This is a genomic window from Stenotrophomonas sp. YJH_SMC_40, from assembly GCF_059368615.1.
The window spans coordinates 1-45,881 of sequence record NZ_JCAFRX010000016.1 but is presented as its reverse complement, the minus strand read 5'-3'; the positions used below and the strand labels follow the sequence as shown (position 1 = coordinate 45,881).

Here is a 45,881-nt window from a genome sequence, read left to right as displayed (position 1 = left end):
CTTCGCAAGCAAAGCGCCCTCACCCATGTAAGCTCGGTCGCCGCTTGCTCGTGTGCGCTGTCCTGCGCACACGGCAAGACCGGGGTTGGGCGTCCTGCCCAACCCGCCCGAGGCATGCCTCGGGCCCATGCGGCTCACGCCTCCGCAACCGGACCCACCCCGCCTTCGACAGTTTTTCCGCGAGCTGTCGGGACGGCACGGGGTCGGATCCGTTTTCCACAGGAAAACGGATCCGACCCCAGATTGATTTCGATATCTGACAGAGATTCATCCACGCACGGCGTGGATCTACCCGATCGCGGAAAACTGTCAGAGGTGGGGCGGTGTCGGAGGGCGGGGTGTCAGCCGCATGGATGCGGCTGCCAAGCCCCCATGGACGGGTTTACGGCGTCCCCGCACTCCGATACCGCCCCGCCACCCACGGAATGCCAGCTTTTGCTTTTGCTGTTGCCTTGGCCTGAAGCCTCTGCGGGTGCAGGGCGCAGCCCTGCCGAAAAACCCTCAATGCAGCAGGGCCGCTACCGCGTCGCGGAACCCCGCCTGGGCCTGCCCGGACTCGGGCGCATGATGCAGCTGCCGCACCGCCCGTCCCAGCCGTGCCGCGCCGACAAACCCACAGCTCGCCTGCAACCGGTGCAGCTGGCTGCGCAGCTGGCGCTCGTCGTGCTGGTCCACCGCCTGCTCGACCGCGTCGCGTACGCCCGGCAACTCGGCCAGGAACAGCTCGCGCAGCGCTATCAAGTGGTTGCGCTGGCCATTGAGCGCGGCCAGTGCCGCGGTCTCGTCCCAGTCCTGCACCTGCAGCTCGACCGCTGCCGGAGCCGGGGCAACGGAGATCCCCGCCGGGCTGTTCACCAGTGCCCGGCGCACGGCCTTCAGCAACTGGTCGCGGCCCAGCGGCTTGACCAGCGTGTCGCTGAAGCCAGCTTCGCGCAGGCGGGCATGGATGGAGGTGTCGCCATCGGCGGTATGCGCCAATGCCGGGGTATCGGGGTGTGAACGGCGCAGTTCACGCAGCAGCTGCGCGCCATTGCCGTCCGGCAGGTTGACGTCGATCAGCCACAGGTCATGCGCGCCGGGCTCGGCGCTGGCCAGCGCGCTGGCCAATGAATCTGCGGTGTCCACGTCCGCCGGTAACGTTTCCAACGCCGCTTTGAAAAAACCGCGGCTGATGATGTCGTCCTCGACAAGCAGGAAGCGGGGCCGGCTGGCCCGCGGGGTCATCTGCATCAGGGCTGCCTCCATGTCAGCTGCTGCAATCATCAAGCACGGCGGCGGCGGGCGCAAGCGGGTCCGGACCCTGCCAGTCAGGATCTGCGACAATGTGCCCCCATTTTTGCCCGCAGCCTGTTGCCACGTGGCCCGATCCCGCTCCCGCATCGACCGTACCCCGTTCCAGACCGAGATCCTCGACCTCAGCCATGATGGTCGCGGCGTCGCCCGCCGTGAAGGCGAGGGCGGCAAGGTCACCTTCGTCAGCGGCGCCCTGCCGGGCGAGGTGGTCATGGCCGAACAGACCGCCCGCAGCCGCCATTTCGACGAGGCGCGCACGGTGGAAGTGCTGCAGGCCTCGCCCCAGCGCGTGACCCCGAAGTGCCCGCATTTCGGTACCTGCGCCGGCTGCGTGCTGCAGCATCTGGACGAAGACCAGCAGATCGTCGCCAAGCAGCGCGTGCTGATGGACAACCTGGAGCGGATCGGCCATGTGAAGCCGGGCAAGGTGCTGGCGCCGCTGGTCGGCGAGAGCTGGGGTTATCGCCGCAAGGGCCGCTTCTCGGTGCGCCGGGTCGAGAAGAAGGACAAGACCCTGGTCGGTTTCCGTGAACAGGACCCGCGTTTCGTCGCCGATCTCAGCCAGTGCCTGACCGTGATCCCGGAGATCGGTACCAAGGTCGAGGCCTTGTCGACCTTCATCGAATCGCTCGATGGCAAGCGCGACATCCCGCAGATCGAGTTCATCGCCGGCGATCAGGCGGTGGTGCTGACCGTACGTCACCTGCAGCCGCTCAGCGATGCCGACCGCGCCGCCTGGGCCGCCTTTGGCCAGCAGCATGGTTTCGTGATCTACCTGCAATCCGGCGGCGTGGACACCGTGCAGCCGCTGGACGGGCAGGGGGTACCGCTGTCGTTCCGGTTGGCGCCTTGGGACGTGGAACTGGCGTTCCGCCCGCTGGACTTCATCCAGGTCAACGCCAAGCTCAACGAAAAGATGATCGCCCACGCTCTGGACCTGCTTGAGCCGGGCGAGGACGAACGCGTGCTTGACCTGTTCTGCGGCCTGGGCAACTTCACCCTGCCGCTGGCCCGCCGCGTGCGCGAAGTGGTGGGTGTGGAAGGCGATGCCGGCCTGGTCGCGCGTGCCCGTGAGAATGCCGTGCGCAACGGCCTGGCCAACGCCCAGTTCTTCAGCGCCGACCTGACCCAGGACCAGCGCAGCACGCCGTGGATGCGCCAGGGCTTCGACAAGCTGCTGCTGGACCCGCCGCGCTCGGGCGCCATCGAAGTGCTGCAGCAGCTGCCGCTGAAGCAGTTCAAGCGCATCGTCTATGTCAGCTGTCACCCGGGTTCGCTGGCACGCGATGCCGGTTATCTGGTCAATGAACAGGGCTTCACCCTGGTCAGCGCCGGTGCCATGGACATGTTCCCGCACACCGCGCACGTGGAAAGCATCGCGGTGTTCGAGAAGCGCTGAGCGGCTGTCATCACCCATGGCGCATAATCGCGCCATGGGCATTGAAATCGAACGCAAATTCCTGGTCATCAACGATGGCTGGCGATCCGCTGCGCACCGGGTGATCCCGATGGCGCAGGGCTACATCAACGACATGGGCGCGCTGGATCGTGGTACCCAGAACGCCTCGGTGCGCGTGCGTATCGAGGGCGACCATGCTGCGCTGAACCTGAAGTCGCGCACCATCGGCCACACCCGGCAGGAATTCGATTACCCGATTCCGGTGGAGGACGCGCGCGCGCTGCTGGCGCTGTGCGTGGGTGGCTTGATCGACAAGCGCCGCCATCTGGTCGAGCACGCCGGCCTGACCTGGGAAGTGGACGAGTTCCTCGGCGACAACGCCGGCCTGGTGGTGGCCGAGGTGGAACTGGACAGCGCCGACCAGGCCATCCAGCTGCCGGACTGGGCCGGCGCGGAAGTCACCGACGACGCCCGCTACTACAACGTCGCGCTCGCCAGTCATCCCTATTCACAGTGGTGAGACCCTGAAAGGGGACGGAGGGGATTAAGTCGTCTTTACCCCGCCTGTGCGGAAAGCGACTTAATCCCCTCCGTCCCCTTTTTTCGGCGGGGGCGGGCCCCATGTCGGGGGGATGAGAATCGACATCTACTCCGACGTGGTCTGTCCCTGGTGCTGGATCGGCAAGCATCGTTTCCAGCAGGGCGTGCAGTTGCTGGGCGCCGATGCGCCTGAACTCGATATCCACTGGCAGCCGTTCCAGCTGGACCCGGACGCGGACGCAACCCCGGTGCCGCTGCGTGAGGCCTATGTGCGCAAGTTCGGTGGCGTCGAGCGCACCGAGCAGATCCTCGGCCAGACCCAGACCACGGCGCGTGCGGAAGGCCTGCCGATGGACTTCAGCCGGGGCCAGGTGCGGGTGACCACGCTGCCGGCGCACCGGGTGCTGTGGCTGGCCGGCCAGCACGGCGTGCAGGACGCGGTCGGGGAGGCGCTGTTCCGCGCCCACTTCGAGCTTGGCCAGAACCTGGCGGACAGCGCGGTGTTGATCAAGGCCGGTGTGGCGGGCGGCCTGGACGGCGGCGAAATCGCGCAGATGCTGGCCTCCGACCGCGGCCTGGCCGAGGTCGAAGCCAAGCTGGCGGAGGCGCATGCGCTGGGCATCTCCTCGGTGCCGACCTTCGTCATCGATGGAAAGTGGGCCATTTCCGGGGCGCAGCCCCCCGAGGCCTTCGCCAACGCCCTGCGCCAGATTGCCGCCGAACAGGGCGCTCCGGCCACCCCGGCTGGCGACGACGAGGCCTGCGGCCCGGACGGCTGCAAGGTCTGAGCAGATCGGGGTCAGGGCCCCTGCGGGGATCCGACCCCCCGCAGGGGCTCTGACCGCACACTCCCCTTTTTCTGACCACTGCGCCTGTCGGCCGGTTCTGCGACAATGCGGCACTGCGCCATGCGGGCGCGCGTTGTGGAGATCGACCATGCTGCTGATCGGCGTTGCCGGCACCGAACTGACCGCCCAGGAACGTGACTGGCTGCAGCACGATGCCGTGGCCGGGGTGGTGCTGTTCAAGCGCAACTTCGCCTCCCGCCAGCAGGTGACCGATCTGAGCGCGGCGATCCGCGCCGCCGCGCCGCGCCCGCAGCTGATCTGCGTGGACCAGGAAGGCGGTCGCGTACAGCGTTTCCGCGAGGGTTACAGCGATCTGCCGCCACTGCAGGACATTGGTGCCCTGTATGCCACCGACCCGCAGCAGGCCTTGGCATTGGCCGAACGGCACGCCTGGCTGATGGCCAGCGAAGTACGCGCCAGCGGCCTGGACCTGAGCTTCGCGCCGGTGGTCGACCTTGGCCGTGGCAACCGTGCCATCGGCAACCGCGCCTTCAGTGAAGACCCGCAGGTGGTGGCCGCGTTCACCGCCGCCTACGTGCGTGGCATGCACTCGGTCGGCATGGCCGCCACGCTCAAGCATTTCCCCGGCCACGGCACCGTGCTGGAAGACACCCACGTCGATACTGCGATCGATCCGCGCGCGCTGGACGAGCTGCGCGCGCAGGACCTGGTGCCGTTCCAGGCCGGCATCGCTGCCGGTGCCGATGCGGTGATGATGGCGCACGTGATCTACCCGCAGATTGCGCCTGAACCGGCAGGTTACTCGCCGCGCTGGATCCAGGACATCCTGCGCGGCGAGCTCGGCTTCCGTGGCGTGGTGTTCTCCGACGACATCGGCATGGCCGCCTCGCACAGCGCCGGCGGCGTGCCGGCGCGCGTGCACGCCCATCTGGACGCCGGCTGCGACGTGGTGCTGGTCTGCCACCCGGAGCTGGTCGATGAAGCCCTGCACGCGGTGCAGGGGCGCTCCCTCAATACCGCTGCGCTGCTGGGCTTGATCGGCCGCGGCGCGCTTGGCTGGGATGGCCTGCTGGCCGATGCCCGCCATGGCGACACCCAAACCCGTCTGCTTGAAACCCTTGGAAGAACCGTCTGATGCCCAACCTCACCATTTCCCAGGCCCTGGCCCAGGCTGACCTGCTGGTCGACCGCCCCACCATCGACAAGGCCATCGCTGGTATCGCCGACGCCATCGCGCGCGACTACAAGGGCGAGGTGCCGCTGTTCCTGTCGATCATGCACGGCGCGCTGCCGTTCGCCGGCCAGCTGGCGCTGGAACTGGGCGCGCGCGGCCAGGACGTGCAGTTCGATTACCTGCACGCCACCCGTTACCGCGGTGAAACCACCGGCGGCGACCTGGTCTGGAAGCACAAGCCGGCCACCTCGCTGTTCGGCCGCCGCGTGCTGCTGGTCGACGACATCCTTGACGAGGGCTACACCCTGCAGGGCGTTCGCACCTGGTGCCTGGAACAGGGCGCAACCGACGTGCGCATCGCCGCGATGACGGTGAAGAAGCACGACCGCGCGCTGCCGGACGTGACCGCCGACTACGCCGGCATCGAACTGCCGGACCGCTACGTGTTCGGCTTCGGCATGGACGTCAACGAAACCCTGCGCTGCGTGCCGGCCATCTACGCGATGAAGGAATAACGGCGCAGCCGCCCGCGGCGCGTCTTCTTCTGCCGCCGGCATCCTCGGGTGCCGGCGTTCGTCTTTTCATGGAGTGCTTCGAATGCAACAGATCGCCCTGGCCGTGATCGGCGGTACCGGTGTCTACAACCTGGCCAAGCTTGACGACGTGCAGACCCACGAGGTCGACACCCGCTTCGGCCGCCCGTCCGGTCCGGTGCGCGTCGGCACGCTGCTCGGCCATCGCGTGGCGTTCCTGGCGCGCCATGGTGAAGGCCACTCGCTGCCGCCGCACAAGATCAACTACCGCGCCAACCTGGCCGCGCTGCAGCAGCTGGGCGCGCAGCGCGTGTTGGCGTTGAACACGGTCGGTGGCATCACCGAGAACTTCGGCCCGCGCGTGCTGGCCTGCCCGGACCAGATCATCGACTACACCTGGGGCCGCATCAGCACCATCTGTGAAGAAGAGGGCACCGATGTGGTCCACGTCGATTTCGGCCACCCGTACACGCCGATGCTGCGCAGCAAGATCCTGGCGGCGGCCAAAGTGACCGGCGTCACGGTCCATGACGGTGGCTGCTACGGCGCAACGCAGGGCCCGCGCCTGGAAACCATCGCTGAAATCGCCCGCATGCGCCGCGACGGCTGCGACCTGGTGGGCATGACCGGCATGCCGGAAGCCGCGCTGGCACGCGAACTGGGGCTGGATTACGCCTGCCTGGCGATCATCGCCAACTGGGCTGCCGGCTGTGGTGATGGCGAGGAGATTACGATGGCCGAAGTGCTGGCCAACGTACAGGCGGCCAGCAACGGACTTCCGGAACTGGTGGGCGAATTGGCGCGGGGGTGATTGTCTTCCCCGAGCAAGCTTTGCATACTCAGCTTGTGCGCGGGTTCAGCGTACACCACCCATTCATTGCATAAGGTCTCGCATCACCATGCCGAACGGTACCGTCAAGTGGTTCAACGACGCCAAGGGATTTGGCTTCATCTCGCCGGAGGATGGCAGCGCCGACGTGTTCGCGCACTTCTCCGCCATCAACTCCAAGGGCTTCCGCAGCCTGCAGGAAGGCCAGCGTGTCACCTATGACGTGACCCAGGGCCCGAAGGGTGCCCAGGCTTCGAACATCACGCCGGCCGAGTGATCCACTCGACAGTGCGTTGAAAACCCCGCTTCGGCGGGGTTTTTTTTGCGCGGCGTGCCCGCGGCCGGTTCGCGGTCCACCCGCCTCGGGCACAATGTGGCCATGACGGAACGACTGCGTATCGCCGTGATCGGCTACGGCACCGCTGGACAGGCAGTGTCCATCCTCCTCACCCGTGACGGCCACGAGGTAGAGATATTCGAGCGCGTGCCGACGCCGGGACCGGTGGGTGCCGGTTTCCTGCTGCAGCCCAGCGGCCTGCAGGTGCTGTGGCAGATGGGCCTGCTGGATGCGGTGCGCGCGCATGCCGCGCCGGTGCACCGCCTGTATGGCGACACGCCATGCGAGCGCGCGGTGATGGACATGCGCTACGACGGTCTGGATGCGCGCCTGCATGGCCTGGGCATGCAGCGTGGGGCGTTGTTCTCGCTGTTGGACCAGGCGCGCGGGGGGGCAGGCAATCTGCATGCGGGCGTCACCATCGCCGCCGTGGATGCCGAGCAGGGCCGCCTGCGCGACAGCGAAGGGCGCCTGCATGGCCCGTTCGACCTGGTGGTGGCCGCCGATGGCGCGGCCTCTACGCTGCGCAGCACCATTGCCGGCGGTGCCGGGCTGGACCGCGTGTATCCGTGGGGAGCGCTGTGGTGCCTGTTGCCGGCCGAAGACTGGCCGCATGTGCAGGAGCTGCGGCAGCGCTACGTGGCCGCGCGCAAGATGATCGGCCTGTTGCCGGTCGGCACGCGCCCCGGCGATGACACGCCGCGCCTGAGCTTCTTCTGGAGCCTGCCACGCACCGACTTCGAGCGCTGGCAGGCCGATGGCATGACGCCCTGGCTGGACGAGCTGCATGCGCTGTGGCCGCAGGCCAGTGCGCGCTTCGCCCACCTGCGCGATGCCGGCCAGCTGGCGCGCGCGGTCTATCGCGATGCAGTGATGACGCGCTGGCACCAGGGCCGCATGGTGCTGGCAGGTGATGCGGCGCACGCGATGAGCCCGCAGCTGGGGCAGGGGGTGAACATGGCGCTGCTCGATGCGCTGGCGCTGCGCGATGCGGTGCGCACGCATGGCGGTGGTGCCGCTGCATTGCAGGCCTACCAGGCGCAACGCAGGGCCCACGTGGCGGTCTACCAGCGCTGGAGTCGCTGGCTGACGCCGCTGTTCCAGTCAGATCGCGATGCCTGGGCGAAGACGCGCGACGTGCTGCTGGGCCCGATGGGGCGCCTGCCCGGAGGCCGTGGCCACATGCTGCGCGTGCTCAGCGGCACGCAGCAGGGGTGGTTCGGTTCGCTCACGCTGGATCCGGCCTTCATCGACGCATTGGCGACGACGATGGAGATACCTCGCAGCAACGCGATCACGGCCGGCGCGTGAAGCGTGCCGTCACGTGAATTAACGGTTGCCTCACCGCGGATGTGCGAGAAGTAGCTTGCACGCGACTGCGCGTCGCCCGTTTTCCTTTCCGTGATCAACATCGCGCGTGGCCCGGGCAGCGCTGCTGTTGCGGCCTGTTGCGGCCCGGACGTGCCGCTTGATGTTGAAGAGGAGGACGCCATGTTGTTCGCGGTCGAAGAGCTGGAATCGGAAATCTGCAAGCTGCGTGGACTGCTGCAGATGCTGCACGAGGACCAGCCCGACGTACTGGAGGATGTATTCGAGTTCCATGTCGGCAGCCTGGTCAGCCATGCATCGCCGGAACACCACGCACGCATCCGGACCTGCGCGCAGGAGATGCTGGCGGCAATCCAGGCCTTGCCGCGGCGGCGTGAGAATGACACCCCTGATTTCCAGTTGATGCCGCAGCTGGGCATTGGCCCGGCCTGAGTCAGGCGACCGGCAGTTCCACCAGGCCGCTTTCCACGCAGGCGATCATCTGTTCGCCGCGGGCGGGGGAAGGCACGATGCCTGCAGTGAATGCGGAGAAGGCCGGCAGGACCGTCATCCGGTCACGCAGCCAGAACGCGGGGAAGCGCCGTCGCAGTGGCCTCAAGGCAACCTGCGGGTGCAGATGCCCGGCGATCACATGCAGCGCCGCATCGGGCATCGGCTCATGCCGAAGCAGGAACGGCCGCAGTCGTACTTCATCGTGGATCTGGACCTGCAACTGCGCATGCGGCAGCTGGCGGTCGTGATTACCGCGCAGGACATGCACGTCCAGCGAAGCATTGCGTTCACGCCATCCCAGCCATTGCTGGTACCACGCAGCGCGATGCGCCGGCCCATGCAGGATGTCGCCCAGGATCCACAGCTCGCGGCAGGCATGCAGGTCCAGAAGCCGCTGCAAGCGTTGCAGGTCTTCGCCGGTGCCGCCGCTGGGCAACGCGATGCCGGCGCGACGGAACACATCGGCCTTGCCCAGATGGAGGTCTGCGATCAGCAGTGCCTGCCGCGCGGGCCAGTACAGCGCACGCGCGCCCACCAGGACCACGGACTCACCAGCAAGCAGCAGCGGCAATTCATCGGTCATGGCGGCGCTCCAGTTGCTGGGCCGCGCGCTGCACGCGCATACGCCAGTCTTCATTGCTGAACTGACCGCGCAGGCGTTCGGCCCACAATGGAAAGCCCAGCGGCGTGAGTGATGACGGTCGCTGCAGCGACAGCTGCTGCGTGCCGATCCGCTCCAGTACCTGCTGCACCCCCGGCAGGTCGAGGCTGTCGTACAGCACTTCATGTTCCGCCAGCGCCAGCAGCAGGTGTTCCGGATCGTGCTCGCGCAGCACGTCGTACAGCAGGCCCGCGGACGCCTGCAGCTGGCGCAGCGACCGTGGCATGCCACCGGGCAGGCTGGGCACCAGCAGGCCTGCTACGCGTGCGATGCCCCGGAACTGACGTCGCGCCAGCTCGCCCAGGTTCACTGCGGCGCGCAGATCGTCCAGCAACCGCTCATTGCCGAACAACGCACGCCATTGCGCCTCATCCAGATCGATCGGCCGCGCCGGCGCCAGCACCAGGCCATGATCGTTCACCGCATAGCCAATGCTGTTGCGTTGCTGGCGGGTGCAGCGCAGCGCCAACAGCGCGGCCAGTGCCTCGTGTACGTGGCGGCCGGCAAAGGGGTAGACGAACATGAACTGGCCTTCGCGGCGCCGCACCTCTTCCACCAGCAGGTGCTCTGGGCCGGGAAGCGCCGACAGCTGTTGCTGCAGTGCCAGCAACGGTGACAACCAGCGGGATTCGGCACTGTCGTCGGCGCCGGACAGCACCCACTCCAGCTCACGGCCGAGTGGCATCGACAGTGGCAACTGGCCTCCCTGCCAGCGCGGCACCACACCATCGCCGCGCCCTCGTGCCAGCCGCACGAAAGCGGTCATGTCGCGCAGCTGCACCAGTTCCAGCAGGCGCCCGGCGAACTGGAAACGGTCGCCGCGACGCAGGCGGCTGGCGAACTGCTCCTCCACTGCACCAAGCCCGCCACCGCGCAGGAACTGCACGCGCACGCTGCCATCGCTGCTGATGGTGCCGATCGACAGGCGGTGCCGCAGCGCCTGGCGGCGATCGTGCATGCGGTAGCTGCCATCGGCATCGCGCACGACCTTGTGGAAATCGGGGTACTGCGCCAGCGCCTGCCCACCCTGCACGATGAAGTCCAGCACGGCCCGCCATTGTTCATCGCCCAGCGTGGCGAAGGCATGGGTGCGACGCACCTGCGCCAGCAGCGCATCACTGTCAAAGCCGCCAGCGAGGGCGCGGCTGACCGCATGCTGTGCCAGCACGTCCAGTGACAACGTCGGCGGTCGACGCGCTTCGACCACGCCTTCGTGCAGTGCGCGGCGCACCGCTGCATATTCGGCCAGTTCCAGTGCGTGGCTGGGTATGCAGACGATGGCCCCCCCGGCGCCGGGACGATGGCGTGCGCGCCCGGCGCGCTGGCGCAGCCGCGCCACGCCCTTGGGACTGCCCAGCTGCAGTACCTGTTCAACCTCCGGGAAATCCACGCCGAGATCGAGGCTGGAGGTCGCCACCACGCAGCGCAACGCGCCTGCGCGCAGGCCGTCTTCCACCTGCTGGCGCAGTGCTGGATCCAGCGAGCCATGATGCAGTGCCAGCGTGTCCGCGTCTTCCGGCCATACCGCAGCCAGCGCCTGGTGCCACAGCTCGGCCTGCGCGCGGGTGTTGGTGAACAGCAGGCTGCTGCGTACGGCCATCAGCGCGTCCAGCACGCGCGGCAGCTGCGCCAGGCCGAGATGCCCCGCCCAAGGGAAACGTTCACCGGGTTCCGGCAGCAGGCTGCGCACGCTGATCGCGCGCGGACGAACGCCCTGTACGATCGGTGCATCCTGTTGGCCAGGCAGCAGCACGTCGCGGGCCTGCGGCAGGTTGCCCAGCGTGGCCGACAGTCCCCAAAGCTGCAGGGAAGGGGCGGCGTCGCGCAGCACCGCCAGGTTCAGCTGCAGCAGGACGCCGCGCTTGTTGCCCAGCAGTTCATGCCATTCGTCCACCACCACGCAGCGCAGCTGGCGCATGCGTGGCAGTGTGTCGGGATAGCTCAGCAGCAGTGCCAGCGATTCCGGCGTGGTCACCAGTACGTCGACGCGGCCTTCGCGGGCCTGCCGGCGCTCGCGGTTGCTGGCGTCGCCGCTGCGCAGGCCGACCCGCCAGCCCAGGCCCAGCCCGTCGATCACTGCCTGCAGCGCACGTGCGGTATCACTGGCCAATGCCCGCAGCGGCGTCACCCACAGCACCTGCAGCGGCCGCACCGCGCTGGCCCGGCGCGGTGCCGACGGTGGATCGAGCATCGCCTGCAGCAGCGGGCCGCCGAACATGGCCAGCGTCTTGCCGCTGCCGGTGGGGGTGTGCAGCAGCCCGGAGTCGCCCGCCAGATAGTGCCGCCACATCGCGCGCTGGAACGGCAGTGAGCGCCAGCCGCGCGCAGCGAACCAGTCTTCCAGCCGGCGCAACGCCTCGCGGCGGTTCATCGCGCCAGCGCCTGCAGCGTGGCCAGCTGGTCGGCTTCGGCGGCGGGCTTGTCGTGGCGCCAGCGCAGGATGCGGGGAAAGCGCACGGCGATGCCGGATTTGTGCCGGCTGCTGCGGTTGACTGCCTCGAAGCCCAGTTCAAACACCTGTTCGGCACGCACGCTGCGCACCGGGCCAAACCGTTCACGGGTGTTGGCGCGGATCCAGCGATCGAGGGCCAGGATTTCCTTGTCATCCAGGCCCGAATAGGCCTTGGCCACCGGCACCAGCGTATCGCCGTCCCAGACGCCGAAGGTGTAATCGGTGTACAGCGTGCTGCGCCGTCCATGGCCGGACTGCGCATACAGCAGCACGGCATCGATGGTCAGGGGGTCGACCTTCCATTTCCACCAGTCGCCGCGCCGTCGCCCTGACTGGTAGGCGGACGTCCGGCGTTTCAGCATCAACCCTTCCACGCCCCGCTCACGGGCGGCCTCCCGCAACGTGGCCGCCTGCAGCCAGTCTCCAGCGGGTACGTCGGGCGACAGCTGGATGCGTGTGTCGCCCAGGGCACCGATGACCTCGGCCAACTGTGCACGCCGTTGCTGCAGTGGCAGCCCGCGCAGATCCTCGCCATCGCGTTCAAGCAGGTCGTAGGCAAGCGCGCGTACCGGGGTGTTGCGCAAGGTCGCTGCACCGGGCTTGCGACGCTGGATGCGGGTCTGCAGCGCGGTGAAGGCGCGTGGCAGGTCGTCGCTCTCGTCCCAGGCCAGCAGTTCTCCGTCCAGCACGCAGCCGTCGGGCAGCGCCATCGCGGCCTGTTCAATTTCCGGGAAGCGGCCATCCAGCCGTTCTTCGCCACGTGACCACAGCGCCACTTCACCGCGTCGGCGCAGCAGCTGCAGACGGATTCCATCCCACTTCCACTCCAGCAGCCAGTCTTCGACCGGACCCAGCCGTTCGCCCGGTTCGCCCTCCAGCGGTGAGGCCAGGAAGAACGGGTACGGCTGCTGCCGGTCCAGTGGCAGTTCATCCGGCGACAGCAGCTGCCCCAGCAACGCGGGAGAGGGCACCCACTCGCCGAGCATGCGCTGGGCGATGCGCGCGATGTCCAGGCCGGACCATTCTGCCAGCGCCTGCTGCACCAGCCGTTGCGAGACACCCACGCGCAGCGCGCCGGTGAGCAGCTTGTTGAACACCAGGCGCTCGCCGCTGCACAGCTGCCGCCAGCCGGCGACGACCGCCGCACGGCGCACCACTTCGGGCTGGTTGGCCACCGCCAGCAGATGCTGCTCGATCCAGTCCGACAACGGCCGGTCGGCGGCGGGATGCAAGGGGTCATCCAGCAGCAGTGTCAGTGTTTCGGCCAGATCGCCGACCTGAGCGTAGCTGTCTTCCACCAGCCAGGCGGGCAGTCCGGATTCCTCGGCAATCCAGCTGCGCAGCTCACCACTGGCGGCGATCCTGCGACGTGTGCCGCCGACCTTGCCGCCGCTGAGCAGGTACAGCGCCCACGCCGCATCGTGCGCCGCTGCGTGGCGGAAGTAGTCGACCAGTGCGGCGCGCTTGTCCAGCGTCGCAGTACTGCGGTCCAGGCGCTGGTAGAGCGCGGCGAAGGCCTTCATTCCTCGCTCCCGAAGTCGGTGCGAAAGGCTTCAGCCGCCACGCCGCGCTCGCGCAGGAACGGAATCAATGCATCGGTATTGCCATGGGTGGCGATGACCCGCTGCGCGCCGGTCTGTTCGATGGTCTGCAGCAGCGCGGGCCAATCAGCGTGATCGGAAATGACGAAGCCCCGGTCGACGTTGCGCCGCCGCCGGTTGCCGCGCAGCTGCATCCACCCCGAGGCGAACCCCAGTTGATGCGGCCCGAAGCGGCGCATCCACGGCGTGCCTGCGGCCGAGGGTGGGGCCAGGATCAACTGGCCGGCGGCATCGGGTTGACGCCCCTGTTCGGCGACGGTGAGCGTCTCCAGCATCGGGATGTTGGCCTGCCGGTAGACCGACACGCCATTGGCGATGGCGCCGTGCAGCCACGCGGGGCGGTCGTCCAGTGGCAACAACTCGGCCAGCACCCGCTGCGCCTTGCCGAGTGCATAGCACAGCAGGATCGCCGCTTCGCCACGTTGTTCGCATTCGCGACGCCACGCCACGATCTCTGCGGCGACCGCCGGGGTGTCCGGCCAGCGATAGATCGGCAGCGCGAACGTCGCTTCGGTAATGAACGTATCGCAGGGCACCACTTCGAAGGGCGTGCAGGTCGGGTCGGGTTGGCGCTTGTAGTCGCCGGACGCCACCCACACCCGTTCACCATCGTCGATGCGCACCTGGGACGAACCGAGCACATGACCGGCCGGATGCAGCGATACCTGCACCCGGCCCAAGCGGAACGGCACCCCCTCGGCGTGCGCCTGCACGCCAACATCGCCCAGCCGCCAGCGCAGGATCGGCAGGCTTCCTTCGCTGCAGTGGTATTCGCCCATGCCCGGGCGCGCGTGGTCGCCGTGGCCATGGGTGATGACCGCGCGCGGCACCGGGCGCCAGGGATCGATGTGGAAATCTCCCGCGGCGCAGTACAGCCCCTCCGGACGCAGCACTACCAGATCGTCATTGCCTTCCATGCGGCCACTGTGGCCTGCGCTTCGTGCAGGCGGTGAGAACCGGCCTGAACACGGGCTTGGCAGGGCATGCGGCACAATCGGACCGCATACCTCTTGCCGCCAGGATGGACCGGATGAGTGGACCCAGCTTCAGCAGCAACGCGCCGTTTGAAACCCATGTGGTGCTGAACCAGCCGCCACCGTTCGCGGGCCGCCATCTGTGGACCGACGATGTGGCGTTGGCGGAGGCGGTGCATCGCGAGGGTGCCGGTGCCTTAGCGCCACGCCTGGCCGTGTACGGGGCCTTGGCCGGCGACGAGCTGTACCGGCTCGGCTTCGATGCCAACCGTGATCGCCCGCGGCTGCGTACGCACGATGCGCAGGGCCACCGCATTGATACGGTCGAGTTCCACCCTGCGTACCACCAGCTGATGTCCGCAGCGAAGCAGCATGGCGTGGCGGGTCTGTCCTGGCACGAGCCGCAGCCCAGCGCACACGTCGCGCGTGCGGCGCTGAGCTACCTGCACCACCAGGCCGAAGCTGGCACCAGTTGCCCCTTGACCATGACCCATGCGGCGGTGGCAGTGCTGCAGTCGCACCCGCACCTGGCCGACTGGGCGCGCAAGGCCGCCGCGCCGGTCTATGACCCGCGCGACGTGCCGGTGGCGGACAAAAACGGCATCACGCTGGGCATGGGCATGACCGAGAAGCAGGGCGGCTCGGATGTACGTGCGAACAGCACGCGCGCCGAGCCGATCGATGGCGAACGTTACCGCCTGGTCGGCCACAAGTGGTTCTTTTCCGCGCCGATGTGCGATGGCTTCCTGGTGCTGGCGCAGGCACCGGGCGGGCTGACCTGCCTGCTGATGCCGCGCCGGCTGGCCGATGGCGACCGCAATGCATTCAGGCTGATGCGGCTGAAGGACAAGCTGGGTGACTGGTCCAATGCGTCCAGCGAGGTCGAGTTCTGTGGCGCGCAGGCATGGCGCGTGGGCGAAGAAGGGCGTGGCGTGGCGACCATCATCGGCATGGTGATGATGACCCGCCTGGACTGCATGCTGGGTGCGGCCGCGGAGATGCGCATGGCGCTGGCGCAGGCGCTGCATCATGCACGCCATCGGCGCACCTTCGGCAAGCTGCTGGTGGAGCACTCGCTGATGACCAACGTGCTGGCTGATCTGGCGCTGGAGTCGGAAGCAGCCACGGTGTTGGCGATGCGCATCGCACGCGCGGTGGATCGTGCCGGTGTGGATGCCAATGAAGCGGCGATGGCGCGGTTGGGGACGGCGCTGGGCAAGTACTGGCTGTGCAAGCGTGCGCCGGCCTTCGTCAATGAAGCGCAGGAATGCCTGGGCGGTGCCGGCTACGTTGAGGAGTCGATGCTGCCCCGCCTTTACCGGCAGGCACCGTTGAATTCGATCTGGGAGGGCAGCGGCAACATCCAGTGCCTGGATGTGCTGCGTGCGCTGGCGCGTGAACCGGAGGCGATGGCGGCGTTGCGCGGTGAGCTGGCGTCGGTGGCTGACCGTGATGCGCGCTATGCAGCAGCATTGCAGCGTTGGGCAGCGGCGCCGCCACCGGAGGAAGCGCAGGCGCGGCTGTTCTGCGAGCGCACTGCGCTGCTGCTGCAGGCGGCGCTGCTGCTGCGTGCGCGCAGTCCGATGGCGGAGGCGTTCGTGCGTAGCCGGCTGGAAGGGGAGCATGGGCTGGCGTTCGGGACGCTGCCGGCGGGGCTGGAGCTGACGGCGATGCTGGCGCGCGCGCTGCCGTAGGGGCGGCCAACGGCGGAGCCCCTCGTGGTGGGCGCTGATACTGATGGGTGGGCCGCGCGGGTAGGTCGCGCAGGGGGCGCCGTGAATACGTCCTTGTAGGCTGGGGCGCGCCATCCATGGCGCTTACGCCCCTGCGCCACCTACCCGCGCGTCCTTGGACACTTTCCGTGGGCGCACACCACGGAATCAACAGAAGAAGCAGGGAGCGAAAAGCAGAAAAGCCGCGGCAGTGCCGCGGCTTTTCCTGTGGAGCCGAGCCGGTGCTCGGCTGCCGGTAAGGCTTAGTGCTTGGCTTCTTCCTTGGCGGCGTTGGCCTTGGCGTCATTGGCGACATCGCGGGCCTTGTCGGCGACCTTCTGCGCGGCGTCGGCGGTGGCGTCGCTGGCGTGCGCGGCGGCGTCGGTTGCGGCGTCCTTGGCCTTGTCGGCGGCGTTGGCAGTGGCGTCTGCGGCCTTGTCCAGCGCCTGCTGGGTATCGGCGGCGGCCTGCTCGGAAGCGGCGGCGGTCTTGTCGGCGGCTTCGCGGGTGGCGGCAGCAGCCTTGTCGACGGCGTCGCGGGCGGCAGCGCCGGCGCTGTCGGCCGCCTGCTGCGCGTCCTGCTTGGCCTGTTCGGCTTCCGGGCCCTTGCAGGCGGCCAGGGCCAGCAGCAGGGAGGCGGCCAGCAGGGTGGTGGTGATCGGACGAATCTTCATGGCGGTCTCCGGCACTGCAATGGATGGGGACGCCAGCCTATTCATGCCGTTGTGAAGACCGGGTCGCGATGCAGGGGCTTGATCGCCGGCATCCACGCAAAGAAAAAGCCGCTGGCGAACCAGCGGCTTTTCCAGAACAGCGTGAAGAAAGAAGTTATTACTTCTTGGCTTCTTCAGCAGCGTCCTTGGCCTTCTCAGCGGTGCCTTCAGCAGCCTTGGCAGCGTCAGCAGCAGCGCCGGCAGCAGCGTCGGTGGCAGCACCGGCGGTCTGGGCAGCGGCGTCGGTGGCGGCGTCAGCAGCGGTGGCGGCGGTGTCAGCGGCCTGCTGGGCAGCGTCGGCGGTCTGGGCGCCAGCAGCGGCGGCCTGGTCGGCAGCAGCCTGGGCTTCGGTGGCGGCTTCGTTGGCCGAAGCAGCGGCGTCCTGGGCAGCTTCCTGCTTCGAGCAGGCGGCCAGGGCCAGAGCCAGGGACATCGCGACCAGCAGCTTGTTGATGCTCATTGTGTAAATCCTCGTCGTTAGAATTAGGCAACGCGCATGCTGCGCGCCGACAACATGATGACAAGCCAAGATTGGGTGTCAAGCGATCCCGCATTCATTTTTGCGAAATCATCGTTAAATCTTTTTAAATCAATTCGATGGCGATTGCCGTTGCTTCGCCGCCGCCGATGCAGAGGGTGGCAATGCCGCGCTTGCCACCACGCGTGCGCAGAGCGTTGACCAGGGTCACCACAAGACGTGCGCCGGAGGCACCGATGGGGTGACCCAGTGCGCAGGCGCCGCCATTCACGTTGAGCTTGTCGTGAGGGATGCCCAGTTCGCGCATCGGGGCCATCGCCACCACGGCAAAGGCTTCGTTGATTTCGAACAGATCGACCTGGTCCAGCGACCAGCCGGTCTTGCCCAGCAGCTTGTGCAGCGCGCCGATCGGCGCGGTGGTGAACCACTCCGGTTCCTGCGAGTGGGTGGCGTGGCCGACGACGCGGGCCAGTGGCGTGATGCCTCGCGCGGCGGCATCCTCTTCGGTCAGCAGCACCACCGCGGCGGCACCGTCGGAGATGCTGGAGGAACTGGCGGCGGTCACGCTGCCGTCCTTCTTGAAGGCCGGACGCAGGGTCGGGATCTTGGCGATGTCCGAGCGCCCCGGCTGCTCGTCGGTGGCGACCTCGACGTCACCCTTGCGGGTGGCTACCTTCACCGCGACGATCTCGTCGGCGAACGCACCATTGGCCTGGGCAGCCTGCGCGCGCTTGACCGACTCGATCGCATAGGCGTCCTGCTCTTCGCGGCTGAACTGGTACTTGTCCACCGCGCACTCGGCGAATTCGCCCATGGCCTTGCCGTCATAGGCGTTGACCAGGCCATCGTGGGCCATGTGGTCGACCGCCTGGAAGTTGCCGAAACGGTTGCCGGTACGGGAGTTCGGCAGCATGTGCGGGGCGTTGGACATCGATTCCATGCCGCCGGCGACCACGATGCTGGCCGAGCCGGCCTTGATCAGGTCATGGCCGAGCATGATGGTCTTCATGCCCGAGCCGCACACCTTGTTCAGCGTGGTGGCACCGGCCGACAGCGGGATGCCGGCGGCGATCGCCGCCTGGCGGGCGGGCGCCTGGCCGAGGTTGGCCGGCAGCACGCAGCCCATCAGGACTTCGGAAACGTCGCTGGCCGGGACACCCGATTGTTCCAGCGCGGCGGCGATGGCTGCAGCGCCGAGGGTCGGGGTCGGCACGCCGTTGAACTGGCCGAGGAAGGAGCCGATGGCGGTGCGCTTGGCGGCGGCGATGACGATGTTGGACATGGCAATCTCGTTGATGCGTAAGCAATGTTCGGAAAGGAGACCGGAGGCCGTTGGATGCGCCCCGGTTTCCCGGCAGACTGCGTGGGGGTCGGCCCAAGTATAGAGGGTCGGGGAGGGCTGCCGCTGTGCGGCGCCGAACGCCTGCCGGGATGAATGCAGGCCAACGTTCACGGGAAGGAATCGATGGAGCGAACGATGATGGTGAGGTCTGTGCTGGCAACCGCGCTGGCGATGGCGCTGACGGCCTGTGGTGGAGGCGGCGGAGGCGGCAGCAACGTGCGCGTCGACCCGCCCCCGACCACGCCGACCCCTCCAACCACGCCTCCGCCGACGACACCACCGCCGGCCAAGCCGCAGGAGCCGGCCTTTGACGCGCATCTTTCAGTCACCAACGCGCGTGCCGCACAGGCCGCCGGCCTGACCGGGCAGGGCGTGCGCATCGGCATCGTCGATTCGGGCGTGCAGCGCAACGCGGTGGCCTTGAATGGTCGCGTGCTGGCCAACTTCAATTACATCGATCCCGCCAGGAACAACCTGGCGGTTGATGACGTGGTCGGGCATGGCACCGCCGTGGCCAGCCTCGCCGCCGGCGCAGCAGTGGGGACCTGGCCGGGCGGTATCGCGCCAGGCGCCCAGATCGTCTCGGCAAGGATCATTTCCGACAAGCCGCCGACCGATGACGGCAGTGGCCAGGGCAATGCCTTCAGTGGGCCGCTGGGCGTGGCCCAGGTCCACCAGGACCTGATCAGCTACAACGTGAAGGTGATGAACAACTCGTGGGGCGGCCTGTACTGGACCGACCTGCCGACCACCGCGCAGGTAGCCGCCGAATACCGGCCGTTCGTGATCAACCACGGTGGCCTGGTGGTGTTCGCCGCCGGCAATGACGGCCGCAGCGAGCCGAGCAGCCTGGCCGCGCTGCCCAGCCAGAAGGGCGTGGCAGGCACGCTTCCGGCGGCCGATCTGGAGCGCGGCTGGCTGGTGGCCACGGCGGTGGACCCGTTTACGCCGGGCGCGCTGGCCAGCTATTCGAATGCCTGCGGCCAGGCGGCCCGCTACTGCCTGGCAGCGCCGGGCAGCGCGGTCTACCCGGATGCCAACGGTGGCAGCTACTACTGGAACTACGGCACCTCGTTCGCCGCGCCGCTGGTCTCCGGTGCGGCGGCGCTGGTCTGGCAGCGCTTCCCCTACTTCAACAACGATCTGGTGAGGCAGACCCTGCTGGGCACTGCCAAGGACATCGGTGCGCCCGGCGTGGATCCGGTGTTCGGCTATGGCCTGCTCGACATCGGTCGCGCGATCAACGGTCCCGGCCGCTTCGACTGGGGCGATGTGGTTGCCAACGTTGATGCCGGCTCGACCAACTCGATGTGGAGCAACGGCATCACCGGCAGCGGTGGCCTGGTCAAGCAGGGCGGAGGCAAGCTGGTACTGGCCGGCAACAACAGCTATTCCGGCGCCACCCGCATCGAGCGCGGCATCCTGACGCTGCAGAACGGTGGCGTGATCCGTTCAAATGTGACGATCCTCGCCCAGCCCGACCCGGACTCCACCGGTCTGCAGTTCAACGGTGGCACGCCGCGGGTGATCGGCAATGTGGTCAACGGCGGCAGCGTGTTCCTCACCACCGGCAACACCACCGGCACCATCGAGGGCAACTACACCCAGCAGCCCGGCGCGCAGCTGATGATCGCGCTCGGTGCCAACGCACTTCAGGTCACCGGCAACGCAACGATCAATGGCGGTGTGCGTGTGCACGGCTTCGTCTCCGGCTATGTGCCGCAGAACGGAACGCGCCAGGACCTCATCCACGCCGCGGGTGGCCTGAACGGCACCTTCAGTACCCAAGCCACTTCTACCGGCCTGCAGGGGCTGACCCTGGTGGCACCCACGTATGGCTACGACAGCAACAACGCCTGGTTGAACGTGAACCAGGTCAGCGTCACCGCCGCAGCCAGTGGCCTGAGCGCCTCCGCACAAGCCGCAGCGCAGCGACTGGAAGGCGCATTCGCAGTGCTCGACGGCAACACCGGCCTGCAGGGATCGCCCTTCGGTGCGGCAGCCGGTGCGCTGCAGTGGGCCGGAGGCGGCCAGCAGGGCCTGGCCGACAGCCTGCAGAGCCTGTCCGGCCAGGCGCATGCCCGCGCCGAGGCCGCCACCTTCGACAGCATCGACATGTCGCGGCGTGCGATTGCCGAGCGCTTCGATCGTGTACAGGCCACCCCGCGCCTGCGCGGGAGCTGGCAGAGCGCGCTGGGTGAGGCGGGGCAGGGCAGCTTCGCCGGCAACGCCGCCGACAGCCGGGGCTGGATGGCCGGCCAGGATCTGCCTCTGGGCGGCAACGGCCTGATGGGCGTCGCCTTCGGCGAGACCCGCAGCAATGGAGGCAGCAGCTTCGGCGGTGATCGCGGGCGCGACCGCCAGGCGCAGGCACAGTTGTACGCTGGCTGGAGCCTGGGGCGTGGCTATGCGCTGGCCCAGTTCGGCAGTGGCCAGTTCACCCGCGCGCTGGATCGCCAGCTGCTGCTGGGTGCGGGCGCCTATGGTGTCTCGGCGCGTTACGGCGGGCGTTTCAGCAGCGCCAGCGTGGAAGGCGGATATCGCCTGGGCCGCGCAGGGGCTTCGGTGACGCCCTACCTCGGTGCCAGCACCACGCGTGTCGATACCGATGCGTTCAATGAGCTGGGCGGTTTCGGCTTCGGCCTGCGGGGTGATGCCACCCGCGCGCAGCGCAGCCAGATGCTGGCCGGCATCCGTGGCGAGCGGGGCTGGGGGCGTTGGAACCTGCGCGGACACGCCGAGTGGCAGCAGCGGCTGGACGGCGGTGACGCCGATTGGCAGGCCAGTTTTGTCGGCGTGGATGCCTGGGCGCCGCTGGCAGGCTGGAATGCGCCGCGCGGCAGTGCGCTGATCGGCGTCGCGCTGGAATCGTGGTGGGGCCGCAATGGCCGCTTGAGCCTGGGTTTCGACCAGCGTATCGGTGGCGAGGGCGCGCGGCAGGCTGCGTTGCGCTACAGCACCGGGTTCTGAGCAATCGGTCGCGCCGGGAAGGCTCCCGGCGCGACGTCTGCAGCCTCAGCCGCCGCGCAGGTTGCCCAGTCGCGGAGTGCTGCGGCCCAGCGGCATCTTCAGCTTGCCGATCGACAGGATGCGGCTTTCCGCAATGCGATCGGCGGCCCGCTGCGGCGCGATGTTCTCGCGCTGCGACAGTTCGAAGATGCGGGTGAGGTTGTGGTAGATGCTGCGGATCAGGCGCATCGCGCGTTCGCGGTTGTAGCCGTCGATCTCCAGCGACACGTTCATCACACCGCCGGCGTTGACGGCGTAGTCGGGGGCGTAGAGGATGCCGCGCGCATGCAGTTCGTCGCCGATCTCCAGGCTCGACAGCTGGTTGTTGGCAGTGCCGCAGATGATCTTGGCCTTGATCCGCGGCAGCGTGTCGGCGTTGATCGCGCCTTCCAGCGCACACGGTGCGAACACATCGGCGTTCACTTCGTGGATCTCGTCCGGCTTGACCGCCTCGGCGCCGAAATCGCTGACTGCACGATCAACTAGGGCACTGTCCAGGTCGGTGACATACAGCTTGGCACCGCGGTCACGCAGCAGTTTCACCAGTTCCATGCCGATGTGGCCCAGACCCTGCACCGCGATGCTGGTCTTGCCTACTTCCTCATGGCCGAACTTGAAGCGCATCGACGCCATCAGCGCCTGCAGTGCGCCGTAGGCCGTGAAAGGCGCCGGATCGCCGGAGCCACCATGGACCTGGTGCACGCCGGTCACGAACTGGCTCTCCAGGTAGATGTTCTCCATGTCGTTGACGTCGGTGCCAACGTCCTCGGCGGTGATGTAGCGGCCGCCCAGTGAATCGACGTAGCGGCCGAAGGCGCGGAACAGTACCTCGGTCTTGTCCGTCTTCGGGTCGCCGATGATCACCGCCTTGCCGCCGCCCACGTTGAGCCCGGCCAGCGCATTCTTGTAGGTCATCGTCCGGCTCAGCCGCAGCACATCGGCCAGCGCCTCGTCGGTGCTGGCGTAAGGGCGCATGCGCACGCCGCCCAGGGCGGGGCCCAGGGTGGTGTTGTGGATGGCGATGATCGCCTTCAGGCCGGCATCGTGGTTGTGGCAGAACACCACTTGTTCGTGGCCGGTGGTGGCGAGGGTTTCGAATAGCATGGCGTCTCCGATGGCGCGAACAGCGGCGAACTGCAGCGAACGGCCAGTGAACGGTAGGGTCCCAAAACAAAAAAAGCGACGTCGTCAGTGCAGGGGGACGGGTCGCGCGGCGCCATTCTAGTCCATTCCCCCGGTCGCTGCCGTCGACATCGCCGCCCTTCCGGTTAAAGAAGATGAAAGTGCGGCCGATGCTGCGACGACGGCGGGTGGCCGGATTCGCGTGAAGAGGCAGGGCGGTCAGTGACGGCAAGGGCACCACAACGACAGGGCAGGCGGCGATGACGCCGGCCTGGTGGCGATCGCTGCGCGGCTGGCTGGCGCGCTCGACCGGGGCGGCTCCGTTGCGCCTGGCGGCCGTATCGCGACAGGCGGTCGCTGCTGCCGCAGCCAGCCTTCAGGGCGAGGCGCTGCAGGCCGGTGAGATCGCCGCCCACCTGCAGCGCGGCCTGCATGCACTTGCCCTGTACCCACGGCTGGCTGGCGAGCCTGCCCCCGTGCAGGATCCGGCACTCGGCGAAGCGGTGGCGCGCGCGCTGCAGGACCGTGACTGGGCCGCCCGGCACCTGCCACGGCGCCCGCAACTGCTGCCGCAGCTGATCCAGACCGTCAACGACGATGCCGCCTCGGCACGGGTGATGGCGGCGATCATCGGCCAGGACCCGGTGCTGACCGGAAATCTGCTGCGCATCGCCAACAGCCCGGCCTACAAGGTGCATGAGCGGCCAGTGGAAAGCCTGCAGCGTGCGGTGACCCTGGTCGGTACCGAGGGCGTGCGCCAGATCATCAGCGCAGTGCTGGTGCAGCCGGTGATGCAGGTGCAGTGCGGCATGTTTCCGCAGTTCAGCACGATCATCTGGGAGCACGCACTGCTGGCTTCGCGTGCGGCCGCCGATCATGCGCGCACGGTCACCTTCGGTGATGCCTTCGCTGCGCAGTGGCTGGGCCTGGTGCAGGGGCTGGGGTCAGCGCTGGTGATGCGCCAGCTGCTGCAGGAAGCGCAGGCACGCGACGAAACCGTGGAGCCGGCGCTGGCCCTGCAACTGCTCCAGCAATGGTCGTTGCCGCTGGCACAACGCGTGGCTGCAGCCTGGGAGCTGCCCGAGCCCGTGCACCAGGCACTGGCGCCGGAGGCCGATGGCCCACTCGCCGACAGCCTGCGTCTGGCCAGCGCTGCGGCGGCAGCCAGCCTGCTGTGCCGGCATGGACATGCCAGCCAGAGCCGCATGCTGGCCCTGCTCGAACAGTTGCCTTCAGCGCCGCCGCATGCCCTGCGTTGGATCTGGCGGCGCCTGCATGGACGCAGCGTGGAAACACGTGATGAGGCCGGACAGGAAGAGGCGGGTCCAACGCCCTGAGCGCTACAGCTGCGATTCGACCGGCAGCCAGCTGATCACCCGCGACAACCAGCGTTTGCGCGCTGTTGCCCCCGGCTCCGCCTCCACCCAGTGCGGTGGCGGTTCGCGCTCCAGCCAGCGCAACCGGCGACGGTCATCCAGCACCAGCCACCAGCTGTGCCTGGGATCAGCCAGGCGCAGGTACTCGTCCCGCAGCTGTGCGCCCAGCACCGGGTCGTCGAACAGCACGCCCATCTCGGTGTTCAGATAGGCCGAGCGCGGGTCGAGGTTGAACGAACCGACAAAACCGCGGCGGTCATCGACCAGGAACGCCTTGGTATGCAGGCTGGCGCCGCTGCTGCCGAACACGCCGGCATCGCCGGACTGCCCTTGTGCCTTCAGTTCGTAAAGGTGGACGCCGGCTTCGAGCAACGGCACGCGGTAGCCCATGTAGCCACCATGTACGGCGGCGACGTCATTGGCGGCCAGTGAGTTGGTGACCACGCCGACCTGCACGCCCCGCCCGGACATGGCCGAAAAGCCATCCAGGCCCTCCTTGCCGGGAACGAAGTAGGGCGAGATCAACAGGGCCTTGTGCCTGGCGGCCTGCAGCTCGCTGATCAGGGTCGACACCAGCCAGGCAGCGCGATCGTCCTTGCGGTGCTTCATCGGCGGGTCGGACACGATGCGCACTGCACCGCTCCAGCGCAGCGGCTCGGGGCTCGGGCGCTGCCGCTTGCGCGATTCGGCCACGCGCGCCAGGTACGGCCGGGCCACGTCCCGCTGCGCCTCATGGTCCGATTCGCGCACCAGCAGGCGCAGTTGTGCGTCGGTATGGAAGGCAAGCGCGGATACCGGAATGGCGGTTTCGCTGTTCCAGTAGTCGTCGAAGATGCGGTTGGCCTGCTCCACGGCGGGGCCGGCGACCAGCAGGTCCAGATCCTGGAAGTTCACATCGGTGCGCGCGCTGAAATACTCCTCGCCGATGTTGCGGCCACCGACGATCGCGACGCGGCCATCGGCGATCCAGCTCTTGTTGTGCATGCGGTGGTTCACGCTGAAGAAGCGCTGCACCATCTCCACCATGCGCAGGATGCCGGTCCGGTTGCGGAACGGGTTGTACAGGCGGATCTCGATGTTCGGATGCGCATCGAGCGCCATCATCAGCGCGTCCTTGTCCTTGGCATTCATGTCATCAAGCAGGATGCGCACGCGCACGCCGCGCTCGGCGGCGTCATACAGCGCCTTGGCCATCAGGTGGCCGATCAGGTCGTCGTGCCAGATGTAGTACTGCAGGTCCAGGCTGCGGCCTGCGTGCGTGGTGATCATCGCGCGTGCGGCGAAGGCATCCATGCCATCACTGAGGAAGGCCACGCCGGACTGGCCGGGATGGGCCTCCTGCAATGGCACGATCTGCTGGTCGATGCGGGTCTGCGCCGGCTGCAGTGGCAGCACGTGCGAAGGCGTGCCCCGTGCCTGCGGCGTGAGGTGGTCGGCCAGCAGCAGGCCGGACAGCACCAGCAGCACCAGCGCAGCGAGAATGATTGCAGCGATGCGCAGCAGGCGTCGCCACAGCGGCTTGGGCAGGCTCATGCCCCGATGGTAGAGCCACGCCATGCGTGAAGGAATGCCTGCAGGATCGACCGGCACGGGATCCCACCCCGAGGGGGCGTCACCGATGGGGGCGGATCCCATTCCACAGGAAAGGGCTCTGACCCGCACACCTCAGAACCGCTCGTCGCTGCCCAGGTAGCGCCACTGCCCCGGCGGCAGCGGCCCCAGCGCCACGCGTCCGATACGCAGGCGGCGCACCCCGGTCACCTGCAGCCCGGCGGCTGTCACCGCTGCACGCAGGCCCTTGGCGGTAAGCCCCTTGCCGGCAAAGCGCAGGCGTTGTTCGCTCTGCCAGCTGACCTTGCCGCCGCCGGCCTCCTGCTGCAGACGCGCCATCAGCCATGGCCCACGCTCCGGGCCGCCTTCGGCCACTTCGATCAGGTATTCCTGCTCGGTGCGGCCCAGATTGCGCTGCAGATGGGCCAGCGCGGCCGGATCCTGGCTGACCACCACCAGGCCGCTGTCGCTGGCCGGAAGCGAGGCGGCCAGCTGCAGGCCATGGAAGTGACGCTGCAGCGGACGGATGTCGCTGGCATCGAGTTCGCTGCGGCTGTCACTGCTGACCAGCGCACACAGGGTCTCAGCGGCAACGCCGGCCGGCTTGTTCAACAGCATGCTGACCCGCTCGGCCTTTTCATCGCTGGCCTGCGCGGCTACGACGATCACCGCGCTGTCATCGACCGGGCGCTGCGGCTGCTCCACCACGTCGCCGTTGACCGTGACCCAGCCGCCTTCGATGTAGCGTCGCGCTTCGCCGCGCGGGATGCCGAGCAGGGCGGACAGGCGTTTGTCGAGACGGATCGGTTCCATGGCGGCAAGGTCGGGCAGGGGGCGCGCAGTGTAGCTGCTGCGGCCGGTCAGCGCTGGCCGCGGTTGGCCAGCTCGGTCAGGTACAGGCGGGTATCGAACTCCAGCTGCAGGTACTCCGGCTCCATGTGCTGGCACAGCTGGTAGAAGGCCTTGTTGTGGTCGACTTCCTTCAGGTGGGCCAACTCATGCACCACGATCATGCGCAGGAACGCTGCCGGTGCCTGGCGGAACACGGTGGCGATGCGGATCTCGCGGCTGGCCTTGAGGCGGCCGCCGTGCACGCGGGAAATGGCGGTATGAGTGCCCAGCGCGTGCTTGATCACTTCCAGCGTGTTGTCGTAGCAGACCTTGTTGAGCGGCACCGACTTGCGCAGGTAGCGGTCCTTCAGCTCCTGGGTGTAGTCGTACAGCTGGCGGTCGCTGCGCACTTCATGCGGGTCGGGGTAGCGCTGCTGCAGCCAGGGGCCGAGCTTGCCCTGCGCCAGCAGTTCGCTGACCTGGGCGACCAGGGGTTCGGGATAGCCGGTGAGGTACTTCAGGACTGCCATGCAGGGGCGGCGGGGCGTCGGTAGAATGGGGCATCCAAGATTACACGCGGTACGCACCGACCATGGCAAAGCCCAACGCGCTGCAGGAACAATTGCTCAAGGCCGGCCTGGCCAAGAAGTCGCAGGCCAGCGCCGCCGCGCGCGAGCAGGCCAAGGCCCGCCAGGGCAAGGCCGAATCGACCTCGGCCGAGGTCCAGCGCGAGGCTGAACGCGTCCGCGCCGAGAAGATCGAGCGCGACCGCGCGCTGGCCGCCGAGCGCAATGCGCAGGCCAGGCAGGCTGAACAGAAGGCGCAGGCGAAGCAGATCATCGCGGCCCATGCCGTGCCCCACAAGGGCGATGACGAGTACCGCTTCAGCGATGGCACGGCGATCCGCACCCTGCTGATCGACCCCAAGCTGCGCAAGGCGCTGTCGGTGGGCGTGCTGGTCATCGTTGCCCACGGCGACGGTTACGCGCTGCTGCCACGTGCTGCTGCCGAGAAGGTGCGTGAGCGCGCCCCGGAAGCGATCATCGTCGACCACGGCCAGCCGGGCTCGACCGCGGAGATCTCCACCGGCAACGCCGAGGACGACGCCTACTACGCCCAGTTCCAGGTGCCGGACGACCTGGTCTGGTAAACAAGAAGGGGACGGAGGGGATTAAGTCGCAATCGGCTTGATCGAACCCATCCGCGCTCTGTTCGTCTTCCTGAAGAGCAGCCGAGCGTGGCTCGGATCTACATTAAGGCGTGCCTTTTTGCCGGGGTGTATCGTCTCCATATCAGGCGACACACCTGCGGAGGATGGCCATGGCTACCGGTTGGGCGGGAGACGGCGCGGTCCAGGACCAGATCGACGCCACCGTCGACGATGCGATCGCCCGCGCGCGGCGCCAGCTGCGGCAGGGCCCGGGTCTGGACCACTGTGAGGAATGCGACGCGCCGATCCCGTTGGCGCGGCGCCAGGCTGTGCCTGGTGTTCGACTGTGCGTGGCGTGCCAGCAGGCGCATGACGACGAAGAACAGGCGCATGCCGGCTACAACCGGCGTGGCAGCAAGGACAGCCAGCTGAGGTAAGGGGTGTTTTATTGCAGGGCTGCGCCCTGCACCTGCAGAAGCAACGTCAACATCAAAGGCTGGCATTCCGTGGGTTGGCAGGGCGGTGTCGGAGTGCGGGGACGCCGTGAACCCGTCCATGGGGGCTTGGCCGCGGCATCCATGCCGCGGACACCCCGCACTCCGACACCGCCCCGCCTCTGACAGATTTCCGCGATCTGTTGGAACCCGCTGCTGATGCCGACCGTTGGTCGGCACGGGGTCGGATTCAATTTTGACTATCGATATCTGACAGATGTGCCGACCAACGGTCGGCACCCACCAACAGTGCGCGGAATCTGTCAGAGGTGGGGCGGTGTGGGTGGGCAGGACCGTTGGCGCCATGGATGGCGCCGTCGAGCCCCCATGGACGGGTTTACGGCGTGTCCTGACCACCCACACCGCCCCGCCATCCCACGGAATGCCGCTCTTGATCTTGCTTCGGCTTCGGCCTCTGCAGGTGCAGGGCGCAGCCCTGCAAAGGAAGACCCCCTCAGCCGTCGCCCTGGATGCCGCCGGGGGCCTGTGCCGGGTCGCGCCAGCGCCGCACCGTGCGCTGGAAGAACAGGTTGTTCGGCAGCTGCAGCACCGTGCCCTCGTGGCCGTCGCCGGTTTCCTGCAGCGTGGTGTAGATCAGGTTCACGTCGATCACCCGGCCCTTCAGGCCCGGTTTCTCGCCGTTCTCCAGCACCTCGATGTAGTCATGCAGGCGGAACGGGCGCGTGGTGAAGATCAGCAGCGTGCAGAAGATGTTGGAGAGCACGCTCCAGGCCGCGAAGAAGGCCACCGCACCCACCGCCGCGAAGCCGGTGAACGCGGTCCACAATACCGACGGCGATGCGCCGAGCAGGCTGAGGATGTACAGCACTGCGCTGAAATAGACCACGAAACTGGTGATCCGGCGCGCGCCCATCACCATTTCCGGTGGCAGCGTGTAGTGCTCGGCGAAGCGGCGGATCAAGCGCCGTGCCAGCACCCGCAGCAGCCACGCGGCCAGCAGGGTGAGCAGGATCTTCACGGCGATACCCGCGTCGTGGAGCCAAGGGTAGGTCCAGGCCGGCAGGTGATCCTTCAGCGACAACATCATGGGGGCGACGACGGGTGGCAATAACGGCCCTCGATGTTACCCGGCGCGTGCGGGGGATTCGACCGCCGGGGTCCAGGCCAGGCAGACCAGCTCCTGGCGGTGCTGCTGCAGGCAGGCGCGGCCGTTGTCGGGGCGCAGCTGCAGTGACAGGCCCAGCGCCTGCAGCAGGACGCAGGCAGCGATCACCAGCAGGGCGGCGCAGGAAGGGCTGGACATGGCAGGACTCCCGGACGGCAGATTCGCGAAGGACCTTCCATGGATGCAGCAGCCGTCGAAAAGGTTGCATGGCATCGGCCGTCGATCGGCTCTAAACCTTTTCCCGGGTCGCCGCATCCAAGCGATATGCTCGACACCACCATGCCCGCGCTGCCTGCCGCCAACGACGCCGTCGACGAACCCGCCCTGGTGCGGGCGGCGGCCGCCGGCGACACCGCTGCCTACGAACTGCTGTACCGGCGTCACGCGCCGCGTGTATTCGCTGTCCTGTGGCGGTTGTGTGGCGGCCAGCAGGCACGTGCCGAGGATGCGTTGCAGGAGGCCTTCCTGCAGGCCTGGAAAGCCCTGCCAGGGTTCCGTTTCGAGAGCAGCCTGTCCACCTGGCTGCATCGGCTGGGGGTCAACGCCGCACTGATGGAACTGCGCGGTCGCGCCGCAGGGCAGGATCACGACAGCCTGGAGGATGTCGATGGCGGCCTGCAGGAACTGGCGGTGCATGACCGTTGCGCGGGTACCGAGCGTGACCTGGAGCGCGCATTGTCGACACTGCCACCACGGGCGCGTGCGGTACTGGTGCTGCACGATATCGAAGGCTGGAAACACCAGGAAATCGCCGAGCAGCTGCAGATGGCAGTCGGCAGTTCCAAGGCACAGCTGCATCGTGCGCGCGGCCTGTTGCGCGCACGGCTGGGAGACATGACATGAGTACACACGAACACGATTCCGATCACGACCTGCTGGCCCGGCTGCGCGCGCTGCCGAACGAGCGCGATGTACCCGCCGATGGCTGGGCACGCCTGTCCGCCCGGCTGCCGCCGCGTGAATCGCAGGCAGCACCCGCGCCAACGGACAACGTGGTGGTCCTGCCGGTGCGTTCGCGGCGCCGCTGGTGGTTGCCGGCCGGCGCTGCCCTGGCTGCCAGCCTGGCACTGTATGCGGTGGCGCCGTGGCGGCATGCGCAGCCGGATATGCCGGCGCCGTCCGCCCTGCAGCTGCAGGCCGCGGCGATGACCGAGCAGTACCAGCAGGCCGTGGCCGCGCTGCCCGATGGACGGGCGCCGGAATGGCAGCCGGCCCTGCATGAATTGGATGAAAGCGCGGCGCAGATCCGTGCCGCCCTGGCGCAGGACCCGCGTGCGCCGCACCTGCTTGGCCAGCTCAAGCGCACCTATGCGCTGCGGCTGGAACTGACCCGGCAGGCGGCCTATGCCGCCGAGTCCGGCTTGACGACCTGAGGAGACCCCCATGACCCGAACCCTGATTTCCTGTTGCGTCGCGCTGCTGTTGGCCCCTGCCGTGGCGCTGGCCGACACCCGCATCGACGAGCGCCACACCTTGGCTGCGGGGGGGCGCATCGAGCTGAGCAACGTGGCCGGCAAGGTGACCGTGCGTGGCTGGGACCGCAATGACGTGCAGCTCACCGGCACGCTCAGCGACGGCCTGCAGTTGCGCCAGGAAAAAAGCGCCAACCGTGTGCGCTGGGAGATCGAATATCCGCGCCGCAGCAACAACGGCGGTGCAACGCTGGTGCTGAACGTGCCGCGATCGGTGGAGCTGCTGCTGAGCACGGTCAGCGCCAGCCAGGACATCAGTGGTATCGATGTGCGACGGCTGCAGGCCGACACGGTCAGCGGCAGCCTGAGCGCGGCTGGCCGCAGTGGCGACAGCAAGCTCAACACGGTCAGTGGCAGCGTCAGCGCACGCCTGCAGACGCCGAAGCTGGATGTGAACACCGTCAGTGGCCGCATCGAGGCCGGCGGTGGCGTGTCCGGTGATATCGGTGCGCAGACGGTGTCCGGACGGGTCGAGGTCGACGCCGGGCGCGTGCAGCGACTGGCGGTGGAAACCGTTTCGGGCAGCATCGATCTGGCAGCGGCCGGGCTGGCGCCCGGTGGCCGCATCAATGTCGAATCGGTCAGTGCCTCGGTCACGCTGAGCCTGCCACGCACGGTGTCGGCACAGCTGTCGGTGAACAGCTTCAGCGGCTCGATCAACAGCGACGCCGGTCAGGTGGAGCGGCCGCGCTATGGGCCGGGCAGCCATCTCGATACGCGTCTGGGGGGCGGCGATGGAGACATCCGCATCCAGTCGCATTCGGGCAGTGTGCGGGTACGCCTGGATCGCTGAGCACGGTCCGGCAGGCCGCGGCGGCAGCGCCGCCGCGGTCGGTACTGGGTCAGCTGGCTTTCTTCAGCGCCCAGGTGGTGCCGAGGACTTCGATCTTGCCACCGGCCTTGCGGAACGCTGCCAGGTCCGAAGCGATCGAATCGCTGCTGACCACGGTGCTGGCGGCCGCGCCCTTGCGTTCGCTGCGGATGCTGTTGCTGGCCTTCGCGGGGGTCTTTGCCTTGCGGGGCATGGTTGCTCCTGTCAGGTGGAAGGGGAGGAAAGCGCCCAGGCGTCGGCCTGGCGCAGGTAGTCCTGCCGCTCGCGGCGGCAGTCATCGCCGCCCATCGAAAACTGGCGGCAGATCGCCGGGCGCTGCGAATAGATCGTGCAGCGCAGGTGATAGGGATCGATCGCCGCGCACCAGCCTTCCTCGTTGCGCGCCATCACGGCACGGCCGTGGGTGTCGCGTGACAGGAACTGGCCAGGCACGTGGTCGCCGGGCTGCAGCAGCACGGGCAGCCGGCAACAGACCGCGTCACAACGGCGGCAGTCGATGGGTGCAGGTGCTGCGTCAGGTTGTAAGGCCACAGGGGCCTGGCGGGTGCCCAAAGCGGGTCTCGATGGCGGCTCAGGTGCTGCGCGGACCATGAACGAGCCAGGAAGGCATGGCCGCTAGGCCCGCAGGGCGGGCCAGGCTGCACCGTGGACACACACCGGCGTGGCCGGTGGAAGGTGCAGCAGGGTTCTAGCCGACCAAGAGTAACTTAGACCGCGTAACGTTTTGTTAATCCTGGCTGGCTGCCGCCAACGCCAGGCCCTGGACCACGCCCAGCGAGGGCTCGCCGTGGACCATGCGGGCCCCCGGGAAGGCCTCGGCCACGGCCTGGCGCAGGTAGCCGGCACGGGACATGCCGCCGGTCAGGAACACCGCATCCGGGTCGCCCCCGATGTCGCTGCGGACCTGGGCCAGCAGTTCCCGGATCTGCTCCAGGTAGCCGTGGGCGGCGGCGGCCAGGCCATCGGCGCTGCTGTCGGCATGCAGGTCGCGGGCGATGTAGTCCAGCGTGCTGCGGTGCTCGCTGGCGGCGCTGAGGGCGATCTTGGCGCGTTCGACATCGCGGTACAGGCGGGCGGTATTGCCGGTGTCCTGCAGGGCCTGCAGGCGCCCGCCCCACGGCTCGTCGACGTGATCGTATTTGTGCTGGCGGAAGTCGCGCTGGCGCGTCATGTCCTGCACGGTGGCTGCTTCCACATAGTGGTGGGCGGGCACGCGGGTGATGCCGCGGCCGAACAGCGGCATGTAGCTGGACAGGCTCAGCGCCAGATCAATGTCGGTACCGCCGCGGGCGATACCCCACGCGCGGTGGATACGCGGGGCGTCGTCGCCACCGACTTCGGCATGCGCGATATCGGTGGTGCCGCCGCCGATGTCGACGATCACCGCCTGGTGCCGCTCGCGGCTTTCGGCGTGGTAGTGCATGGCCGCCGCGGCGGGTTCTTCGAGGAAGTCGATCTGGTCGAAGCCGGCCTGGGTGGCGGCCTCGCGCAGGATATCCAGTGCCTGGTCATTGCCGGCCGCGCCGATCGAGCTGCGGAACTGCACCGGGCGGCCGAGCAGAGCGGCACGCAGCGGCTGGCCAAGCTGGGCGCTGGCGGTCAGGCGGATGTGTTCGAGGATGTGCGCGGCGATGCCGGTGATGGTCTGCTTCGCGCGTGGGTGCAGGTTGTAGCCCAGCATCGACTTCGGGCTCTGCACCAGGTTGCCTTCGTGTTCCTCGAAATAGGCTTCCAGCGCGTCGTCGCCGTAGACCGCGTTCTGCAGCAGGTCGCTGGCGCTGCGTTCCTTGCCGGCGCGGGCCTCCATCCATTCACGGCGCAGGGCGCGCAGGGCTTCACGGCGCAGCGCCTGCGGGGTGCGTTCCTGGCCGGCGGCACGGGCTGCACGCGCGGCGCTATCGATCATCTGCTGCAGCTGGTGTTCCTGGCCGTCGTCGAGCTGGAAGTCGTCCGGGTCGGGCACCACGCCGGGGAAGTACACGCTGGTGCGGAACTGTTCGGCGTCACCGAAACGGATCGGCAGCAGTTTCCCCTCATGCACGATGGCGGCGGCGGAGTTGCTGGTACCGAAGTCGATGCCGAGGCGCATGGGGAGTTCCGGGGGCGGTCAGGGGCCGCGCACTCTGCTGCAGTTCGCCGCCGACTGCAAGTTCCAGCGTCACGGCTGCTCCAGCCGTGGTCATGGCGGCGGCCGGGCACCTGCCAGGGAGCCGGGGCCCCGGACCGGGCGGTTACAATGGCGGCTGTTGATTCACTTTGAGGTACTTGCCGATGTCGTCTGTTCCCGCCTGCCCGCAGTGCACCCTGGAAAACACCTATGCCGATGGCGCGCTGTGGATCTGCGCCGATTGCGGTTTCGAATGGACCGCCGAGGAAAGTGCCGGTTCGGCCCTGGTCGTGCGTGACAGCAACGGCAATACCCTGCAGGCCGGCGACACCGTCACCGTGATCAAGGACCTGAAGGTGAAGGGGTCTTCGATCCCGCTGAAGCAGGGCACCGTGATCCGCAACATCCGCCTGGTCGAAGATGATGCCGAGCACATCGAAGGCAACTCGGACAAGATCAAGGGCCTGGTCCTGAAGACCTGCTTCCTCAAGAAGGCCTGATCGGTCTCAGCGCCTGGCCTGCTGCTGCGCGCGCCAGCGGGCCAGGCTGTCGAGCTTGGCCTGGTAGCGTGCCTGCTCCGTTGCACCACCCAGAAGCTGCGCGCGGGTCAGTTCACGGTCGGCGCGTTCAAGCTGCCCGGACAGGAAATACACGCGCGCCAGCCCGAAGTGGAACTGGTGCGCGGTGTCATACAGGCGCACGGCCTGCCGGTAATAGCGGATGGCTTCGGCCAGCTTTCCGGCCTGCTCGGCCTGCGTGCCCAGCATGTACTGCGCAAACGGGTCCTCACGCTGCACCGACTTCAAGCGTCGCTCCAGGGCCTTGGCCTGCGCATCCAGCCCAAGCTGCCGATACAGCGCGCTGGCATTGGTCAGCGCCGCATCCTGGCGACCGTCCAGGCGCAGGGCGCGGTCCAGTGCCTGCCGCGCCGCATCGGTGTTGCCCTCACGGTTGTCGAGCACACCCAGGTTGTTCCAGACCGAGGGGAATGCGCGATCCTGCACGACCGAGGCATCGAAGAACGCGCGGGCGCCGACGAGGTCTCCTTCGGCCATGCGTTCGGCACCTCGATTGTTGTAGAAATGGGCCAGTGCACGCGCGCGGCTGACCGGCTGCGGGCCGTGGCGGTCGTAGAGTACGTTGCGATCGAGGTCGACCGTGGCGTAACGCCCCGCGATCTCCACGCCCGCGTTGACGTGGCCCACACTGTAGACCACGCCGGCGTCCTGGTCCTGGTACCAGGACACGACCTGGCCGACTTCCTGAACGCGGGCCTGGATGCCAGCCTCGCGCGCCAGTGCCACGAACATCAGCGTAAAGGCGAGGCAGTTGGCGCGGCGCTGCTGCCAGACTTCGTCCACGGTGTAGGTCGCGTTCGCGTCGTACTGCAGGTCCAGCCCCTGGCGGCCGAAGATCATTTCCACCAGTGCCTGCAGCCGCTGCTCGCGCGATGAACTGCGGTCGATCACCTGCGCCTGCAGCATCGCGCGCATTGCGGGAGGAATCGCGAAGACCTGTTCCGGTGAGGGGACCTCCACCGGGGTGACGCTTCCGATGGGCGGGAGTGCATCGGTGCGCGGGTGGTCCTGTGCGCAGAGCGGCGCGGCCATCAAAGCGGCCAGGACCACGACGAAGATGCGGGCGGCAGGGCGGTACATGACAGTTCCCGGCAGCGGCGGGCGCTCCCGCCTGCAGCGAGTGTAGACCCGGCGGCGCCGCGCTGCAGTGACCGCTGGTCGGCGCGTGGCCGGTACGGCGTTTCATCCACAAGCGATGTGGACCAGCGCTCGACAAAGCTGTGGACAACCGCGTCCAGGCCTCACCGGGCAAGCGTTGTGAGTATGTGGTGAAAAAACCATCAGCTTGCCGCGGGGCTGCGCAGGCGGGATGATCCGGGTATGGATTTCTCTCCGCTGACGCTGGCTCCTGCGCAGTGGCAGGCGCTGCAGGACAGCTACGCAACGCCGCCCCGCGCCTACCACCACTTCGGACACGTACGCGCGGTGCTGCAGCACTGCCAGGACGTGGCTGACGGCCCGGGCTGGCAGAGGCCCGCCGAGGTGTACCTGGCCGTGCTCTACCACGACGCGATCTATGTGGCGGGCCGCAAGGACAACGAAGCGCGTTCGGCGGCGCTGGCCCTGCAGGCAATCGCACGGGCCCCGGAACTGGCCGGCGTCGACGCCGCGCGGGTCGAGCAGTTGATCCTGCTGACAGCCCGCCATGGCGATCTGGGCCCGGACGACGTTGATGCCGAGGCCGCGCTGTTCCTGGACTGCGACATGGCGATCCTGGCCGCGCCCGAGCCAGTGTTCGCCGCCTATGATCGTGGCGTGGCCGAAGAGTACAAAGGGGTCGTGCCGGGCTTCCTGTACCGCGCCGGGCGTCGCCGTTTCCTGCAGGGGCTGCTGCGGGCGCCGCGCATCTTCCTTAGTGACTTCTTCCACCAGCGCCTGGATGCGGCGGCTCGGGAAAACCTGCGTCGACAGCTGGCCCGCTGAGCTGGACCGGTACACTTGGGCCTGCTCTCACCGATTGTCGCTTCCCACTGTGTCCGTCCCTGATCCCGACCCCCGCCCGCTGCCCCCCGAAGAGCCCGGTCCCAACGAGTGCTGTGGCAGCGGCTGTCCGCTGTGCGTGCTGGATCTGTATGCCGATGAGCTGCAGCGCTATCGCAAGGCGCTGGCCGAGTGGAAGACGCGGCATCCGGAGGCAACGCCATGAGCCGTGCGCGTCCGGCGGCGGTGCTGGCACTGGTGGCGCTGCTGCTGTTCGTGACCACCGCGCTGTGGACCCAGGTCGCGCGCAGTGATCTGGACTGGGTGCGCGCAACCTTGAGCCTGTACCTGCACGGGCCGTGGAGCCTGGCATTGCGCGCTGCCTACTGCCTGCTGGCGCTGGCCATTGCGGCGCTTGGCATTGCGCTGTATCGCGGCAGCATCGGTCCGCGCCGCAGTGCGGCGGCGCCGCTGTTGTTCACTGTCTCTGCACTGGGGCTGGCGACGGTCGCCATCGGTGACAGCTGGCTGCCTGAAGCGACCCCGCTGCTGGCACCGTTCATCCATGGACTGGCAGCCAACACCGCGTTCCTGTGTGCCAGCGTCGGCATGCTGCTGCAGGCCTGGTACCTGCGCCGCGAACCGGGTTGGCAGTCCGCCGCGGGCCTGCTCTGGGGCTGGGCATGGCTGGCCTTCGTGCTGCTGTGGCTGCATGTGCTGTGGCGTGGTGGACCACCGCGTGGGCTGGGACAGAAAGTGGTGATCGCGGTGATCGTTGGCTGGCTGCTGTATCTGGCGATGGCCCTGTACCGGCGCAGCCGTCGGGCCGCAGCCCACTGAATCCCCAACGGCCTGCGCCGGTACGTGCCGTGCACGCGGCGGCGGCGTATCGTGTGCGCATTCCATCGGGGATGCGACATGAAGCGTGCAGGGCTGGGCAGGGCAATGGGTGTGGTTCTGGCGTTGGCAGCACTGCCGGCAATGGCGGCGGCCAACGTGCAGCAGTTCAGCCACGGGCGGTTCGAGCAGATTCCGGTGCACATGCCGGCTGGCACGCCGCAGCGTGTGGTGATCTGGTTCCATGAACCCACCTCCGGTGGTGATACCAGCCGCCTTCCGATCGAGGCCCTGCGTGCCGATGGCGCGATGGTGGCTGCCGTGGACATCGCGCATCTGCGCAGCGTCCTCAAGCGCGAGGGGAATCCGACCTGTTCGTTCGGTTCCGGCGACGTCGAGAACTTCTCGCGCTGGTTGCAGGCCTCCCTGCACCTGCCTGGCTACCACCTGCCGCTGGTCGGTGGTGATGGTGAAGGCGCCGAGATGGCCTACACGCTGGCCGCACAGGCCGACACCCAAGTGTTCGCCGGCCTGCTGACCACTGGCTTCTGCCCGGATCGCAGCCACGAGCGCATGGTCTGCGGCGATGGCGTGAAGCACAACAAGCTGCAGCCTGCCGAGTTGAATTCCCCGTGGCTGAGCGCCGCCGGCGACCATGGCTGCAAGGTTGGCGAGGCCAGCCGCTTCGTGCAGCAGGTGGCGATGGCACGCGAGTTCAAGCGCACCGCGCGCGGTGATGCTTCACCCGGCCTGGTGGCGGCGGCGCGGGTGATCGGCGCGCAGGCCGGCGTCAGCCTGGCACCGCCACCAGCCGCGCTGAAGGGCCTGCCGATAGTAGAAGTACCGGCGACTGGCAGCGGCGACACGCTGGCCGTGTTCGTTTCCGGCGATGGCGGCTGGGCCGGCTTGGACAAGGACGTGGCATCGTCGCTCAACGAGCATGGCGTGGCCGTGGTCGGCATCGACTCACTGCGCTACTTCTGGAGCGAACGCACGCCGAAGGGATTTGCCACTGACCTGCAGAAGATCATCGATCACTACCGCCAGCAGTGGCATCGCGACAAGGTGATGCTGATCGGTTTCTCGCAGGGTGCCGACGTGCTGCCGGCCACCATCAACCAGCTTGATGCCGGCACCCGTGAGGCGCTGGACCGTATCGTGCTGCTGTCGGTGGGCAGGAAGGCTGACTTCGAATTCCATGTCAGCAACTGGCTGGGCGGTGGCGGCGATGGTCTGCCGATCGCGCCGGAAGTGGCGAAGCTGCCGGCGGCGAAGACCCTCTGCGTGTATGGCGACAAGGATGACGACGCGCTGTGCCCCGGCCTGCCGGCCAACGACGGCGTGCAGAAGGTGAAGCTGCCGGGCGACCATCACTTCAATGGTGATTACGACCGATTGGCCGAAGTGATCCTCAAGGGCGGGGCGTAGCGCCGGGCCACGCCCGAACGCTGTCGCCGCCGTGTCGACCAAGGTCGACACCTACCGGGTGGCTTGCAGCGCCGGGCCATGCCCGGCGGCTCAGGGCTTCAGTTACGCCGCGGGTCCAGAGAGATCAGGCGCGTGGCATCCAGCAACGCGGCCGGCAGATGCATGCCGCCGGGTGCTGCCAGATAGCGCGGTCGCCACTGCGGGTCGAACTTCGACTTGAAGCGGCGCAGGCCACTGAAGCCATAGAAGCGTTCGCCATGCCGCGCGAGCAGGCCGGCCAGTCGGTTCCAGCGACCAGCAAGGCGATGCTGGGCCAGCCCGGACAGCGGCGCCATGCCCAGCGAGAAGCGCGCATAGCCCTGAGCGCGGCCCCACAGGAACAGCTCGATGAACAGGAAGTCCATCGTGCCCTTCGGTGCCTCGTTGACGTGGCGCATGAGGTCCACCGACAGCTCGGCACCGGCCGGTGCCTGCCACAGGTTGGCGAATGCCACGATCTGGCCCTCGGCTTCGACCAGCGCCACCGGGAAGCGCGCCAGGTAATCCGGATCGTAGCTGCCCAGCGAGAAACCCTTCTCGTCGCCGGCCTTATCTTCCAGCCACGCGTTGGAGATCGCGTGCAGGCGGGGAAGCAGGCTGGGAATCTCTTCCACCGGTGCCACGCGGAACGAGAGGCCCCCGCGCTTGCCACGGTTCCAGGCCTGGCGCAGATCGGCGCGTTCGCGGCCTTCCAGGCTGAAGTCGTGCAAGGGCACGATCGCTTCCTCGCCCAGCTTGACCAGGCCCAGGCCCAGGTCGAGATAGGTCTGCCAGTAGGTCTCGCCCACCTGGTAGAACACCGGGCGCAGGCCGAGCCGGTCAGCTTCCTCGCGGAAGCGCCATATCAGCGCGCGCGCCACATCAGGCGGGCCGACCGGATCGCCCATCGCGATCAGCGAACCGCCGTAGCGCTGCATCATCACGAAGCCCTGTTTCGCATCATCGCGCAGCACCGCCTTGTCGGCGGTCAGTACCAGGCAGGCCTGGGTATCGGTGGCACCGGCCAGTACCGGCGCCAATGATTGCAGCGTGGCCTCGTCGGCGGCTGGCAGCGGGCTGCGCGTACTGTGCAGCAGCCGCGCCAGGCCGAACATCACGAGCGCGATCGCCACCACCAGCAGCGCACGCAGCGCACGCGGTGCGTTGCCGGATATCGCAAACTGCCACCACAGCTCGTTCTGGTACTCGACATGGCTGTAGGTGAAGAACAACAGCCAGGTGACCGCCACCAGTACCAGGCCGAGGTTGCGCAGCCATGGCCACGACCATGCTTCATCGAGCAGCGCGCCCTGGCGGTAGAACTCGCGGCGTGCGGCCCACAGCGCCATCGCCACCAGCAGGGCGGAGACCGCGATCAACGGTTGGCCACCGCGCAGCCACAGTGGCAACGGGGTGATCACGCACACGGCCATCGCCAGCATCCATGCGGCATGGCTGCGCCGGGCCAGGCCCTGGCCGATCAGCAGCAGGGCGACGCCGCTGAGGCTGCCGATCAGATGGGACGTTTCCAGGATCGGCAGTGATGCGTTGACCAGGTGACGGCGCGGCGTGGGCAACGTGCCGTCGATGACCAGCGCAGCACCGATGCTGAACACCGCCAGCGCGATGATCTGCGGCAACCATGGGCGCAGCGCGTTCCAGCCGGCACGGGTTGCCCCGGCACTGGCCTGCAGCGGCTGGCGCAGCGCGGGTGCAAGCGCGAGCAGGGTGGCCAGCAGCAGGGGCAGCACGTAGTAGGTGACGCGGTAGATCAACGCCGCCGCCAGCACCGCAGCCGGTGCCACCTGTGGCAGCAGCTTCAGCAGGCTCCATTCGAACACGCCGAGGCCGGCGGGCACGGTCGAAACCAGGCCGGCCAGCGCCGCGACCAGGTACAGGCCGACGAAGCCGGGCAGGCCGGTCGGCGTCGAGTCCGGAAGCAGCACATAGAACGCGGCACTGGCCAGCACCAGCTCGATCACGCTGAGCACGGTCACCCCGATCATCGTGCGCCGGTCGGGCAGCCACAGCACATGGCCGAACACGCTGAACTGGCGTCCATCGCGGCCGACCAGCAGCAGGGTGGCCGCATAGGCCAGCAGCGCGACGATGCCGACCACGCGCACCGCATCCGGGTCCAGCGGCAGGGCAAGCGCCGCTGCCGCCGGTTCCATGCACAGCGCCACGCTGATCAGCAGCCACGCACCGAACACGAAGCCGAGCGTGCTCATCAGCACGACCTGGCCGATCTGCGCCAGGTCGAGGCCGGCAGTACGGTAGCCGCGCAGGCGCACCGCACCGCCGGTGAGCGCGGCAAAGCCCACGGTCTGGCCGAGCGTGTGTGCCAGGAACGCGGTGATGCCGATGCGCGCCGGATGCACGCGGATGCCGCTGCGGCGCAGGCCGATGGCATCAAAGCCGATCAGGCAGGCATAGCTGGCCAGGCCCAGCACGACAGTAAGCGCGATCTGCGTGCCACTGAGCTGGTGGAAGGCATGGCGGATGGCGCGGTAGCCGTTCTCATCGAACTCGTTGGCCAGGCCGTGCAGCGCCAACGCAAGGATCAGCAGCGGGATGACGATGGTGAGGACCCGCTTCCATGCCGGGGTGGAGGGAGCGGTGGCGGGGTCGGTGGTTTCGGTCATCGGCGCAAGGGTGCGTCAGGGAGGGCGAGGGCGGTGTCAATGCAGCCGTGGCGCATCGTGCGCCTGTCGCTGGCATTTGACCAGCGTTGCTGTCGGAAGCCGGTAGTGACCGTGTGTGGAGGGCTGCCCTGCACCCATCGTTGACCGGTTTGGAGGACAATGCAGGCCTGATCACCCGCAGGAGCCACGCCCATGATGGAGCGTTACGACGTTGGACCGCGCATGTCCGAAATGACCGTGTACAACAAGGTCGCCTATCTCTCCGGCCAGATTCCGGAAGACACCAGCCAGGACATCACCGGGCAGACCCGGCAGGTGCTGGCCGAGATCGACAAGCTGCTGGCGCTGGTGGCCAGTGATCGCCAGCACGTGCTGCGCGCCGAAGTGTTCCTGGCCGACATGGCCGACTTCGATGGCATGAACAAGGCATGGGATGAGTGGGTGGTGGAAGGTGCGACCCCGGCGCGCGCCACGGTCGAGGCCAAACTGGCCCACGCCGACTGGAAGGTCGAGATCGTGGTGACGGCGGCAGTGCCGTAACGGCAAGGTCACCTCCCAGCAGTGGAGGGGGGGGTAGAGTCGACTGTTAGTCGACTGTTAGTCGACTGTCGCGCGCAGCGCGGGGTTTTGCGCCGCCGGAACGAAGAGCAGTCGACTAACAGTCGACTCTACCCCGCCGCTCCGCCGGTTGGTCCGGTGGCTACGCTGGCACCAGCTCGATGCAGTCCACCGGGCACGGCGGGATGCACAGCTCGCAGCCGGTGCACAGATCGGCGATCACCGTGTGCATGTACTTGGCGCCGCCGACGATGGCGTCCACCGGGCAGGCCTGGATGCACTTGGTGCAGCCGATGCAGTCGGCTTCCACGATCAACGCCACCTGCGGCGCCTTGTGCTCGCCGCGCGAACGATCAAAAGGAATCGCCGGTACGCGCAGAACCTGGGCCAGCGCGCGTGCACCGGCATCGCCACCGGGTGGGCAGCGGTCGATGCCTGCCTCGCCGCGCGCCATCGCCTGCGCGTACGGTCGGCAGCCGTCGTAGCCGCATTGCCCGCATTGGGTCTGCGGCAGCAGGCGGTCGAGGCGTTCGGTCAGGGGCGGGATCAGGCTCATGCGTGGCGAAGGCTGCGCGTCGGGTTACTTCAGGGGTTTGCCGCGGAACCAGCGCTCGTGGGCCAGCGCCAGCATCGGCTTGTCTTCGGAACTGTCACCGTAGGCATGGATGCGCACGTAACGCGACAGATCGAACTGGCGACGGATGTGCTCGACCTTGCGCGGGCCACAGTCGCCACCGGCGTAACGGCCGGTCAGGCGTCCGTCCTGACATTCCAGCCGGTTGCAGATCAACTGCAGGCCCAGCTGCTCGCACCACGGCCGCAGGTACAGGTCCAGCGAGCCGGACACGATCACCACGGTGTGCTGCTGTTCCTTGTGCCAGCGGATCTGCTCCAGCATTTCCGGGCGCACCACATCGGGCAGGAACTCACGCGAGAAGCCGGCGGCCAGGGTGGCGATGTCGTCACTGTGGCGGTCGCTGAAGGTCAGGCGGGTGACGCGCGCGCGGATGCGTCCGGCCGAGATCAGCTTCAGCTTGTACGCGAGCAGCCACGGACCGACCTTCCACCACGCCTGCGCCAGCTGTTCGGCGGTGGCCACGCGGCGCAGGAAACGGCCATAGGTATCGCAGGTGGTCACGGTGTGGTCGAAGTCGAACAGCGCCAGTTCCATTCCGTTGCCTCCCATCGCGTTGCCTCCGCTGGCCAATGCTGCCGGCGGGCGCGGCCGAGGCCACGCCCGCTGCGGGCATCAGCGGACCGGCATGCCCGGCTGCGCGCCGCTGTCGGCGTCCAGCAACGCCAGCGCACCGCCGTCGAAGCCGGCCGACAGGATCATGCCTTCGCTCAGGCCGAAGCGCATCTTGCGCGGGGCCAGGTTGGCGATGAACACCACGCTGCGGCCGACCAGCTTCTCCGGCTCGCCGTAGCTGCCACGGATACCGGAGAAGATCTGGCGCTTGCCCAGTTCACCTGCATCCAGCTCGAAGCGCAGCAGCTTGTCCGATCCTTCCACGAACTCGCAGACCAGCACCTTGCCGATGCGCAGGTCGAGCTTGGCGAAATCGTCGATGCCGATGTAGGCCGGCGCGTCGGCGCTCTTTGCTTCGTCCTTGGCCGGGGCCGGGGCGGCCGGCTTGGCGGCGGGGGCAGCGGCAGCCGCCGGCTGCAGGGTGTCCTTGGAGGCGTCGATCATGGCGTCAATCTTCTTCGGGTCGATACGGGTGAACAGCGGGGTGTAGTCGGTGATGCGGTGGCCCAGCAGCGGCTGTGCCAGTTCGGTCCAGTCGTTCACCGGCGCGGCCAGGAAGGCTTCGGCCTGCGCGGCGGTGGCCGGCAGCACCGGCTTCAGGGCGGTGACCAGTACGCGGAACAGGTTCAGGCCCTGGCTGCACACGGCTTGCAGCTGCGCGTCGGCGCCTTCCTGCTTGGCGATGACCCACGGCTTGACGTCGTCGATGTAGCGGTTGGCTTCGTCGGCCAGGGCCATGGTCAGGCGGATCGCCGCGGCCGGGTCGTTGCGCTCGTAGGCTTCACGGATCGGCGCCAGGCCGTCGACGAAGCGCTGGTACTGCGCTGCATCGGGCAGCTGCGCGGCCAGCTGGCCGTCGAAACGCTTGCTGATGAAGCCGGCGCAGCGGCTGGCCAGGTTGACGAACTTGCCGACCAGGTCGGCGTTGACGCGGGCGATGAAGTCACCCAGGTTCAGGTCGAGATCGTCGACGCCACCGCCGGACTTGGCGGCGTAGTAGTAGCGCAGCGCTTCCGGCTCCAGGCCGGCATCGAGGAAGGTACGCGCCATCACGAAGGTGCCGCGCGACTTGCTCATCTTGGCACCGTCCACGGTCAGGTAGCCGTTGACGTGCAGGCGGGTCGGCGCGCGGTGGCCGGTACCGTGCAGCACCGCCGGCCAGAACAGGCCGTGGAAGTTGACGATGTCCTTGCCGATGAAGTGGTGCAGCTCGGTGCTGGTACCGGCGCGCAGGTGCGCTTCGAAGTCTTCGCCGATCCTGCCGCACAGGGTCTGGAAGCTGGACAGGTAGCCGATCGGTGCATCCAGCCAGACGTAGAAGTACTTGCCCGGTTGGCCGGGAATCTGGAAGCCGAAGTACGGCGCATCGCGCGAGATGTCCCACGCGCGCAGGCCACCTTCGGCATTGAGCCACTCACCCAGCTTGGCCTTCACCCCCGGCAGGGCGACGTCGCCGGCCAGCCATTCGCGCAGGAACGCGTCGAAGTGGCCCACCTCGAAGAAGAAGTGCTCCGAATCGCGCATTTCCGGCGTGGCACCGGAGATGACCGAACGCGGTTCCTTCAGGTCGGTCGGCGCATAGGTAGCGCCGCACACTTCGCAGTTGTCGCCGTATTGGTCGGGGCTGCCGCAGTTCGGGCAGATGCCCTTGACGTAGCGGTCGGGCAGGAACATGCCCTTGGCCGGGTCGTAGAACTGCGCCACCGAACGGCGGCTGATGTGGCCGGCCGCTTCCAGCTTCAGGTAGAACTGCTCGGTCAGCGCCTTGTTAGCCGCCGAATTGGTCGAGTCGTAGTGGTCGAAGGCCACGCCGAAGGCGGCGAAGTCACGTTCGTGGCTGGCCTGGATGTTGGCGATGAAGGTTTCCGGGGTGACCCCGGCCTTTTCCGCGGCCAGCATGATCGGCGTGCCATGGGTATCGTCGGCGCAGACGAACCAGGCCTTGCCGCCACTCATTCGCCGCGCACGCACCCAGATGTCGGCCTGGATGTAGCCGACCAGGTGGCCCAGGTGCAGCGGGCCGTTGGCGTAGGGCAGGGCGGTGGTGACGAGCGCGGTACGGGTCATGGTCGCGGGGTGAAGCCGAGGGGAACCGCAGAGTATCGCATGCCTGCAACGAGGTGACCCGGCCGAGGCCGGGTCACGGGGATGAAGCAGGGGCCGGGGCGCTTATTCGCGCTGCCAGGTCTGCGCGCGGCAGATGAAGGCGATGCAGCCGGACACGTCCAGCCTGGTGCCGCCGGGCTGCAGTTCCATCTTCGACTTGTAGGTCTTGCCGTTGGCCGGGTCGAGGATGGTGCCACCGGACCACTTGTTGGCGCCGTCGGCCTTCAGGTTCCAGAGGATGGTCATGCCCTTCACCGGCTTGTTCCTGTTGGCGCCTTCACAGCCGTCACAGACCGGGTTGGGGCCCTTGTCCGAGTGCAGGATGTCGACCACCTTGCCGGTCAGGGTGCCGTTGGCGGCCTGGGTGATCTCGACGATCGACTTCACCTTGCCGGTCTTGTCGTCGATGGTCTTCCAGCGGCCGGCGGCGCCGTCGGCGGCCTGCGCCGAGAGCGCGGCCAGGCACAGCGGCAGTGCCAGCAGCAGGGTCTTGAAGGTCTTGCGCATGGTCCCCTCCCAGGGTTCATTCCGGCACGATGCCGGTACGGGTCGACTGTATACCCATTCGGCGGGGTATGGGGAAGGGGGGGGCTTTGCAGGGCTGCGCCCTGCACCCGCGGGGGCAACAGCAACTGCAACACCAACAGCGGGCTATCCGTGGGATGGCGGGGTGGGTCCGGTTGCGGGGGGCGCTGCAAGTCCCCCTCCGGGGCCCGGCCCAGCCGCTGGCGGCTGTGCGTTCGGGCGCTTGCGAAGCAGTGCTTCGCAAGCAAAGCGCCCTCACCCATGTAAGCTCGGTCGCCG

At 67.9% G+C, this 45,881-nt stretch carries 46 protein-coding genes; 23 read left to right on the top strand and 23 right to left on the bottom strand.

Annotated elements, in window-relative coordinates; genetic code table 11:
* Positions 1-501 precede the first annotated feature (501 nt).
* Positions 502-1,230, bottom strand: coding sequence for a response regulator (locus AC5P6X_RS20940; protein ID WP_005410597.1), 729 nt, complete (start codon positions 1,228-1,230; stop codon positions 502-504).
* 127 nt (positions 1,231-1,357) lie between these two features.
* Between AC5P6X_RS20940 and rlmD the strand changes: the two genes are divergently transcribed.
* From rlmD to AC5P6X_RS20895, 9 genes are all read left to right on the top strand, one after another.
* The gene (rlmD, locus tag AC5P6X_RS20935) at positions 1,358-2,692 is read left to right on the top strand and encodes a 23S rRNA (uracil(1939)-C(5))-methyltransferase RlmD (RefSeq protein WP_005414201.1); all 1,335 of its coding nucleotides are present in this window, start codon (positions 1,358-1,360) and stop codon (positions 2,690-2,692) included.
* A gap of 34 nt (positions 2,693-2,726) precedes the next feature.
* Positions 2,727-3,212: a CYTH domain-containing protein gene (locus AC5P6X_RS20930; protein WP_005414202.1), complete on the top strand. Its 486-nt coding sequence runs from the start codon at positions 2,727-2,729 to the stop codon at positions 3,210-3,212.
* 112 nt (positions 3,213-3,324) lie between these two features.
* Entirely contained in the window at positions 3,325-4,020 is a 696-nt protein-coding gene (locus AC5P6X_RS20925; protein WP_033834348.1) for a DsbA family oxidoreductase, read from the top strand.
* 148 nt (positions 4,021-4,168) lie between these two features.
* The gene (gene nagZ / locus AC5P6X_RS20920; RefSeq protein WP_005414204.1) at positions 4,169-5,176 is read left to right on the top strand and encodes a beta-N-acetylhexosaminidase; all 1,008 of its coding nucleotides are present in this window, start codon (positions 4,169-4,171) and stop codon (positions 5,174-5,176) included.
* Positions 5,176-5,730: a hypoxanthine-guanine phosphoribosyltransferase gene (locus AC5P6X_RS20915; protein ID WP_005410592.1), complete on the top strand. Its 555-nt coding sequence runs from the start codon at positions 5,176-5,178 to the stop codon at positions 5,728-5,730. The genes nagZ and AC5P6X_RS20915 overlap by 1 nt, the downstream gene beginning before the upstream one ends.
* 82 nt (positions 5,731-5,812) lie before the next feature.
* On the top strand, positions 5,813-6,559 hold the full coding sequence (locus AC5P6X_RS20910) for an S-methyl-5'-thioinosine phosphorylase (protein ID WP_005410591.1): 747 nt from the start codon (positions 5,813-5,815) through the stop codon (positions 6,557-6,559).
* 88 nt (positions 6,560-6,647) lie between these two features.
* A complete protein-coding gene (locus AC5P6X_RS20905) occupies positions 6,648-6,854 on the top strand; it encodes a cold-shock protein (RefSeq protein ID WP_005410590.1) in 207 nt (68 codons plus the stop codon).
* A 102-nt stretch (positions 6,855-6,956) separates the two neighbouring features.
* Complete coding sequence (locus AC5P6X_RS20900) at positions 6,957-8,225, top strand: FAD-dependent oxidoreductase (RefSeq protein WP_049451014.1); 1,269 nt, start codon at positions 6,957-6,959, stop codon at positions 8,223-8,225.
* A gap of 180 nt (positions 8,226-8,405) precedes the next feature.
* Positions 8,406-8,675: a hypothetical protein gene (locus AC5P6X_RS20895; protein WP_024958257.1), complete on the top strand. Its 270-nt coding sequence runs from the start codon at positions 8,406-8,408 to the stop codon at positions 8,673-8,675.
* A 1-nt stretch (position 8,676) separates the two neighbouring features.
* Here AC5P6X_RS20895 and pdeM read toward each other — a convergent pair whose 3' ends face one another.
* Genes pdeM through AC5P6X_RS20875 form a run of 4 tightly spaced genes read right to left on the bottom strand, consistent with a single transcriptional unit; the run spans position 8,677 to position 14,366 of the window.
* The gene (gene pdeM, locus AC5P6X_RS20890; protein WP_049450989.1) at positions 8,677-9,318 is read right to left on the bottom strand and encodes a ligase-associated DNA damage response endonuclease PdeM; all 642 of its coding nucleotides are present in this window, start codon (positions 9,316-9,318) and stop codon (positions 8,677-8,679) included.
* Complete coding sequence (locus tag AC5P6X_RS20885; protein ID WP_262090989.1) at positions 9,308-11,767, bottom strand: ligase-associated DNA damage response DEXH box helicase; 2,460 nt, start codon at positions 11,765-11,767, stop codon at positions 9,308-9,310. The genes pdeM and AC5P6X_RS20885 overlap by 11 nt, the downstream gene beginning before the upstream one ends.
* Entirely contained in the window at positions 11,764-13,371 is a 1,608-nt protein-coding gene (locus AC5P6X_RS20880; RefSeq protein ID WP_285311818.1) for an ATP-dependent DNA ligase, read from the bottom strand. The genes AC5P6X_RS20885 and AC5P6X_RS20880 overlap by 4 nt, the downstream gene beginning before the upstream one ends.
* Positions 13,368-14,366: a ligase-associated DNA damage response exonuclease gene (locus tag AC5P6X_RS20875; protein ID WP_005414211.1), complete on the bottom strand. Its 999-nt coding sequence runs from the start codon at positions 14,364-14,366 to the stop codon at positions 13,368-13,370. The genes AC5P6X_RS20880 and AC5P6X_RS20875 overlap by 4 nt, the downstream gene beginning before the upstream one ends.
* A 113-nt stretch (positions 14,367-14,479) precedes the next feature.
* Between AC5P6X_RS20875 and AC5P6X_RS20870 the strand changes: the two genes are divergently transcribed.
* The gene (locus tag AC5P6X_RS20870) at positions 14,480-16,117 is read left to right on the top strand and encodes an acyl-CoA dehydrogenase family protein (protein ID WP_169448276.1); all 1,638 of its coding nucleotides are present in this window, start codon (positions 14,480-14,482) and stop codon (positions 16,115-16,117) included.
* A gap of 281 nt (positions 16,118-16,398) precedes the next feature.
* Here the strand turns inward: AC5P6X_RS20870 and AC5P6X_RS20865 are convergent, their stop codons facing one another.
* The 3 genes from AC5P6X_RS20865 to AC5P6X_RS20855 all read right to left on the bottom strand — a co-directional run bounded on the left by AC5P6X_RS20865 (position 16,399) and on the right by AC5P6X_RS20855 (position 18,608).
* A complete protein-coding gene (locus tag AC5P6X_RS20865) occupies positions 16,399-16,809 on the bottom strand; it encodes a hypothetical protein (RefSeq protein ID WP_005410582.1) in 411 nt (136 codons plus the stop codon).
* 157 nt (positions 16,810-16,966) lie between these two features.
* A complete protein-coding gene (locus tag AC5P6X_RS20860; protein ID WP_005410581.1) occupies positions 16,967-17,308 on the bottom strand; it encodes a hypothetical protein in 342 nt (113 codons plus the stop codon).
* Between the two features lie 124 nt (positions 17,309-17,432).
* Complete coding sequence (locus AC5P6X_RS20855) at positions 17,433-18,608, bottom strand: thiolase family protein (RefSeq protein WP_169448277.1); 1,176 nt, start codon at positions 18,606-18,608, stop codon at positions 17,433-17,435.
* Between the two features lie 183 nt (positions 18,609-18,791).
* Here AC5P6X_RS20855 and AC5P6X_RS20850 point away from each other — a divergent pair, with 183 nt between their 5' ends.
* Positions 18,792-21,638, top strand: coding sequence for a S8 family serine peptidase (locus AC5P6X_RS20850; RefSeq protein ID WP_329757054.1), 2,847 nt, complete (start codon positions 18,792-18,794; stop codon positions 21,636-21,638).
* Between the two features lie 45 nt (positions 21,639-21,683).
* Here the strand turns inward: AC5P6X_RS20850 and AC5P6X_RS20845 are convergent, their stop codons facing one another.
* Entirely contained in the window at positions 21,684-22,781 is a 1,098-nt protein-coding gene (locus AC5P6X_RS20845; RefSeq protein ID WP_005410578.1) for a Glu/Leu/Phe/Val dehydrogenase dimerization domain-containing protein, read from the bottom strand.
* Between the two features lie 278 nt (positions 22,782-23,059).
* Between AC5P6X_RS20845 and AC5P6X_RS20840 the strand changes: the two genes are divergently transcribed.
* Positions 23,060-24,136 (top strand): HDOD domain-containing protein, encoded by a 1,077-nt coding sequence (locus tag AC5P6X_RS20840; protein ID WP_005410577.1) that lies wholly within the window; start codon positions 23,060-23,062, stop codon positions 24,134-24,136.
* A gap of 3 nt (positions 24,137-24,139) precedes the next feature.
* Here AC5P6X_RS20840 and AC5P6X_RS20835 read toward each other — a convergent pair whose 3' ends face one another.
* The 3 genes from AC5P6X_RS20835 to AC5P6X_RS20825 all read right to left on the bottom strand — a co-directional run bounded on the left by AC5P6X_RS20835 (position 24,140) and on the right by AC5P6X_RS20825 (position 27,087).
* A complete protein-coding gene (locus tag AC5P6X_RS20835) occupies positions 24,140-25,732 on the bottom strand; it encodes a phospholipase D family protein (protein WP_108270165.1) in 1,593 nt (530 codons plus the stop codon).
* A 108-nt stretch (positions 25,733-25,840) separates the two neighbouring features.
* A complete protein-coding gene (locus AC5P6X_RS20830; protein ID WP_049450998.1) occupies positions 25,841-26,539 on the bottom strand; it encodes an RNA pseudouridine synthase in 699 nt (232 codons plus the stop codon).
* 47 nt (positions 26,540-26,586) lie between these two features.
* Entirely contained in the window at positions 26,587-27,087 is a 501-nt protein-coding gene (locus AC5P6X_RS20825; protein WP_049451000.1) for a M48 metallopeptidase family protein, read from the bottom strand.
* A 62-nt stretch (positions 27,088-27,149) separates the two neighbouring features.
* On the opposite strand from AC5P6X_RS20825, the gene AC5P6X_RS20820 reads away from it, so the two are divergent.
* Complete coding sequence (locus AC5P6X_RS20820; protein ID WP_005414218.1) at positions 27,150-27,707, top strand: DUF2058 domain-containing protein; 558 nt, start codon at positions 27,150-27,152, stop codon at positions 27,705-27,707.
* A 170-nt stretch (positions 27,708-27,877) separates the two neighbouring features.
* Positions 27,878-28,144, top strand: coding sequence for a DksA/TraR family C4-type zinc finger protein (locus tag AC5P6X_RS20815; protein ID WP_049451018.1), 267 nt, complete (start codon positions 27,878-27,880; stop codon positions 28,142-28,144).
* A 511-nt stretch (positions 28,145-28,655) separates the two neighbouring features.
* On the opposite strand, the gene AC5P6X_RS20810 is transcribed toward AC5P6X_RS20815, so the two are convergent.
* Both AC5P6X_RS20810 and AC5P6X_RS20805 read right to left on the bottom strand, forming a co-directional pair.
* Positions 28,656-29,249 (bottom strand): mechanosensitive ion channel family protein, encoded by a 594-nt coding sequence (locus tag AC5P6X_RS20810; RefSeq protein WP_005410571.1) that lies wholly within the window; start codon positions 29,247-29,249, stop codon positions 28,656-28,658.
* Between the two features lie 36 nt (positions 29,250-29,285).
* The gene (locus tag AC5P6X_RS20805) at positions 29,286-29,465 is read right to left on the bottom strand and encodes a hypothetical protein (RefSeq protein WP_005410570.1); all 180 of its coding nucleotides are present in this window, start codon (positions 29,463-29,465) and stop codon (positions 29,286-29,288) included.
* Positions 29,466-29,591: 126 nt separating this feature from the next.
* Here AC5P6X_RS20805 and AC5P6X_RS20800 point away from each other — a divergent pair, with 126 nt between their 5' ends.
* Genes AC5P6X_RS20800 through AC5P6X_RS20790 form a run of 3 tightly spaced genes read left to right on the top strand, consistent with a single transcriptional unit; the run spans position 29,592 to position 31,592 of the window.
* The gene (locus tag AC5P6X_RS20800) at positions 29,592-30,170 is read left to right on the top strand and encodes an RNA polymerase sigma factor (protein WP_005414221.1); all 579 of its coding nucleotides are present in this window, start codon (positions 29,592-29,594) and stop codon (positions 30,168-30,170) included.
* A complete protein-coding gene (locus AC5P6X_RS20795) occupies positions 30,167-30,700 on the top strand; it encodes a hypothetical protein (protein ID WP_049451001.1) in 534 nt (177 codons plus the stop codon). Before AC5P6X_RS20800 ends, AC5P6X_RS20795 begins: the two co-directional genes overlap by 4 nt.
* Before the next feature lie 10 nt (positions 30,701-30,710).
* Complete coding sequence (locus AC5P6X_RS20790; protein WP_005414223.1) at positions 30,711-31,592, top strand: DUF4097 family beta strand repeat-containing protein; 882 nt, start codon at positions 30,711-30,713, stop codon at positions 31,590-31,592.
* A 49-nt stretch (positions 31,593-31,641) separates the two neighbouring features.
* On the opposite strand, the gene AC5P6X_RS20785 is transcribed toward AC5P6X_RS20790, so the two are convergent.
* From AC5P6X_RS20785 to AC5P6X_RS20775, 3 genes are all read right to left on the bottom strand, one after another.
* Complete coding sequence (locus AC5P6X_RS20785) at positions 31,642-31,824, bottom strand: hypothetical protein (RefSeq protein ID WP_005410566.1); 183 nt, start codon at positions 31,822-31,824, stop codon at positions 31,642-31,644.
* A gap of 11 nt (positions 31,825-31,835) precedes the next feature.
* On the bottom strand, positions 31,836-32,129 hold the full coding sequence (locus tag AC5P6X_RS20780) for a YkgJ family cysteine cluster protein (protein ID WP_053462562.1): 294 nt from the start codon (positions 32,127-32,129) through the stop codon (positions 31,836-31,838).
* Positions 32,130-32,358: 229 nt separating this feature from the next.
* Entirely contained in the window at positions 32,359-33,720 is a 1,362-nt protein-coding gene (locus tag AC5P6X_RS20775) for an Hsp70 family protein (protein WP_012480950.1), read from the bottom strand.
* A gap of 182 nt (positions 33,721-33,902) precedes the next feature.
* On the opposite strand from AC5P6X_RS20775, the gene AC5P6X_RS20770 reads away from it, so the two are divergent.
* Positions 33,903-34,238, top strand: coding sequence for a zinc ribbon domain-containing protein YjdM (locus tag AC5P6X_RS20770; protein ID WP_049451003.1), 336 nt, complete (start codon positions 33,903-33,905; stop codon positions 34,236-34,238).
* 6 nt (positions 34,239-34,244) lie between these two features.
* Here AC5P6X_RS20770 and AC5P6X_RS20765 read toward each other — a convergent pair whose 3' ends face one another.
* A complete protein-coding gene (locus AC5P6X_RS20765; protein ID WP_099605867.1) occupies positions 34,245-35,396 on the bottom strand; it encodes a transglutaminase-like domain-containing protein in 1,152 nt (383 codons plus the stop codon).
* A 240-nt stretch (positions 35,397-35,636) separates the two neighbouring features.
* Between AC5P6X_RS20765 and AC5P6X_RS20760 the strand changes: the two genes are divergently transcribed.
* The 4 genes from AC5P6X_RS20760 to AC5P6X_RS20745 all read left to right on the top strand — a co-directional run bounded on the left by AC5P6X_RS20760 (position 35,637) and on the right by AC5P6X_RS20745 (position 38,501).
* Complete coding sequence (locus AC5P6X_RS20760; RefSeq protein ID WP_005410561.1) at positions 35,637-36,239, top strand: HD domain-containing protein; 603 nt, start codon at positions 35,637-35,639, stop codon at positions 36,237-36,239.
* Positions 36,240-36,273: 34 nt separating this feature from the next.
* Positions 36,274-36,462 (top strand): oxidoreductase-like domain-containing protein, encoded by a 189-nt coding sequence (locus AC5P6X_RS20755; protein WP_012480947.1) that lies wholly within the window; start codon positions 36,274-36,276, stop codon positions 36,460-36,462.
* Positions 36,459-37,076 carry a DUF998 domain-containing protein gene (locus AC5P6X_RS20750; protein ID WP_088436151.1) on the top strand — a complete coding sequence of 206 codons (618 nt, stop codon included), beginning with the start codon at positions 36,459-36,461 and terminating at the stop codon, positions 37,074-37,076. Before AC5P6X_RS20755 ends, AC5P6X_RS20750 begins: the two co-directional genes overlap by 4 nt.
* 78 nt (positions 37,077-37,154) lie before the next feature.
* Positions 37,155-38,501, top strand: a complete 1,347-nt coding sequence (locus AC5P6X_RS20745; RefSeq protein ID WP_171039710.1) for a virulence factor family protein — start codon at positions 37,155-37,157, stop codon at positions 38,499-38,501.
* Between the two features lie 98 nt (positions 38,502-38,599).
* Here AC5P6X_RS20745 and mprF read toward each other — a convergent pair whose 3' ends face one another.
* A complete protein-coding gene (mprF, locus tag AC5P6X_RS20740; protein ID WP_329757051.1) occupies positions 38,600-41,164 on the bottom strand; it encodes a bifunctional lysylphosphatidylglycerol flippase/synthetase MprF in 2,565 nt (854 codons plus the stop codon).
* 192 nt (positions 41,165-41,356) lie between these two features.
* Here mprF and AC5P6X_RS20735 point away from each other — a divergent pair, with 192 nt between their 5' ends.
* Complete coding sequence (locus tag AC5P6X_RS20735; RefSeq protein ID WP_005410556.1) at positions 41,357-41,704, top strand: RidA family protein; 348 nt, start codon at positions 41,357-41,359, stop codon at positions 41,702-41,704.
* A 160-nt stretch (positions 41,705-41,864) separates the two neighbouring features.
* Here the strand turns inward: AC5P6X_RS20735 and rnfB are convergent, their stop codons facing one another.
* The 4 genes from rnfB to AC5P6X_RS20715 all read right to left on the bottom strand — a co-directional run bounded on the left by rnfB (position 41,865) and on the right by AC5P6X_RS20715 (position 45,584).
* Complete coding sequence (gene rnfB / locus AC5P6X_RS20730; protein ID WP_049454082.1) at positions 41,865-42,278, bottom strand: Rnf electron transport complex subunit RnfB; 414 nt, start codon at positions 42,276-42,278, stop codon at positions 41,865-41,867.
* A gap of 24 nt (positions 42,279-42,302) precedes the next feature.
* Entirely contained in the window at positions 42,303-42,893 is a 591-nt protein-coding gene (locus AC5P6X_RS20725) for an HAD family hydrolase (protein ID WP_049451011.1), read from the bottom strand.
* 78 nt (positions 42,894-42,971) lie between these two features.
* Positions 42,972-45,038, bottom strand: coding sequence for a methionine--tRNA ligase (metG, locus tag AC5P6X_RS20720; protein ID WP_049402327.1), 2,067 nt, complete (start codon positions 45,036-45,038; stop codon positions 42,972-42,974).
* 102 nt (positions 45,039-45,140) lie between these two features.
* Complete coding sequence (locus tag AC5P6X_RS20715) at positions 45,141-45,584, bottom strand: DUF2147 domain-containing protein (RefSeq protein ID WP_005410552.1); 444 nt, start codon at positions 45,582-45,584, stop codon at positions 45,141-45,143.
* Positions 45,585-45,881 lie beyond the last annotated feature (297 nt).

Excerpts from the sequence above, each read along its gene's own strand:
- AC5P6X_RS20940 (WP_005410597.1), bottom strand. The coding sequence starts at position 1,230 with ATGCAGATGACCCCGCGGGCCAGCCGGCCCCGCTTCCTGCTTGTCGAG.
- AC5P6X_RS20930 (WP_005414202.1), top strand. The coding sequence starts at position 2,727 with ATGGGCATTGAAATCGAACGCAAATTCCTGGTCATCAACGATGGCTGG.
- AC5P6X_RS20925 (WP_033834348.1), top strand. The coding sequence starts at position 3,325 with ATGAGAATCGACATCTACTCCGACGTGGTCTGTCCCTGGTGCTGGATC.
- nagZ (WP_005414204.1), top strand. The coding sequence starts at position 4,169 with ATGCTGCTGATCGGCGTTGCCGGCACCGAACTGACCGCCCAGGAACGT.
- AC5P6X_RS20915 (WP_005410592.1), top strand. The coding sequence starts at position 5,176 with ATGCCCAACCTCACCATTTCCCAGGCCCTGGCCCAGGCTGACCTGCTG.
- AC5P6X_RS20910 (WP_005410591.1), top strand. The coding sequence starts at position 5,813 with ATGCAACAGATCGCCCTGGCCGTGATCGGCGGTACCGGTGTCTACAAC.
- AC5P6X_RS20905 (WP_005410590.1), top strand. The coding sequence starts at position 6,648 with ATGCCGAACGGTACCGTCAAGTGGTTCAACGACGCCAAGGGATTTGGC.
- AC5P6X_RS20900 (WP_049451014.1), top strand. The coding sequence starts at position 6,957 with ATGACGGAACGACTGCGTATCGCCGTGATCGGCTACGGCACCGCTGGA.
- AC5P6X_RS20895 (WP_024958257.1), top strand. The coding sequence starts at position 8,406 with ATGTTGTTCGCGGTCGAAGAGCTGGAATCGGAAATCTGCAAGCTGCGT.
- pdeM (WP_049450989.1), bottom strand. The coding sequence starts at position 9,318 with ATGACCGATGAATTGCCGCTGCTGCTTGCTGGTGAGTCCGTGGTCCTG.
- AC5P6X_RS20885 (WP_262090989.1), bottom strand. The coding sequence starts at position 11,767 with ATGAACCGCCGCGAGGCGTTGCGCCGGCTGGAAGACTGGTTCGCTGCG.
- AC5P6X_RS20880 (WP_285311818.1), bottom strand. The coding sequence starts at position 13,371 with ATGAAGGCCTTCGCCGCGCTCTACCAGCGCCTGGACCGCAGTACTGCG.
- AC5P6X_RS20875 (WP_005414211.1), bottom strand. The coding sequence starts at position 14,366 with ATGGAAGGCAATGACGATCTGGTAGTGCTGCGTCCGGAGGGGCTGTAC.
- AC5P6X_RS20870 (WP_169448276.1), top strand. The coding sequence starts at position 14,480 with ATGAGTGGACCCAGCTTCAGCAGCAACGCGCCGTTTGAAACCCATGTG.
- AC5P6X_RS20865 (WP_005410582.1), bottom strand. The coding sequence starts at position 16,809 with ATGAAGATTCGTCCGATCACCACCACCCTGCTGGCCGCCTCCCTGCTG.
- AC5P6X_RS20860 (WP_005410581.1), bottom strand. The coding sequence starts at position 17,308 with ATGAGCATCAACAAGCTGCTGGTCGCGATGTCCCTGGCTCTGGCCCTG.
- AC5P6X_RS20855 (WP_169448277.1), bottom strand. The coding sequence starts at position 18,608 with ATGTCCAACATCGTCATCGCCGCCGCCAAGCGCACCGCCATCGGCTCC.
- AC5P6X_RS20850 (WP_329757054.1), top strand. The coding sequence starts at position 18,792 with ATGGAGCGAACGATGATGGTGAGGTCTGTGCTGGCAACCGCGCTGGCG.
- AC5P6X_RS20845 (WP_005410578.1), bottom strand. The coding sequence starts at position 22,781 with ATGCTATTCGAAACCCTCGCCACCACCGGCCACGAACAAGTGGTGTTC.
- AC5P6X_RS20840 (WP_005410577.1), top strand. The coding sequence starts at position 23,060 with ATGACGCCGGCCTGGTGGCGATCGCTGCGCGGCTGGCTGGCGCGCTCG.
- AC5P6X_RS20835 (WP_108270165.1), bottom strand. The coding sequence starts at position 25,732 with ATGGCGTGGCTCTACCATCGGGGCATGAGCCTGCCCAAGCCGCTGTGG.
- AC5P6X_RS20830 (WP_049450998.1), bottom strand. The coding sequence starts at position 26,539 with ATGGAACCGATCCGTCTCGACAAACGCCTGTCCGCCCTGCTCGGCATC.
- AC5P6X_RS20825 (WP_049451000.1), bottom strand. The coding sequence starts at position 27,087 with ATGGCAGTCCTGAAGTACCTCACCGGCTATCCCGAACCCCTGGTCGCC.
- AC5P6X_RS20820 (WP_005414218.1), top strand. The coding sequence starts at position 27,150 with ATGGCAAAGCCCAACGCGCTGCAGGAACAATTGCTCAAGGCCGGCCTG.
- AC5P6X_RS20815 (WP_049451018.1), top strand. The coding sequence starts at position 27,878 with ATGGCTACCGGTTGGGCGGGAGACGGCGCGGTCCAGGACCAGATCGAC.
- AC5P6X_RS20810 (WP_005410571.1), bottom strand. The coding sequence starts at position 29,249 with ATGATGTTGTCGCTGAAGGATCACCTGCCGGCCTGGACCTACCCTTGG.
- AC5P6X_RS20805 (WP_005410570.1), bottom strand. The coding sequence starts at position 29,465 with ATGTCCAGCCCTTCCTGCGCCGCCCTGCTGGTGATCGCTGCCTGCGTC.
- AC5P6X_RS20800 (WP_005414221.1), top strand. The coding sequence starts at position 29,592 with ATGCTCGACACCACCATGCCCGCGCTGCCTGCCGCCAACGACGCCGTC.
- AC5P6X_RS20795 (WP_049451001.1), top strand. The coding sequence starts at position 30,167 with ATGAGTACACACGAACACGATTCCGATCACGACCTGCTGGCCCGGCTG.
- AC5P6X_RS20790 (WP_005414223.1), top strand. The coding sequence starts at position 30,711 with ATGACCCGAACCCTGATTTCCTGTTGCGTCGCGCTGCTGTTGGCCCCT.
- AC5P6X_RS20785 (WP_005410566.1), bottom strand. The coding sequence starts at position 31,824 with ATGCCCCGCAAGGCAAAGACCCCCGCGAAGGCCAGCAACAGCATCCGC.
- AC5P6X_RS20775 (WP_012480950.1), bottom strand. The coding sequence starts at position 33,720 with ATGCGCCTCGGCATCGACTTCGGTACCAGCAACTCCGCCGCCGCCATC.
- AC5P6X_RS20770 (WP_049451003.1), top strand. The coding sequence starts at position 33,903 with ATGTCGTCTGTTCCCGCCTGCCCGCAGTGCACCCTGGAAAACACCTAT.
- AC5P6X_RS20765 (WP_099605867.1), bottom strand. The coding sequence starts at position 35,396 with ATGTACCGCCCTGCCGCCCGCATCTTCGTCGTGGTCCTGGCCGCTTTG.
- AC5P6X_RS20760 (WP_005410561.1), top strand. The coding sequence starts at position 35,637 with ATGGATTTCTCTCCGCTGACGCTGGCTCCTGCGCAGTGGCAGGCGCTG.
- AC5P6X_RS20750 (WP_088436151.1), top strand. The coding sequence starts at position 36,459 with ATGAGCCGTGCGCGTCCGGCGGCGGTGCTGGCACTGGTGGCGCTGCTG.
- AC5P6X_RS20745 (WP_171039710.1), top strand. The coding sequence starts at position 37,155 with ATGAAGCGTGCAGGGCTGGGCAGGGCAATGGGTGTGGTTCTGGCGTTG.
- mprF (WP_329757051.1), bottom strand. The coding sequence starts at position 41,164 with ATGACCGAAACCACCGACCCCGCCACCGCTCCCTCCACCCCGGCATGG.
- AC5P6X_RS20735 (WP_005410556.1), top strand. The coding sequence starts at position 41,357 with ATGATGGAGCGTTACGACGTTGGACCGCGCATGTCCGAAATGACCGTG.
- rnfB (WP_049454082.1), bottom strand. The coding sequence starts at position 42,278 with ATGAGCCTGATCCCGCCCCTGACCGAACGCCTCGACCGCCTGCTGCCG.
- AC5P6X_RS20725 (WP_049451011.1), bottom strand. The coding sequence starts at position 42,893 with ATGGAACTGGCGCTGTTCGACTTCGACCACACCGTGACCACCTGCGAT.
- metG (WP_049402327.1), bottom strand. The coding sequence starts at position 45,038 with ATGACCCGTACCGCGCTCGTCACCACCGCCCTGCCCTACGCCAACGGC.
- AC5P6X_RS20715 (WP_005410552.1), bottom strand. The coding sequence starts at position 45,584 with ATGCGCAAGACCTTCAAGACCCTGCTGCTGGCACTGCCGCTGTGCCTG.